This window comes from Acinetobacter sp. 25-47-130 (assembly GCF_056779705.1).
In genome coordinates this window covers 57,672-115,342 of sequence record NZ_JBWYII010000009.1, presented here as the reverse complement: position 1 = coordinate 115,342, position 57,671 = coordinate 57,672, and the positions used below count along the sequence as shown (strand labels likewise).

Here is a 57,671-nt window from a genome sequence, read left to right as displayed (position 1 = left end):
TTAGCTTCTCGTCATAGCGAGCCCTTAGAAAGAATTAAAAACACATTTTTAGAAGCTGGGTATGACTTGCACTTTAAACTATTAAATGCAACTGATTTTGGAATTGCTCAAGATCGTAAACGCGTCATTTTCATTGGTTTCAGAAGTGATCTAAATGTTGAATATGAATTCCCTGAACCAACTGATGAAAAGAAAACATTAGAAGACATCATTAAAGATTTAGAAAATACAGCTGTTCCTGCAATTAATAAATCTAAACCTAATCCTGATGTCGTAATTCCAAACCATGAATACATGACTGGTGGTTTCTCATCTATGTTTATGTCACGAAATCGTGTCCGTAGTTGGGATGAGCCTTCTTTTACAATTCAAGCTGGTGGTCGACACGCACCTATTCATCCTAGTGCGCCAAAGATGATTAAAATTGGTACGGATGAATTTATGTTTGCACCTGACTCAGAATATCGCCGTTTAAGTGTACGTGAGTGTGCAAGAATTCAAAGCTTCCCTGATGACTTTGTTTTCAAATATACCGATGTAAACCATGGTTATAAAATGATCGGTAATGCCGTAAATGTCGATTTTGCCCATATTCTTGCAAAAAGCATTAAAGACGCATTAAAAAATGTACCTAAAATAGGTCAGCAATTGGATCTAATTTAGTTATTTATTAGTATTCTATGATAAAAAAGACTCTCAAGTTGAGGGTCTTTTTTTATGTCTAAATCCAACAATAATGGACGAGCGTTAGAAGCATGTCTTGTACACACATTAGTGAGTTTAAATCCTAATTTACAACTTTCAAAAATTACACAGCATGCACAAGCAAGAGATTTAAAGCATTTTGATAAGTTACCTCCAAATGAACAACTATTTTTTAAAGATGGTTGTTTAGCCTATACAAAATTATTAAATCCTAATGAGATTTTATTTATTGAAAGACTTGAAGATTCTGCTGCAATAAAAGGAGATGTAACTGATATTAGGATTACCTACAAAGATAAATACATAAAGAATATTTCGGTTAAAAACAATCATGATGCATCAAAACATCCACGATTAGGTGCATTTATTTCAAAACAACTCGGTTTTGGGAAAGATTCACCTCTTCATTCTGAATACATTTTAAATCTACACAGAATAGAACAAAATTTTTATTCCCAAACATTTCCAAATGAATACTTATTTAATGTCGTAAAATCAAGAAATGAACAGATCATTAATAATTTATATAGTGATGTCTATAATTTAACAATTCAACAAATTAACACTCATGGACACAACTCACAAGCTACTCAAAATTATTTTCTATTCTTATTAGGTAATCGTGATTTTGAAAAGTTCAAATTGAACCCTAATCATACTTTTACATTACAGAATTTTTCTTCTCAAAATCTACCATCTTCAATGGTAGCAAGTTTAGATCAATTAACTGGTTATGCTCGAGTAGATTTTAATAATGGCTTTTCTTTTCTTATGAGAATCCATACTGCAAGCTCAAAATTTAATTCCAATGGAAGAGCAAGATTAAGTTTAAAGTATGATGTGAACATATTTATTAACCCTGACTACAACCCAAGAACTTATAATTTTTAAACATAAAAAAACCACCCTTTCGGGTGGTTTTTCAATCTCGAACCGTCTCTTATTGAGCGCGGTTTTTGATTTTGCGGATGGTTTCCAACTGTGCAGCTGTTTCTGCAAGCGCAGCCAAAGCAGCAGCAGCGTCCAAATCGCTCTTTTGATTTGCTAACAAAGTTTCAGCATTTTTACGTGCTTCAACGATTGCAGCTTCATCTAAGTTTTCTGCACGGACTGCAGTATCTGCAAGAACCGTAACAACATGCGGTTGAACTTCAAGAACACCACCAGATACATAGATTAATTCTTCTGTACCATTCTCCAACTGAACGCGAATCGCGCCCGGTTGAAGTAAAGTTACTAGTGGGGCATGACCAGGCATAATACCTAACTCACCACCAGCACCTTTAGCAATTAGCATAGTTACAGTGCCTGAGTACAAAGACTCTTTAACACTTACAACGTCACATTGCATAGTCGCCATGAGAACCTCCTAAATTAGGTAGCTAATTAAAGTTTCTCGGCTTTAGCAATAACTTCGTCAATACCACCAACCATATAGAACGCTTGTTCTGGGATGTGATCGTATTCACCAGCTAGAAGACCTTTAAAGCCACGAATAGTTTCTTTAAGCGGTACAAGTTTACCAGGAGCACCAGTAAACACTTCTGCTACGTGGAACGGTTGAGAGAAGAAACGTTGGATCTTACGTGCACGGTATACAGTAAGTTTGTCTTCTTCTGACAATTCGTCCATACCAAGAATTGCGATAATGTCTTTCAATTCTTTATAACGTTGAAGAACGTTTTGAACTGAACGAGCGATTTCGTAATGCTCAGTACCAACAACTAATGGATCTAATTGACGTGAAGTAGAGTCAAGTGGATCGATCGCAGGGTAAATACCTTGTGAAGCGATGTCACGGCTCAATACAACTGTCGCATCCAAGTGAGCGAACGTAGTCGCTGGAGATGGATCCGTTAAGTCATCGGCAGGTACGTATACAGCTTGGATAGATGTAATCGAACCAGACTTAGTAGAAGTAATACGTTCTTGAAGAACACCCATCTCTTCTGCAAGTGTCGGTTGGTAACCTACTGCAGATGGCATACGACCTAGAAGTGCTGATACTTCAGTACCTGCTAGTGTATAACGGTAGATGTTGTCTACGAACAATAATACGTCACGGCCTTTACCGTTTTCGTCTTTTTGATCACGGAAGTACTCAGCCATAGTAAGACCAGTTAACGCTACGCGTAAACGGTTACCTGGTGGCTCGTTCATCTGACCGTAAACCATCGCTACTTTGTCAAGAACGTTAGAGTCTTTCATCTCGTGATAGAAGTCGTTACCTTCACGAGTACGCTCACCAACACCAGCGAATACAGATAAACCTGAGTGCGCTTTAGCGATGTTGTTGATCAACTCCATCATGTTTACAGTTTTACCAACACCGGCACCACCGAACAGACCAACTTTACCACCTTTCGCGAACGGGCAAAGTAAGTCAATGACTTTAATACCAGTTTCTAAAAGGTCAGTAGAAGCAGCTTGTTCTGCATAAGAAGGCGCTTGACGGTGAATCGGCAAACGCTCTTCAGTTGCAACAGGACCAGCTTCATCGATCGGGCGACCAAGAACGTCCATGATACGACCAAGCGTCGCTGGACCAACTGGTACAGAGATCGGAGCGTTAGTGTTAGTTACGTTCAAACCACGCTTAAGACCTTCTGTAGATCCCATCGCAATTGTACGTACAACGCCGTCACCAAGTTGTTGCTGAACTTCTAATGTAGTTTCAGTGCCATCAACCTGAAGAGCGTCATAGATCTTAGGAACACTGTTGCGTTCAAACTCGACGTCGATAACCGCGCCGATGATCTGAATGATACGACCGCTACTCATTGCTGTCTCCTCAATTCAAAATAATGTTAAACGGCAGCGGCACCACCAACGATCTCAGAAATTTCCTGAGTAATCGCGGCTTGACGCAGCTTGTTATAAATAAGTTGTAGGTTCTTGATCAATTCACCCGCGTTATCCGTTGCAGCTTTCATTGCAACCATACGAGCAGATTGCTCACACGCGATGTTTTCGATCACACCTTGGTATACCACAGACTCGATATAACGAACCAATAAACCATTTAAAAGCTCTTCAGCTTCTGGTTCATAGATATAATCCCAACCGTATTGGCGGTTAAGAGTCTTGTCATCTTCAGCAGCTGCTAAAGGAACAAGTTGTTCGATTTTTTGATTTTGAGTCATGGCATTCACAAAGCCGTTAGACACCAAATAAATGCGATCTAATTCGCCTTTATCGTATGCATCCAACATGACTTGTACAGAACCAGACAACTGTTCAAGACTTGGAGTGTCACCCACTTGAGTGGTTGCACCAAGTACTTTACCGCCGTAGTTTTTAAAAAACGAAACCGCTTTTTGACCAATCAAAGCAAATTGAACTTCAATTGACTGCTCTTGTTGCTGTTGAACGTGTTTTACCACTTTCTTGAACAAGTTAATGTTCAAACCACCAGCAAGACCGCGATCTGATGACACGATGATATAGCCAACGCGCTTAACTGGGCGTTCAACCATATAACGATGTTTATATTCAGGGTTCGCTTGTACTAAATGAGCAATTACACGGTGCATATTTTCGGCATACGGACGGCCCTGAGCCATGCGCTCTTGCGCACGACGCATCTTAGAAGCTGCTACCATCTGCATCGCGCGAGTAATTTTCTGCGTGCTTTTGATACTAGCTACTTTGGCGCGAATTTCTTTTAAATTTGCCATACGCTTAACCTAGTATTCGAAGGCCCTTTCGAGCCCTCGAAGGTTGATTCCGTGAACCAAACCGACACTAAATTTCAACAGTTTGAAAATTAGTAAGTTTGAGTCGCTTTAAAGCTTTCAATACCAGCTTTGAATGCTGCTTCGATGTCTTTGTTCCAATCACCAGTTTCATCGATCTGTTGCATTAACGCAGCATGTTCAGAACGGAAGTAAGAAATTAATGCAGCATCAAAGTCTACAATTTTCTTCACTTCTACGTCAGCCATGTAGCCTTCGTTAGATGCATATACAGAAACAGCTTGGTCAGCAATTGAATATGGAGCATACTGTTTTTGCTTCATTAATTCAGTTACACGTTGACCATGCTCAAGTTGCTTACGAGTTGCTTCATCAAGGTCAGAAGCGAACTGAGCAAACGCAGCCAATTCACGATATTGTGCTAAAGCAGTACGAATACCACCAGACAATTTTTTGATGATCTTAGTTTGAGCAGAACCACCAACACGAGATACAGAGATACCCGCGTTCACAGCAGGACGAATACCTGCGTTGAATAATGATGTTTCTAAGAAGATCTGACCATCAGTAATCGAAATTACGTTCGTTGGTACGAATGCAGATACGTCACCCGCTTGAGTTTCAATAATCGGTAATGCAGTTAATGAACCAGTTTGGCCTTTAACTTCACCGTTAGTGAATTTCTCAACATAGTCAGCAGATACACGAGAAGCACGTTCAAGTAGACGACTATGAAGATAGAATACGTCACCTGGGTAAGCTTCACGACCTGGTGGACGGCGTAAAAGCAATGAAATTTGACGATACGCAACTGCTTGTTTAGATAAGTCATCATAAATGATTAACGCATCTTCACCGCGGTCACGGAAGTATTCGCCCATTGTACAGCCAGAGTACGGAGCAAGGAAAAGCATTGCTGCTGGATCTGCTGCCGCTGCTGCTACAACAGTCGTATACGCCATAGCGCCAGTTTCTTCTAACTTACGTACAACGTTTGCGATAGTTGATTGTTTTTGACCAACTGCAACGTAGATACATTTAATGCCAGAATTCTTCTGTGCGATGATCGCATCGATCGCCATTGCTGTTTTACCAGTTTGACGGTCACCGATGATTAATTCACGTTGGCCACGACCAACTGGAATCATTGTATCAACTGATTTATAACCAGTTTGTACAGGCTCATCTACCGATTGACGCCAAATTACGCCTGGTGCAACTTTTTCAACTGCATCAGATAATTTTGCATCAATTGGGCCTTTACCATCAATTGGGTTACCCAAAGCATCTACTACACGGCCTAAAAGTTCTGGACCAACCGGAACTTCTAATACACGACCTGTGCAACGAGCTTTTTGACCTTCTTGAAGGCTTAAGTAGTTACCTAAAACAACGACGCCCACTGAATCCTGTTCTAGGTTCAGTGCCATACCGTATAAGCCGCCGTCGAATTCGATCATTTCACCGTACATTGCATCAGCAAGGCCGTGAATACGCACAATACCGTCGGAAACCATAACAATGGTTCCTTCGTTCTTAGCGGTCGCGCTGGTGTCCAGATCGCCGATACGCTGTTTAATGAGCGCACTGATCTCGGATGGATTCAGTTGTTGCATTGCGCTATACCTCAATCTTTATTAAGTTCAGTCTTCTTTTTACGCAATTATGCAAGAAGACGAGTCCGCATTTTTTCAAGCTTATTAAGCGCAGAATCATCTATCACTTGGTCGCCTGCACGAATAACAACACCCGCGATTAACGCTGGGTTAACTTCTACTGAAACATTTACAGCTGCGTTGAAACGTTTCTCTAACGCAGATGCAAGTAATTGCTCTTGTTCAGCAGAAAGTGGTAATGCAGATTCAATCACAACATCTACCACATTGTTATTTTGTGATTTAAGAAGTTCGTACTCTGCTTCAATCTCAGGTAACAAAGTTAAACGATCATTTTCAGCCAAAAGTGTCAAAAAGTTAGACACTTCAGCAGTTTGATCTGCACCTAAAACCTTAGCAAATAAACTTACTTGCTCCACAGGAGTAAGCTCAGGGCGACTCAAGTAAGCGGAAAATGCTTCATCTTGCACCGCAGCACTAAGCACTTGTAACACATTTGACCAATTGTCAGTTGCACCTTGCTCAGAAGCGAAAGCAAATGCTGCTTTAGCGTACGGGCGTGCTAACGTCAAGAGTTCAGCCATAATCGCCTCGCTTAAAGTTTAGCAGCCAGCTGAGTAAGCATGGCATTGTGAGCTGCTTCATCAACTTGTTGGTTCAGAATTTTCTCTGCACCAGCAACAGCAAGAGCTGCAACTTGTTGACGTAATTCTTCACGAGCAGCATTGATCTCTGTGTCAACAGCTTCTTTCGCTTGTTGACGAATACGCTCACCTTCAGCAGATGCTTGAGTACGAGCTTCTTCAACCAATTGAGCCGCACGACGGTTCGCTTGTTCGATCAATTGAGCCGCTTGTGCTTTCGCTGCATCTAATTCAGCTTTAACTTGAGCTTGCGCATCTGCAAGATCAGCTTTCGCCTTTTCAGCTGCATTTAAGCCATCAGCAATTTTACGCTGACGCTCACTAATCGCATTGATTAGTGGAGGCCAAACGAATTTCATACAGAATGCGACAAAGATCGCAAACGCAATCGCTTGACCAAACAGAGTATAGTTAATATTCATTGCTATTCCTCAAATAGTTGATTTCGGAATTTAGCTAATTAACCTACTAGGCCGATGAACGGATTTGCAAAGATAATGAACAAACCAATACCAACACCGATCATAGGCACAGCATCAAGAAGACCCGCGATTAAGAACATACGAGTTTGAAGTTGTGGAGCCAATTCTGGTTGACGAGCAACAGCTTCAAGGAAGCGACCACCTAAAAGACCAAAACCGATCGCAGTACCTAAAGCACCGAACGCGATTAAAAGAGCAGCTGCAACAGCAGATAAGCCAACTACTAAATCCATGAAAAAATCCTCAGAGGTTGAGTTTAAATCAAACAAAAAAACTTTAGCCCAACTACATAGTGTAGTCGAGCAAATATTAATTAATGCTTCTCGCTAGCCATACTCATATACACGATCGTTAACATCATGAAGATGAATGCTTGTAACGTGATAACAAGAATATGGAAGATTGCCCAAGGCACAGACAACGCCCATTGAATCCAGAACGGTAATAATGCGATCAAAATGAAGATCAATTCACCCGCATACATGTTACCGAACAAACGGAGAGCCAATGAAATTGGACGCGCGATAAAAGTTACTAATTCAAGAAGAATATTTACTGGAATTAATAATGCTTTTAAAAATGGGTTACTTGGATTGAATGGGTTAAGCGCAAATTCTGCACCGAAACCGACAAGACCTTTTTCACGGATACTATAGAAAATAGTTAACGCAAATACTGATAACGCCATACCAAGGGTTACGTTAGGGTCAGTAGATGGAACGATCTTGAAGTAAACATGATGCGGGTCGATACCGAATAGCCCACCAATTATGTGTTGAGCTGTATAAGGAATCCAGTCAACAGGGATAAGGTCCATCAAGTTCATGAGGAAAATCCACACGAAGATGGTAAGAGCTAGAGGCGCGATTAAACGTGATTTACCATGAAAGGTATCACGAACACTTGAGTCAACAAACTCAACGATCATTTCAATTGCAGCCTGGAACTTGGTCGGAACACCAGAGTTTGCAGCTTTCGCTACTAACCAGAACAACAAACAGAAAATGACGCCAAGGCCGATTGACCAACCCATAGAATCCAAGTGAATAGCAGTGAACCCCATCTCTTTCGCTTCTTCAGCAGTCTCAGCTAACTTCCACGTACCATCTGGTGCTTTACCATAGGTCATGTTCGTTAAGTGATGCTGAATATACTCAGACGAGGTAAGGGTATGTTCTTCAGCAGCCATAAATCACACCTGGTTAATGTCAAATACAAATTAGAGTTAACGAATATCGCGTGCTGCTTGATATCTCGTTAAACATCTAAAAAACTTTTCAATTTTTCGTTGCAATTCAACTCATTTTGATAGACGCGACGCCCAAAAAGGTGCGACCCACGACATGGTCTGAACGAGTATGAAACCACAAAACAATGCGACCGCTGACAACGGTTTCACATTGATTAAAATCAAAATGAAGCCAACAATCACAATTCCAAACTTACCGAGCAACCCCCGATACATATTCGATAGAACCTGTTTCGAAGCTCTTGCACCTGCAGCTCTGAACGACTGCCATGAAAAATAACAACTGGCTAGCCAACATACGAATGCACCTAATGCTGCACTCAAAGCCGCAGTCGAGTCTTTCAAGACCCACGCTATCAAGGCTGAAACAGGTATCATACATGCTTGCAAGATGACTAAAGCTTTCGCTAATCGTCGGTCAATCAAGCGACTAGTTCGGCTCATTTATTATCCACTCACAGCAATAATGCTTGACAAGTTTAGCTGATGATTATTTTTAATCGCAGGCATTATAGAGTTACACCCCTGAACATGCAATCTTTTCCCGACCTAAGTCTGGTATTTTTAGATCGTTTATTGCTGAGCACTTATACAATTATCGGCTGTTTTTACATCACTTTTGTGCTTTTTCTACACATGCACGTACTTGTATCGCTAGAGTCTGCCATGCTGTTATAAAATTTTGGTGTTTAGCAAAACTCTCATCAACTGCGAGAAAATTCACATGACCTAGAGACTTATATTGATTCTTATTAGCTACAGTTTCAGCCAAAAGACACATCTTTTGCTGTGGGCGATTGTCTTTTAAATATTTGATTTGAGCAATTGTAGGTGCCATATGTGGATCTTCTGTCATCGCACCAGCGAATTTTAGCAACAGCGCACGCTCCAAGTATTGGTATGCATCATGTAATGACCAATACGGCTGAACACCATGATTGAGTTTTACACTTTGTGAGGTTTTCAGCATCTCATGTGCAAAAAGTTTAGCATTACTCCAATACTTGTCTTTAAACTCAGGTTGTTGTTGTGAGCGTAATGCCGCTATAAAAAAGCCAATACGAACTGCATTATTTGGTTCTAACCATACATGAGTATCGACAGTTCCTTTTACTACGTCCCCTCGACTATTTCTAAGCGGCAATGTTTGCAATATTCCTGTATTCAATAAGGCAACTGCTTTAGAGTTTTTCGCCAAAATACTCTCTAATGGCGCTTCATGCGCTTTACCAAGCCAAATAACCAATCCTGCATCTTGAATTAATTTACGGTGCGCAGGGGTCAGATGAACATCATGCCCTGTTTGATTTTCTAGCAACAATTTTGGTTCTTCAATACCTTGAGTGATTTCTTTTGCAATCAAATACACTGGGTGTGTCGAAACCACCAAGGGTGCTTGTGCCCAAGCCAAGGTTGTGAATAATGCTGTAAAGCATAGTGCTAGCAGACGCAACATGAAATTAATTACCACTCGAATTTTGACGTTATAATATAACAAACAGTTAAAAATGCCTATGCTGTTCGTAAGTTGCAAGGTCTCATGATACTATTTATGAGATATCCCCTTCCCTTTTCGAAGTCTTGAGGTCAGTCCATGAGCGCATGTTCACACGAACATCATGATACTTTACACGGTGTGCATGATCACCCGAATGTTGAAGCTCGTTTATTAGAAGCTGAAGCAAGCTGCGCTGCTTCAGGCGCTAAATTGACTCCGCTTCGCAAAGAAGTTTTAGAGTTAATTTTAACGGCCTCAGGGCCTATGGGCGCTTATGACTTGTTGGCGAAATTAAAAGGTAATGCTGAACGTCCAGCAGCACCTCCAACTGTTTACCGCACCCTCGATTTTTTGCTCGAAAAAGGTTTTATTCATCGTTTAACTTCAATTAATGCCTATATTCCATGTTGCCATCCTCGTGCTGGACATCAAGCCGCTTTTCTCATTTGCTCTAAATGCAATACAGTGAAAGAGGCTTCAGCTCTTGGTTTGATTCAACAACTTGATCAATTGGCTTCCTCTGATCATTTTCAGGCTCAACATAGCATTATTGAGATTTCAGGATTATGTCAGCAGTGCTCTCAGTAAGTTCTGCATTGCCATTAATTGAACTGCAGCAAATTAATGTGCGAATTGATGAAAGAGACATTTTAAAGAATGTTGACTTTCAGATTCATGACAAAGAAATTATTACCCTCATTGGTCCCAATGGGGCGGGTAAATCTACGCTTATCAAAGTGATTCTCGGAATTGTGAAGGCCAATTCTGGTCAAATTAAACATCATAAAGCCTTAAAGCTTGCTTACGTCCCTCAAAAGTTCAATCCATCCCACAGCTTGCCACTTCGAGTGAAAGATTTACTTGATTTAGAAAAGTGTGATCTTGCGATTAAACAAGAAGTTATTCGAGATACTGGGATCATAAAATTACAAGATTCGAAAGTCCAACAGCTGTCTGGTGGGGAACGCCAGCGTGTACTTTTAGCACGCGCTCTGCTGCGTCAACCCAACTTATTGGTACTCGATGAACCGATGCAAGGTTTAGATATTCAATCTGAAGCTGAACTTTATGATTATGTTCGAAGTCTACCTGAGCGCTACGGTTGCTCGATCTTAATCGTCTCTCATGATTTGCAGTGGGTGATGCAAGGTACACAGCGTGTGGTATGCCTCAATAAACATATATGTTGTAGCGGTTTGCCTGAAAATATTCAACAAGACCCTGAGTATCAGGCTATTTTCGGCACTAATCGAGTGTTCTACCAACATCATCACGATCATTGTGCACATGGTGATACAGCAACGCCATGTCAACACGATTCTCGTCCCCATATTCATCCAGAACCGGAAGCTTAGATCATGATGGAATGGTTACAACTTCTATTACCCGCATGGATTATGGGAACATTATTAGTGTTTCTAACTGCACCGCTCGGTTGTCTTATGTTATGGCGCCGTATGTCATTCTTTGCAGACACAATGGCGCATGGAACTCTCTTGGGTGTGGCGATTGCTGGCTTACTCACCCTCCCCTTATGGATGGGGGTTACGTTTACCGCGTTACTCTTGGTCGCAGTCCTTTGGGTATTGCATGATCCTCGCCTGCCCTACGATGCATTACTTGCGTTATGTTCAGCAACGCTGCTTTGCTCAGGACTATTGGTCATCCAACACCTCCCTGCGCTAAGACCAGAGTTGCTGAGTTATTTATTTGGCGATCTTTTAACAATATCTTGGTCCGACTTACCGACATTTGCACTGGTGATTGTCATTGCACTCTCTGTGCTCTATAAAAGTTGGCAATCTCAAATTCAAATTGCGATTGATCCTGATATTGCGGTAAGTGAAGGTGTGAATGCGAAATGGCAGCGCCTTATTTTTATGCTGCTTCTTGCCTTATTTACAGTACTAGCGTTACGTGCAGTAGGTTCATTACTCATGGGTGCTTTATTGGTTATACCTGCATTAACCGCAAGACTTTTAGCACATTCACCTAAACACATGGTGCTATGGTCTTTTATTGTGGCTCAAGTTGGTGTGACTGTGGGCTTATGGTCGAGTGCAGGTTTAAATATTGCGACAGGTTTAAGCATTGTATTAACCATGGCAATCGTATTTGCTGTAATTTTTATCATTCAAAAATTTAAAAAGATAGCCTGAATTATTTAGGCTATTCATTAATCTTGCTGCTTTATAAAATATTTATGAAGACAGAGAAAGATATAACAAGAGAATAAAAAAACCACCATAACCAATAAATTAATGAGGCCTCTTATCCATATCACATGCCAAAAGCCAAAAAAGGTCTCAGGCATAAACCAATATTCAACAATATAGAAAGGTAACCATTCGAATAGTAAACCGATTGCAGCCGTCATAAATAAGACTACATTGATCCATATCAAATAAACCATTTGTTTGAAAAAAATCTTATATTGCGAAGTATCATCCACAATCATTTTTTTTATAAGGGTGGTGATCAAAATTAAAATCACTGTAAGACCAAATGTGGCGCATATGCCAACACCCGCGCCCCACATCACAAACTTGATCCATTCCCACACACTTTCAGGCTGTAAATAAAAATACGCCCAAATATAGGGAGTTAAAATTAAGCCGCCCCCAACAGAATAGTCAAAATTAAGATTATAATTTTCAATAAAATAACCATCAATCGTTATTTTATTGTGTCTTATTGATGCACTAAACTCAATAAAAAAGCCGCACCTGCAAATAAACCTGCAAAGGTACAATTCATCACTTTTTGCTGACGAGGTGATTTAAGTAAACGCAATACCTTCGCTGCAAGACCTGTATATCCAGCCATAACGATAAGATCGATAACAATCATCGTACAAGCCATGATGAGGTATTGTGGCCATTGAGGCTTTGAAAGATCCAGAAACTGTGGCAATACTGCCAATAAGAATACAATTGCTTTTGGATTACTCATATTGACAAAGAAACCGCTGATTACTAGCTTCATCGCTGACTTTTGCTTTAAATCAGTCTGAATTTCTATGGACTGCACTGGGGCTTTCCACTGTAAATATGCCAAATATAATAAATACCCAACCCCAAACCATTTGACGATCAAAAATGCCAAAGGAGTCGTAGCAAAAAGTACGCCTGCTCCCGCAGCGACAACTCCAATTTGAACCAAAAGTGCAAGCTGCAGACCAATTGCATTCCAATAACCTCGTTTGAATCCATAATTCAAACCACTAGACATTGATGCAATAGCACCTGCACCAGGCGAAATACTAATAACCCAACATGCAAGCATGTAGGCAAACCACATTTGATAAGACATAACGATTTGGGAGATTTATTTTGATGAGATTATATGACAATTCGACTTTTTTAAGATTTAAAATTTGAATGTTTTTTTAAACGTCTGTCTGTTCAGCACTATGATGATCAGGCACAATGTGATCAGCAAAATTAGGATATTATAATTTCAGGAGCCATGAATGACTTCCCAATCCGTAATCTTACCATTACCCTCAGATCATGCTCGCTTTATCACTTTGCGTTTAAAAGATTTATCAATAGATCAACTAAAAGAAAAACTTGAAGATCTCTTTACGACTCGTGATCGCTTAATTACTCAACATCCTCATGCTCAAATTAAAACTGCGGTGGCTTTTGGACCAGAACTTTGGTCACAACTTTACCCTCACCAACCAGAAGGTTTTAAACAGCTTGAACCAATTCAAGGCTCTTTCACCATGCCTGTGGTCCCTGCTGATGTTTTAATCCATATCGCAGCACAGCGTACTGATATTTGCTTTGCCTTAAGCCAAGCTTTTTTTGAAGGCATTCAGGATTTGGTTGAGGTTTTAGATGAGCGCGTGTGCTTCCGAAATTTTGATGGTCGAGATTTAACTGGTTTTATTGATGGCACCGAAAACCCTCAATTTCCAGATGATCGTGCTGAAACAGCTTTACTAGGTGAAGATGCAGGAATTTTCACTGATGGCTCATTCGTTTTTGCTCAACGTTATCGTCATGATCTAGATAAATGGAAAAAACTTAAAGTTGATGCACAAGAGCAAGTGATTGGGCGCACCAAACTCGAAAGCATTGAGCTTGATGACGATGTTAAACCTGACAATGCACATGTGGCTCGAACCGTTGTTGAAGATGATGAAGGTGAGGAGCTTGAAATTCTTCGCCACTCTTTGCCATATGGGGATGGCCGCGGCGATCAAGGTTTATATTTTATCGCTTATACGAAAGATTTAACCCGTATTGATCGCATGCTGACACGTATGTTTGGAACTAGTGGCGATGGTATTCATGATCGTTTATTGCACTTTGTTGCGCCTTTAGATGGAGCTTATTATTTTGCCCCAAGTGAAGAGTTGCTAGAAAAGGTATTGGAAGATTAAACAATAGAAAGCCGACGAGAGTCGGCTTTCTTTTAAATAAATGTATAATCACTTTTAACATTTACTTTTTTAAAACTTTAAAACCCAAACTACCACAACCAACAGAGGCTGAAACACACTTTAGATTCGAGTTAAAAACAACATCAAAATCTGCAATTTTATCGTTTTTATTCTTAATATTTGCTCTATAAATATATTTTTTTGTATTATTGTCAAATATAAACTCATCACCTGCTAAAATTTTTTCAAAATTTGAATTTAAATTATCTGATGGAGAATTAACCACAGGAACTTCCATCACACTATTAACACTTTTATTGAATATAAAAAAATTAGTCGAAAAATTTTTATATGGTCTTTTAACATAATCTATTGTGCTAAATTCTCTTATTCTCCATGCTACAAGATTTTTATCATTGTATAATATTTTTAAATCAACATTGGATTTCTCAGGAATAGTACTTTGGTAAACATCGAATACTCTATTACCAGCTTGTACTTCAACACCATATTTTTTTAAAATATAACTACCTCCAGAGTAACTTTTACTTTTATTACCATAGTCAACTAATGTAATTTTCATCGTATTACTTATTTTTGAATATTTACCATATTGATCAATATATAAAACTGGCTCCTGAATTTGAGTTGCATCTTGTTTAAAATTTTGTGAATTTAAAGTCTTAGACTCACAGGATAGAGCCACGAATCCCAACATTACTACTGATAACTTTGAAATTTTCATCATATTGAAAATCCTATAATAATTTAGTTGAAAAAATGAGATGGGATCAAATCTACCTGTCAAGTCTCTACCCAATATTGCTGAACTTCTAGCTTCAAAATGTAAATGCTCGTTTATTGCGCTTTGTTGAACCACTGAATGGAACATATTACTTTGCTCTAAGTGAAGAGTTATAAGAAAAAATATTGGAAGATTAAGCAGTAGAAAGCCGACGTAAGTCGGCTTTCTTTAATTTTATTTAAAGTTATAAGTTTTTTTTCCTAATCCTTCAGAATATTCAACTTTGAAATCGCTGTCGATTAAAACCTTTTTATTTGCGTAGATATATTTTTCTTCTACCATTTGATTATTGTTAACCTTCATGATTCTTAAGTTTGGACCACTCTCATCCTCAAATGGTGAAATAATAATCTTAAAATTATCTTTCTCCAATATTGCACTTGGTCCATCATTAATATTTATAAAGTCATACTTCTTGAATAAAATACTCGTTGAAAATAGATTTAACTTCTCACATTCTTTAACTTTAATATCATTAATACATTTAAAATGTAAATCTGAATTGTAAATTATTGATGTTTTATAACTTTTTTTATTTTCATTTTTTTCTACTTCCATCTTTTTAAAATTATTTTTTTCAAATATATAACAGTCATTTTCAACATTAATATTATTGTCGCTTTTTGCAAATGTCGTTCCCGAAAGACAAATTTTATTATCATTTTTTGAAAACCTAATTTGGGGTTTTTCATCAAAAATTACTTGTAATCTTTCATCAACGAAGTTCCCTAAACTCTGTGGCAACGGTATAACTTTATTAGTTTTCGGATCAAGAAGAATAATATTTTTTATGTGCCTTCTCTCTCCTTTACCTATATCTCTTTTTCCATCATCCACTAAAATAATTTTATTATGAAAAAAATTAGGTTGATCTTTAATATGTATATTATATTTTCTGAGTTTGTCTTCACTACAAAAATCTACATTTATCTCCTCAATAAAACAATTAGAAACATTGTTTTTTGTTAAAACTGTTGCTGTAGAGTAGGAATCTTCACTCTGCTCTTTTGAATAAGTACAACTCGTAATTAAAAATCCAGATATTAATGTTATTAAATATTTAAACATATTCATTTTTCAACCTATTTGGCAGAGTGGTATTGTTTAATTTCTTCAAATATCATTTTAACCTTAGCAGTTGAATGACTATTTGCTCTGTTAGTATTTGATTCGTGATAACCTATTGTACCGTCAGAAACCACATTAGATTTATTTTTGTGACCTTTAGGCAATGCAATTGAAGCCCACTCTTTAGAGGCATCAATCATGGCCATTTCAACTGTGGAGCTTCCATTTGAAATTAGATTGTAAATTGCAGATCTTCCTCTCAATAAATGCTCTTTAAATACTCTTTCTTGCATATCTGCATCGTAAAGTTCATCACCAGTAAGATTCATTCTCGATTTTGCTGCAGATAATGTTGAAGGTATTGTTTGATATTTCCCAGTTGCAAACCGGCGTCGTTCATCTTGCCAAGTATATTTGGTTGAAGCATCCAATAGCTGATTAATTGTTTTTCCTGTTATTGTCCCAGGCAAATCATTCATTTTTCCAAACTTTACTCTTTTATTTTCAGGTGCACCCGCATTCCATGCTTCATAACTCCCCTCACCACTTGCTATAGCATCGCCCAATTCAATCACTAATTGATCAATAGTTTTGTCTGTAATTTTAGAGAGTTGTGTAGAAGTTGCAGTAAAACCTGCACAACTTAATAATGAGTTCAAGTTTAGCGATTTTGCTATATCAACTATTGAACCACCATTCAATTCAGTTACCGTTTTTTTAAAAAACTCATCTTCAAAATATATGTTTGATAACCTAGTAATATCAAAATGTACCCATGTTTGTGCTCCTGAAGAACCATCATTAAATACTTTAGGTTCTAAGTAAATTTTATTGCTAGCTCTCCGTTCAGTGGCATCCATTTTTACCGCCATAATATTCTTACGTATAAATTCCATATCCGCCAAATCACGGGTTCGAACTCCGTTTTTATTGATATGCAAATCTAGTGCTAAACCCATATGATTAACACTAGTCCTGCTTTTTTTCTTATTATTTTCAATGCACCTATATCCAGATTCAATATAAGCAATTTCTAAGTTTTTAGTTTTAAATTCATTTTTTAAATAGAAATTCAAAGCTTTCACAATCCAGATAAGTGATCTATGTAACCCAGGATATTCGTTAGCAATATTACTTCCAGATTTAATACCTCTTCTATTATTACCATAACCCGAACAACTACCACATGGGCATGAAGCTTTGTTCATAAAACTACTTACTGGATATTCATAGTAAAACTTATCAAGTGCCGCTAAAACACTTCCACAAATTTTGCCCGTTTCAGGAACGCCCATATAATCTTTTTGGAATTGTCTAATACATTTGGCAGTTAACTCAGTGAATTCATCGCTTGGTAAAGCCCCGCCAAAACCAGCTAAACGAATATTGATTTCTTGTATTAATTCACTCTTTCCACTTGAAATACATTGAGGATCAGTTTTACACATATTGGGGGCTGATGTTTTTGGGGTCCCACTTTCTTGACTTCTATCCTCTACCGTCAAAATTTTGACAGCTGAATCTACCGTTTCAGTAATAGCCTTCTTTCCATCTTCGTAAACTTTGTTCAGCCACTCTTTTGCCTCATTCGTTAAGCCACTAAAGCCGTCGTTTCTTTCGGTAGTCGATGTGCTTGTTTGTTGCTTTTTTGGAGAAGGTTTAGATTGCGTTATGGGTTTGGGTTTATCTTGAATACTCCTATCACCTGTAGCTGGTATATTAACAGGCAGCTTTAAAATTTGCCCAATATTTAGTCTATCTGGATTCTTTAACTGATTTAATCTTTCCAATGCTCTAACAGTAGTTCCATTTGCTTTAGCAATTGCAGTTAGCGTCTCACCTTTTCGTACTACATGAGTTTTTCTTCTATATACACCAGCAGCACCTTGATTATTGAGTGTTTTCAAATCCAATAGCACTTTGGGACTTGCGATAGTGACCAGCATACGATCTTTTGACATCACAAAACTTTTAACATTCAGCATCATTCCATTAAACATACTTTTGATATATACATCTAAGCTAGTGCCTTTATCTCTACTAATCTCAACAATACAACCAGCCGAATTTGTTGCTCCCGCAGCTATTAGTTGACCTGTTTTTGTATTTTTAACCTGATATTGAACTTTAGAAATAGGATTCCCAAATATATCTACTAGTTTAATAGTTACTAATGATTTCCTAGAGTTTGTCATAACTTAGACCGTATATTATTTATTATTATCTTTAAAATTTAGGGTTGCTCTATTTGAACTACCTAAAAAATCTTCTTCATCAAAGCCATCTATTGTTATTCCCCATTCTTCATCAGGGCCAATAAGAACTTGTATTTTTGAGGGATCTGCTGTGTTTATCTTGCCAGTTCGACCGTGCTCATCAATTTGACCTGAAACAAAAGAATTGGTGTCTGGTATAAATGCTTTATAACTCAGTTTACTAAAATCACTTTCCCAAAATAAATCATAAATGTCTAACTTATTGCTGAATAAAGGTGTATTTGGTAATTGCGGAAACTCATAAGAAATATTGGCTCCACCCGTAAACAAATGTTGCCCTGCCTTACTCTCAAATTTTCCACCCGTCGTGCTAAATACTCCACTAGCATTAATCTTGAGTTGCGAGCCACCTGCGGTCAGTACAATTTCTTTAGGGCTGGTAATTTCAATTTTATCTTCGGTTGAAATAAGCTTAATCACCTTACGTGCAATTGCTTCAATCGCATCATCTTGCGCTTGTAATTCAACTTTACCCTTAGCTGCGAACGCTCGAAATCCTTTCTGTGCAGCAAACAAACTGATCTTGTCTTGAGCATGCCCCACAATGTTTTTTTGCGCACTTAAATTAATTGAACCCTGTGCACTCTCCGCAATATCTTGTGATGCTTGAAGAATAATGTCCTCAGGCGTTGTTAATGCAATCCCATTCGGTGAAGCCAAAAGCATGAGTGCCTGTCTAAATAAACGTCCTTGCTCTTGTTTTTTTTGATCAGAACTATTTTCTAATCCTTGAGTATATCCCTCCATAAAACCTGTCAGTGTGCTTAAGGCTTTTACTGGATTAATATCATCTTTTTTGTTTGCACCACCAAAACTAGTGCATAACACCAGTTGATCTTCCACATTCAAGTCAACGCTCGAAATTGCTTTACTCACATCTTGAAGTGCTTGAAATGGGTTATCTTTAATCCCATTTTTAATACTTTCAAATTTCCTCTTTATCGCCTCAGAACCATATTCTTGTACGTTATCAATAAATTCCTTGAGATTATCAACCGCTTCTTGAGCATGCTCAAAGTAACTATTAAACTCATCTACAATACCAGCAGCATTACCACCTAAAGTACCAATATCCTTAATAAAGCCACCACAATCTTTCAATGCATTTACTGGATCCTTCGCTATTCCCTCTTTAAATAAACTCACTGTAGACTGCAAAGCTTGAGCACTACTTTTGATTTCTAATGATTGAATAAATTTAGGTAATCTACTAATTACATTTAATGCATCCGATTGTTGTTTTACTGCAATCTCACTGAGCATTTTCATACTCTGCTCACTCTGACTCAACAGAGATTGAGCCTGTGTAGCTTCAAGATGATCAGCAATTGCTTTTTCTTGTGCATAAGTCGTAATGAGCATTCCTTTCCCTGCACGAACAGCACCATAGGCATCAGTTCTCAGCTCAAATCCTTCTCCACGTCCATCACTTTTTTCCTTATCCTTAGGATGACTCAAATTACCCAAATTCAATTGAGTTGCCGCATGACTACTTTGCAACTGAGTACTAATTTGTCCTGTCGTATCATCAAATCGGAGTTGGTTAAATCCAGAACCACCAACTTCTGCCGTGCGAATTCCACTGAGTTTTTTTGTATCAGGTAACTGCCCCTTAACATCAAACATGGTTTGATGACGTTCAGCCTCATGTAAACGCCCAACAACGAAAGGTCGATCAACATTTCCATCAAAGAAGTCAATGACTACAATTTCACCTATACGTGGATGGAATCTTGATCCATAACCCTCCCCAGCCCAAGAGGTTAAAACATCAACCCATGCAGAGTCTGTATCATTATCATTCGCCCCTGCCCCACCATCATGTTGATGGTCATCATTACGTGTAAATACGAAGCGAACCTTAATACGTCCCCATTGATCCACATAGATCGTTTCACCTTCAGGTCCAACCACTTTTGCCCGTTGAGGATAAGCAACTGGACGATGTTTCAATGGATCATATTCTGGAACAATAGGTATAGCTCGGCGCACTAAACTCAGTTCTGTAGATAAACGCTCATCTGTTTTTGTCTTTTTCCAACGACTTAAATCAATTAATGTTTCAATTTGATTATTTAAATCTTTAGGTAAATTATTTTGATTAAAAAAATGTTTTCCTAAAATAATAAATTGGCGATCTGCCCCTTGATGTTGATCTATTTCTGGATGACCCATAAATTCAAACCAATACCCAACATTGGCATCTCGAACGCTACTCACCGCAGTAAAGTATTTAGCCTGCAAATCTTGGTATTGATTGAGTTGTGTATTCAGTTTTTGCAGTTGTGAATTGTTTGATGGAGTGGCTTGATCTTCACCTTTTAAATCAGCAATCCAAGCAGGACTCACAGTCCATGCTTGTTCTAGACTTAAGGTTTCATTGTCCAACTGGTCACTATGTTGATGAGCACTGAGTTGATAATCATCTTGATCTTGCGCAAGTATATCGCCCTGCCAACGTTGTACCTGAATTGCTGTAGATTGTATTGAGCGTTGAGCAATAAAGCTGGTAATCGTATCAAAACGTTCTGTTGCATGACTGCGATGGAATCTGAGCGTGCGTCGATCTAAAGGCTCGTACTGACTATTTTCATCTATTAGCCTTAATTTTTGTGATTGAATTTCTTTCACTGAGAATGGCACAGTTTGATCTGTCTCATCAATCAACCAATTAATGCCTTCACTCCGCCATAAGCGTGTTAGAAAATCATAGTCTGATTCGTTGGCTTGCATCACAAATGGACGTATATCATATGATGCTTTTAAACCCGCCGTTGACAGACTCAAAGCGGCACTAAATAACACGCTTTTCGTCTGCCACTCTTTAAAAATAATCTCAGTGATATCAACCACGGATTTGTTCATAAATACGCGACTGTTACGGCGTTTGTGCCAAAGTGAAGTTGCATCTTCAACAGTCAACTTATATAAGGTCAATGCTCCATCACTTTGACCTTGGCTCACCCCTGTCACAATCCCAGTAGTCCGAGCTAATTTTCCAAGATCCGTAACTTGATCGACAGCCACTAAACAACCAATGAATTGCTTAAGTTGTAAATGCGCATTCGTCGATAAGCATAATACTTCAGCTTTTAAGCCTTGATTAATAAAGTGTTGACCCTGAATTCGTTGAATGAAAACTTGGCTATCTAATATTGGATTAGAAAATTTAATATGTAAGACGCGCTTTTGCGGGCTAAGACCCAAGCCTTCTATAATTGAATTGATATTATTGAGCATAGAATGATTAAAGCTATTATTATGATTTTTGAAAATTGTAGCGTATTCCGCTCAATCTTGCTTTTAAATATTGTAATTATTCTAAACAAAAAATAGGAACCAACGCATTGATTCCTATTTATTTCCAATGAATTTATATTGAAAATTCAAGTTTTTTTAAAATGGAATTCGCTTATAACGGCGATATTCAGGCTTCCAGAAATTATCTTCAATACTTTTTTCGATCAGCTCATCACTCAATGGCAAAGCAACACCATCCTCAATTGCCGCTTTTGCAACCTTAAACGCGATGATTCGGGAGACTTTCTGCAAATCATTAAGATCAGGAAGTAAGTCGTCGTCAGGGTTTTGCAATTTTGGAGAGCAATCTGCTAACGCCATACTTGATGCCATCAGCATATTGTCTGTAACACGCGTTGCCTGCACAGCAATCACCCCTAAGCCAATCCCTGGGAAAATATAAGAGTTATTACACTGAGAAATATTGTGTAGCTTATCTTGATAATTAACAGGCATAAATGGACTACCAGTTGCAATCAAAGCGCGACCGTCCGTCCACTGAATAATATCTGCTGGTACAGCTTCTACACGCGACGTTGGATTCGACAATGGTAATACAATAGGATGCTCGCAATTGGATGCCATAGTTCGAATAATTTCTTCAGTGAATAAACCCGGTTGTCCAGAGACACCAATTAACACAGTCGGGTGTGCATTTTTTACAACATCTAGCAATGAAATGATGCCTTCCGCATCAGCCCACGCGGATACATTTTCTGAACTTTGAACCAGTTTACGCTGAAAATCTAAAAGATTTGGTTGATTATCGGTCAATAACCCAAAACGATCGACCATATAAATTCGTGATCTTGCCTCAGCATCACTCAAACCTTCAGCCACCATTTGCGCAATGATTTGCTCAGCGATACCACAGCCCGCTGAACCAGCACCAAGGAATGCCACTTTCTGGTCACGTAATTGTTTTCCTGCAGCTCGACTTGCTGCGATTAAGCTACCGACTGCAACAGCAGCAGTGCCTTGAATATCATCATTAAAACAACAATATTGATTACGATATTTTTCCAGCAATGGCATTGCATTTTTTTGAGCAAAATCTTCAAATTGAATCAAAGCTTTTGGCCAACGGCGTTTAATCGCACGAAGTACGTCATCCACAAAGTCATAGTATTCATCGCCACTAATACGAGGCTGATTCCAACCTAAATAAATTGGATCATTTAGCAACTGTGCATTATTGGTTCCTACATCCAATGTAATGGGTAATGTATAAGCTGGGCTAATACCACCACATGCGGTATAGAGAGATAATTTTCCGATTGGAATTCCCATCCCACCAATCCCTTGGTCACCTAAACCAAGAATGCGTTCACCATCTGTGATTACAATGACTTTGACGTTGTTCTTATTCACATTTTGTAAAATATCGTCAATGTTGGCACGATCAGGATATGAAATAAATACACCACGATGACGGCGGTAAATATCAGAAAATCGTTGACAAGCCTCACCTACCGTTGGGGTATAAATAATCGGCATCATTTCTGATAAATGATTTTCTATGAGGTGATAAAACAAAGTCTCATTGGTGTCTTGTATATTTCTCAGATAAATATGCTTATTAATGTCGTCATGAAATGACGTAAATTGTTGATATGAACGTTGGTGTTGCTCTTCAATCGTTTCAATCACATGAGGCAGCAAACCGTTTAGATTAAAACTCGCTCGCTCCTCCTCAGTGAACGCAGAGCCTTTATTAAGAAGAGGTAGTTCAAGCAAAGTAAAACCAGCATAAGGGGTATAAAGAGGGTGTTTTACTTCAGTGTGTTCAGTTGTCATCTCTAATCTCATGGATCAGGCCTAAATTCAGACCTTTTTCATTTCATTTTTACCATTTATTTAAGAAATAGCTTAAGCCGAAATGAAGACAAATGTATATTTATAAAATTGATAATAATATTGGCAGTATTTTTAAATTTTATAACTTCAATCCATCATTCTATTGATAGAAAATTAGATAAAACTGTCACATTTCAAATGTATTATTCATGTTTATTAACTTTTTTTTGCAAACTAATCTGAACGATTCAGCTAATATCGGATTCAATCGTATTTTTACTTCATTATTAGATCCACATGAAAATTACAGCTAAAATTGCCATTTTGCCATTAACTATTATTTCACTGCTAAATGTAACGGGTTGCCAAACCATCACTGACACGACCTCAAAGGTCGGTGATAAAGCACTTTCAATGGTGGGTTTAGCACGCGCCGATAAGACCCCTGAAATTGATAAAAAAGGCATTGTCGATATTAGTAAAACAACACTCGAGCAAATTGAGAAACTTAAACAAAATATGCCGATTGGTCAGTGGGTATATATCGAAAATGACCTTCAAGGAATTTATGACTTACAAAACAAAGCAGTTGATGGTCACATGCTGTTCCTGCGCTTAAATTGTAAGAATAGTGTCCAAAAACCAAGTCTCAGCATACAAAATGCGGAAGGATCAGAAATTTTAAATAGTCTTCAGCCTGAAGTTGGAACGATCCAAGTACTACTCGACAATAAGAATTACGGAAATCCTTTTAGTTTGGCGAATCAAAAAAAATTAGCGACATTTCAAACTGCTGCTCAAAAGGCCAAAACCATTAAAATCTTCCATGCATCTAAGTTATACACTTTCCAAAATGGTAAAGCAGAATTACTAAATAAGCCTGTCACGTGTATGGCTTAATTTCGAGTCATAAAATTGCCTGATTTCTATTTAAATTCACATTAAATGAGATAAAGACAATCAGGCTCAATTCAATCATCGATATGCATTAGATGTAAAAGATTAATTTCATCATCGTTAATTCTGCAAATAGCGCATAGTGATTAAAAAAACTGATTTTATTATTTTTTATGTCGGATAAGTTTTATTCAACGCAAATCTGCTTCGCTAATGAGCGCTAAATTTGCTATATTTGTCGTTTTTCTGCGACATTAATTTTTCGATAAATTATGAATACGGCAATACAAGCAGCTCTCGATCATGCAGTGCAATCTCTTCAAGCTGAAGGGGTCCTCCCATCTGACTTTAACAACAGCGGAAACTTAACGCGAACCAAAGACCGAAGCCATGGTGACTTCGCTTCGAATATCGCAATGATCGCGTCTAAAGCTGCAGGTATGAAGCCTCGTGATTTAGCAGAAAAAATTCTTGCTGCACTGCCAGAAGTTGCGGATATCAGTAAAGCGGAAATCGCTGGTCCTGGTTTTATCAACTTTTTCTTGAATGCAGACCAACGTTTTGCTGTTCTTGATGCTATTCAGGCACAAGCTAATGATTTTGGTCGTACACAAGTAAATGCTACGAAAAAAATCCAAGTTGAGTTTGTCTCTGCGAACCCGACATCAAGCTTACATGTGGGTCACGGTCGTGGCGCAGCATATGGCATGACGGTTGCGAATTTACTTGAAGCAACTGGTGCTACAGTGGATCGTGAATACTATGTGAATGACGCTGGTCGTCAAATGGATATTTTAGCGACGTCTACTTATCTACGTTACCTTGAGTTAACTGGTCAAACATTAGTATTCCCTAAAAATGCTTACCAAGGCAACTATGTCAAAGAAATCGCACAAAGCATTATTGATCAAGACGGCGATGTATATGTTCGCCCTGTAGCTGATGTTTATAAAGATGTGCCAGAAGATGTGCAGTATGCTGAAGAACTTGATGCCGAAGGTAACAAGGTTGTAATTTCTGGCGATAAAGAAAAACACATTGATGGTCTAATTTTTAACTCGCAGACGTTAATAGGTGAAGGTTATCGCGTTTTTCATCAAGCTGCGTTAAAAGCAATTCTTGATGATATCAAAGATGATCTTGGTGAATTTGGTGTGACTTTCAACCAATGGTTCAGTGAAGCATCATTGACTGAAAAAATTGAAGAAGCATTACAAACACTTGATCAACGCGGCTTCCTCTATGAGAAAGATGGCAACATTTGGTTCAAATCAACAGAATTTGGTGATGAAAAAGACCGTGTTGTAAAACGTCGTAATGGTCAAACCACTTACTTCGCATCTGACATTGCTTACCATCTGAATAAACTTCAACGTGGTTATACTGACATTATTGATATTTGGGGTTCAGACCACCACGGTTATATCGCACGAGTAAAAGCAGCAATTGATGCGATGGGATATGACTCGAAAAAACTGACTGTGTTATTAGTACAATTCGTCAGCCTATGGCGCGGTGGTGAGATGGTTCAAATGTCATCTCGTTCAGGTCAATTTGTCACATTGCGTGATCTACGTAAAGAAGTCGGCAACGACGCTGCTCGCTTCTACTATGTCATGCGTAAGTCTGAACAGCACATCGACTTTGATCTAGATCTCGCGGTTTCTCAAAGTAAAGACAATGCGGTGTATTACATTCAATATGCCCATGCACGTATTTGTCGTATGCTAGAAAAAGCAAGCAGCTTGAACATCAACTTCGATGCGACCACTGCGCGTGGTTTTGCCGCAAAGCTTGAATTAGAAGCTGAAACTGAAATCTTAGCAAAACTTGCAGCATACCCTGAAATTCTTGCACGTGCTGCAAACAGCCATGAACCGCATCAAGTAGGTAACTACTTAAAAGAACTTGCAGCATTGTTCCATGCTTGGTACAACGAAAATAAAGTACTCGGTGATGATGCTGATCTGACCCAAGCACGTTTGTTGTTATCGGTAAATGTTCGTCAAGTCTTGAAAAATGGTTTAGAGCTTTTAGGCGTTTCTGCACCTGAAAGCATGTAAGTCATCGAAGGTGAATCTTTTTAAAAGATTCACCTCTTTAGACTTTTATTATTGAAAAAAATGAGATAAAAACTCCATGTGATGGTAATCCAATTTTCCATTGCATGATCTTAAAATAAGAGAGGTTTCCAAGTGTTTGGAAAAACGCAGCGTGGTGTATCAGAAAGACCTAACAAACCTAAACAACCATTAATACCAAAATGGTTAGGTATGCTTGTTCTGATTTTAATTGTACTGAGTTTTGCCGTAGCCTTAATGCTATGGAAACCGTGGGCGCCAGTCCAACCAAAAAGCAATGATATTCAATCTGAACATTATCAAGAAGATACGAATAAAGATTATCGCTTCTACGATTTATTGCCTCAACAACAAGTGACTCCAATCCCCGATCAAGCTGTACCTGAAAATCAGCAAGTGAACACCGCACCTGTCATCGTGGAAGCACCTGTGGTTGCTGATGCTACAACGACAGAGGGTGAGCTGATTGAAAATGCAGAACCTCAACCCGTAGCGAGTAGCTACCTTTTACAAGTCAGAAGTTATCCAGATCCAGATAGTGCTGATGCACGTCGTGCTGAAATTATTCTCAACGGCTTATCTGCAGATGTCATTAAAACCACGGAAGGCGGTCAAACCTGGTATCGGGTTGTCTCTGGACCTTATGACTCTCAAGAAGCAGCTGTTATCGCTCAGCAAACCCTACAACACAGCGGTATTGATTCAATCGTTGTAAAACGATAATCATAAAAAAGGATGCGATTAGCATCCTTTTTTAGTCTAGAGCAAACCTAAAATTTTGCTAAGTAGCGTTGGATAAAAGAAATACACTCTGACGCATAAACTTTAGCTAAATCATGTTGTCCGTTCGGGATCACATTCAGCTCTGAATACTTAAAAGCGTGATTTAAATACTCACCTACTGCGACAGGACTAATGTCATCATCTCCGCCCCAGATTAATAGTACAGGACATTCAATTTCAGCAAGCCGTTCATCTAATTTGGTTTCATCATCAATAAACCAGTGCGGCACTTCATATTCATTTTGATATTCTGCACGCCAATCTTTAACATGAAATGGTGTTAAATCAACGCCACCTGACGTAGCGACCAACACCAAACCTTGAATCAATTTTGGATACCTCAACGCCGCTTGAACAGCAATGACCCCACCCATAGATTGAGCGATCAGAATACTTGGGCGCTGAAGATGATCAAATACATAATCTTGTAAATCTGACATTGAATTTACATGTGGATGATCAGGATATTCACCAAAACTGGGATAAGCAATGATGTGCGTGTCGTACTCAGATTCAAAATGTGATTGAACAGGTTTCCAAAATGCAGTACTGCCAGATGCTCCGGGCAGGAAGATTAATTTCACTGCCTGATCTGCCATCTTAATCACCACCCTTGATAACCGCTCGCTGATAAGCAGGTCTTTGTTTTATGCGTTTTACATAGGCATGAATGTTCGGATATTTTCCATTTAAGCGTTCATCAATCGCGATCAAGGGAAAACTCATTTGGATATCTGCAAATGAAAACTGAGATGTAAAAAATTCATGTTGCGCCAAATGCTGTTCTAAAAATTCAATATGTTCAGCGAGACGCGGTTGTATAAATCCATCAGTCACCCCATCAATAATTTTATTGGCAATTGGTCGAATCACAAAAGGTACTTTAGGAGGTACAAACGAGAGAACTAAGGTCATCACTAAAAGTGGCATTAATGAACCTTCAGCATAATGCATCCAATACTGATATTGTGTTAAATCAGGCTGTGACTGGGGTTTAAATTGATGCTGGGTATCATAGCGATCAGCCAGATAGTCTAAAATCACCGCAGATTCTGCGATCACTAAATTTTCATCAGTAATCACTGGTGATTTCCCCAAAGGATGAACCTTCTTCAATTCTGGTGGAGCGGCGTAAGTTGGCAATCTTTTATAATGTTGAATTTGGTATTCAGCACCCAACTCTTCTAGCGCCCAAATAATTCTTGAAGAACGTGATTTTTCTAAATGATGTAATGTCAGCATAAGACCACCTAATTTTATTTCTCTCTATATAGCCATTTTGAATAAAAAAAAGACATCCTGCTTTACACAAAATGTCTTCTTTTTAGCTGTAAATTACAAAAATACAGAATGTTGATGCCTATTAAGTTGTCTATATTTAAACAATTGTTGTTTTAATTTCGACGCTTCTGAGCAATGTTTTAGTGACGGGTGTTTTTTGGCACACATTTAAAACTTTTTCTTGTAGTGCTTCATCCAAGTTAGTTTTAAAACTTAAACGACGCTCAATCCATTCCTGCCCTTCTTTATTGGCTTTAAAATCTGCCTCAACACTAAATTCGCCTAAATCCAGTCCTTTATGCTCTGCATACATCCGTAATGTGATCATTGTGCAGGAAATTAATCCTGAACAAATAAAATCATACGGTGCAGGCCCACGATCTAAACCTTGGAATGATTCAGGTTTATCGGTGAGAAATGTGTGCTGACCAGATTGAATTTCACCACCCCATTTTTCAGGTAGTGTGGTGACCTTTGCATTTGCGATTGTTGCCATTTTATTTTCCTTCTTTGTCTTATTATTTAGATGCACGCATGCTATCAGGCAATATCGGAGCTTTCAAACGCTCGCCTTGGTATGATGGAATTGACCCAAAACGTGGATCTTCTGCTATCCATTGATCACGTGCAATTTTGATTTCTTCTTGCGTACGTCCAACGAAATTCCACCATAATAAAATTGGCGACTCAAATGGCTCACCGCCCAAAAGCAGTACACGACTCTTGTCATGGATTTCTACTTCCACATATTCTAGCCCTGGCTCTAAAATCACCATATTGTCTTCATCTAAATGATGACCATTAATAGTTGCTATACCTTCAAGCGCCATGAATCCATATTCATACTTTGGATTTAAAGGTAAACGTGCCTTTGTGGCTGCTTGCGCAAATAAATCAACACCTAAAAGCTCAGTATGTACTTTGACTGGTGATACTGTATTTAGATACTCACCGACCAATACCGTAAATTCGATACCTGACTGATTAACCACGGGTAATTCAGGATAGTGATTAAAAGCTGGATCGATGGTAAGTTTGTCATCAGGCAATGCAATCCAAAGTTGGGCAGCATGCATTTTTGTTTCATTCGCTGGCGCGACTTCAGTATGTGAAATACCTCGACCTGCTGTCATGAGATTGACTTGCTTGGGCTGAATCAGCTGATCTGTTGTCCCTAAGCTGTCGCTATGCAACATGGTCCCTTCAATCATCCAAGTAAAGGTTTGAAGACCAATATGTGGATGTGGACCAACATCTAAACCTTGTCCAGCTTCAAATGTCACAGGACCTGCATGATCTAAGAAGCACCATGCGCCAATCATACGCTTATGGCGACTTGGTAAAGCGCGTTTGATCACTGTTCCTTGACCGATTTCTGCACGGCGCAGTGGAAATTCCTGAATAAATTGGTTGGCGTGCTTTTCACAGTCTTCTGAATGAGACAATTCGGTATAAGTATTATTGGTCATGTTGTTATCCTAAAAGTTTGGCAAATGGCTATCTTTGTTATAGATATTAACAAGGTCATGCAAATTGAACCACCTTAGACTTAATACGCTGAATACTATAGGTAGGACAATTAGAGTTTTGTATGTATTAAAAATAGAATGCTTGCCTGCCCTTGATTTAATAGTTTTGGAAATAACTGTGATAAAGGATACTCATGCTCTAACGTATAAATAATTTTATCCAATCTAAATTGATCTGCTGTTAGATCAACTATATATATCTACTGCGTACATTTAAAAGCCAAGCAGACTTTCTGTTTCCTTTATATTTTTTCCTAAAATATATTGGAATTCACCATATCCTTTTGATTCTAAGTAAGTAGCAATCAAATTGCTTGCATTGCCACAACAAGAGTTTGGGGAATTTCTTAAAACAACGTTATTTGGGCTAATGACTTCCTATGCTTTACGTATTTTGACTATTCCTTCAAACATAGAATTCTTCTAAATTAAATTTTAGATAATAAATAGAAAGGACGCCTAAGCGTCCTTTCTATTGGGACATGTCTTGATTCAGATACTGCCGCGCACGCAGCGCTTGGAGTAATTCAAGCGGATAGCCATGCTGTCCGAAATCCCTCACTGCCGCTGGGACAGCCCTTGGCGTAATCTAGGCAAGAAACGTTGTTTCTTGAAAGCCCTAAATTACTCCCATTCAATCGTAGCAGGTGGTTTAGACGATACGTCATAAACAACACGAGAAACTTCTGCAATCTCGTTCATGATACGAGTAGAGATTTTATCAACAAGATCATAAGGGAGGTGTGCGAAACGAGCCGTCATAAAGTCAACTGTTTCAACCGCACGAAGTGCAATCACCCATGCATAACGACGACCATCACCGACTACACCCACAGATTTTACTGGTTGGAATACAGCGAATGCTTGTGCAGTTTTGTCATACCAACCACTTGCACGAAGTTCTTGCATGAAGATGTCATCGGCTAAACGAAGAATGTCAGCATACTCTTTCTTCACTTCACCCAAGATACGAACACCAAGACCTGGTCCTGGGAATGGGTGACGATAAAGCATCTCAAATGGTAAACCTAAAGTCGTACCCAAACGGCGTACTTCATCTTTAAATAAATCACGAATTGGCTCAACCAATTCAAAAGCGAGATCTTCCGGTAAACCACCCACGTTATGGTGTGATTTAATCACATGCGCTTTACCTTGTTTGCTTGCAGCAGATTCAATCACATCAGGATAAATCGTACCTTGCGCAAGGAAGTTCACGCCATCAAGCTTACGTGCTTCTTCAGCAAATACTTCGATGAACTCACGACCAATGATTTTACGTTTTGCTTCAGGATCAACTTCACCTGCCAAAGCATCAAGGAAACGTTGTTCAGCATCAGCACGAATCACACGGATACCCATGTTTTTCGCAAACATTTCCATCACTTGATCCCCTTCATTTAAACGAAGAAGACCATTGTCAACGAATACACATGTCAATTGATCGCCAATTGCTTTGTGAAGCAATGCAGCCACAACAGATGAATCTACACCACCTGAAAGTCCAAGAAGAACCTTCTGATCACCAATCTGTTCACGTAATTGTTCAACACGTAAATCAATGATGTTTTCAGAATTCCATAGGCTACGGCAACCACAGATCTTTTGTACAAAGTTCTCAAGTAACTCTTTACCTTTAGCAGTATGTGTTACTTCAGGGTGGAACTGGATACCGTAGAAACGACGAGATTCGTCAGACACCATTGCCACTGGGCAACTTGGTGTACTTGCAGTAATTTGGAAACCTTCTGGAATTTGAGTCACTTTATCGCCATGACTCATCCATACTTTCAATTTGTCTGCTGAATCTTCAAGATCGCCAATTAAAGCATCACGTACTTTAATATCGACTTCAGCATAGCCAAACTCATGAACTGTACCCGGTTCAACTTTACCGCCCAACTGAGCAGACATCGTTTGTAAACCGTAACAAATACCCAATACTGGTACGCCTAAGTTAAACACAACTTCTGGCGCACGTGGGCTGCCTTCAACGTGAACACTCTCAGGACCACCTGAAAGAATAATCCCTTTTGGATTAAATGCGCGGATGTCCTCTTCCGACATATCAAAAGCATACATTTCAGAATATACGCCTGATTCACGTACACGACGTGCGATCAATTGGCTATATTGAGAGCCGAAATCCAAAATCAGGATACGATCTTCGGTAATTTGAGTATTGGTAGTCATGATAACAACTATGAAAGGCTAACGAAGGATTAGCGCGCTATTCTATCATTTTTATTAAGCTTACGCACACTATTCAAATCTCTCTATATTTCAATACATTATTATTAAATATTGTCTTTTTATTCAACAATTTCAGTCGATTGCTTTGATCATACAAGCTTTGGCGTTACATTCAGATCACGATGCAGCAGGCGAATAATTCTCTGATTTCACCTGCATTGCGTATTCGTCATTTATTTTTCAAAACGCTGATCAACACTCCATTGACCTGCACCATGCAATACGAGAAAGATTAGACCACCCGCCATAGCAAAGTTTTTCATGAAATGTATCGAATCTTCAGGCGCACCATGAAAAAGAAATGCGGTAACTAAACTGAAACCAGCTAAAGCTACTGCGAATAATCGTGCTTGTACCCCAAATAACAGTGCTAAGCCTCCACCCAGTTCAACCAAAATGGTCATTGGCAATAATGCACCCGGCACACCCATCGCTTCCATATATCCAACTGTCGCGCTATAACCTGCGAGTTTGCCCCATCCCGCCACAATAAAGATATATGCTAAAAGGACACGTGCGACGAGGGTTAAAGTTGCATGCACTGTGGGTTGAGCAACAATTTTTTTAATCACTTGATTTGGATTAAACATTGGGTTGACCTATCTACGTTTTGTTTTTGGTAATGACCCTAGATTAGTAGCTTTTATTTTTAGGATAAATAATCAATATAAAGAATCAGCGTTGCATAATCAGAACAATAATTCACCTATAATTTAAATCAATTGACTACTGACATCAGCGCCGATGGCTGTTAGCATTTGAACACATTTTTGCTCAGTTCACCCCTCATGGATTTAATCGATTTTATTCTGCATGTAGACGATCATCTACTTGAATTTATTACCAATTATGGCATTTGGATTTACGGAATTTTATTCCTGATTATTTTCGTAGAAACGGGCTTGGTGGTCATGCCTTTTCTACCCGGGGACAGTTTACTGTTTGCAGCAGGTGCTTTAGCAGCCTCAACAGGTGCAATGGATCCGTGGCTCTTGGGCGTGTTGTTATTCACTGCGGCAGTATTGGGTGATACCTTAAATTATCATATTGGAAAATATATCGGACCACGTGTTTTTGAGATTGAATCTCGATTTATCAATAAAAAACATTTGGTTTATACGCAAAAATTCTTCGAAAAACACGGCGGTAAAACTATTATTTTTGCACGTTTTGTCCCATTCGCGCGTACATTTGCACCCTTCGTCGCTGGTGCAGGAAGCATGAACTACAAATACTTCATTACTTACAATGTCGTTGGTGCTTTCTTGTGGATTTCTTCGTTTATCACCTTGGGTTATTTGTTCGGTAATATGCCGATCGTGAAAGACAATTTCACCCATTTAATTTTCGGAATCATTATTCTAAGCGTATTGCCGGGGATCATTGGCTTTATTCGCCACAAGTTTTTCCCAAAGAAAAATCCCGAAATGATGTAATGATCTTAGGCTTCAAAAAGCAGATTCTCCACCAAGAATCTGCTTTTTTTATCACTACAAAATATTGAATGGCTTAGAAAAATCCAATAATGACAGGTAACATACTGAGCATAAGTAACATGGCAGAACCTTTGTATAAGCGATCTGCGCTGACCACCGTCTGATTCCCTGCCAAGACTTTACGACCAAAATACATCCAAAATAAAGCACATGGAATTAAACATAAGGTGAATACACCCAAAACTAAAAAATAGTTTTGAAAAGAATCCCAAGTCCATGCTGGAAAAATACCAACTGCAAACAAAATAGATTTTGGATTTTTCAGAGTCGATTTAAAAAGATGACTGCGACTCATTCGAATGTTTTTTTGGCTCAATTGCTTAAGGTGTGAAGCTTTCCATAAATGAAAAGCCATCCAAATCACATAAACTGCACTCACCAAATGTAAGATATGAATCAGCATTGGCCAAATTGGTAGGGTTAAATGCACCAACAGTGCCCAAATGCTAATGCCGTAGATATAACCCAGTAATTCAAGAGGTACGAAATAGAATGCTTTTAATACGCCATGGTGATGTGCTGCGCTAGCCAATAATGCATTGGTTGGACCGGGAATAAGTAATACCGCGAACACTGCAAAAATATAAAGCCAACTTTCTACCATAGATTAAAATCAGAGATTTAGAGGAGGCACACCTTAAACGAAAAACGAATTTAAAGACAAGTTTTTAAAGTGAAGGAATGATGAATGTCGCGTCTATTTTCAGTTAATAATTTTATAAAATATTGATTTTAATAAATTTACATTGAAACATTTTGCTAAAAAAAAGCTGCTCAAGCTCAGTTTGAACAGCCCTTTTAAATTACTGAGCTTGCTGTTGACGCTTAGGAACATAAGGACAATTTTTAAATGTTGCCGCTTGTGAGATCGCATCTTGCTCACCATATAATCGCGACAATTCAGTATTTTTGGTATTCGATGACTGTCCCATATTGACGGAAACTGAAGGACCAAAGCCCCAACCGCCACGGCCCCAGCCACCACCAACACCTAGACCAACGCCAACACCTGTACGTTTAGGCGGTTGTACACCATTATTGATATACTGCTGAATACGATTGAATTCAGCACCAAGTTGTACACAGTTCAATGCTTGATATTGCGTCGGAGAAACATAACTCGGTTTTACCGTCGTCGCACAAGCAGTCATCAATACAGCAACCGAACCGACTGCACTAAGTTGCATGACCATTTTCATCGCGCGTGAGTTCATACTCTTCTCAAATCTTATTTATTCTCGATTTCATTGAACAATGATTGGTAGGCCTGCGTCAATTTATGATCTGTATTTAAATAGATTAACGGCATATTTTTATGATGAGACTCTTTCATCAATACCGACGGTGGCAACATCGCATTGAGCACAGGTAGTTGTTCATCTCTGAGCTGCTGTACCACTTCACGAGGAAGTTTTGCTTGCGCTTGAAACTGGTTAACAATGATACCTTCAATTTCCAATCGATCATTATGATCATCTTGGGTTTCTATAATGTTTTCGATCAACGTGTTTAATGCCCGCTTAGAAAAGACATCACAATCGAATGGAATCAACACTCGGTCTGCTGCAATTAATGCCGACAAAGTAAAAAAATTAAATGCAGGCGGTGTATCGATATAGATCCGATCATAAGTCCCTGCTAGATGCTGAATCGCGTCACGTAGCTTATAGATTTTATGTTTGGATTCGAGGCTATGCTCTAAAGCACCAAGCGAGGGACTTGCAGGCAAAACATCGAGAGATGGGAATGGTGACTGATGTATATAGGCTTCTAAGCCTTTATTTTTATTTTTGAGTAAATTTCCAATGGCTTGACCAATCAAACCTTTGCTGGACTGATTCGCCAATACATCTTCGAAAAAATTTTCAATATTGGGTTCTAGTGCAGGTTTGTCGGCATTATAAGTCGCATCATCCCCCAATAGATACTGACTAGAATTGGCCTGAGGATCGAGGTCAATGACAAGCGTCTTAAAACCCTGATGTGCACTCAGTGCAGCCAAGTTTACTGTAATACTGGATTTACCAACGCCACCTTTTTGATTAAACACCACACGTGTACGCATCATTCCCTCTAGGCTCAATTCATTCTATGAATCAAGTTTAACCTAGAGGGGTGAGAGCCTAAGCGATTGTGTCTAACAATTAACCGAAAGTTGGCTTAATCATCACAATGCCGATAATGGCCATAAATGCGACACAACTAATCAATACCCCCGCACGACGTTGAATTAACAGTACAGACGCATCTTGGCGATATGCTTTAATTAATGAAGATAACATCACGATCACCAAGACCACTTTGGCATAGAACCAAGGTTGAACTTGAAAATTATTCAAAAACAATAAAATCAAGCCTGTCCCAATGACCAAAGTAAATGCCAAATGTTGAAGCGCAACATAAGCCTTACGTCCTTTCGGATTGGGTTGTTGATTTTCGACGCCAAAATATAAAGTTGTCGCACGTGCTAATACAGCAATGATCAACAAGAGCAAACTCGACATATGCACGATTTTAATGACTAAGTGTGTATCCATTGCAGCCACTCTCCTACTTTTAAAATTTAAGCTTTCGGTGCATGTGCACATTCAGGACTATTTGGCGCTTGACCAGTCCATTCAGTTGGCACATAAGCATGAATCGCCAAAGCATGAATCTTTCCTGGACTCAATAAGTCCCCCGCCAGCGCATATACTTTTTGATGGCGTTGAACTAAACGTAAGCCTTGAAACACTTCACTCACAACAGTGACTTTAAAATGCGATTCTTTACCAGGGAAATAGCCACCATGACCTGATGACTCATTCACCACTTCTAAGTGCACAGGAGACAATTGCTGTAAACGCTCAATTAATTGTTGCTCTAAAGTCATGCTTAAATTCCACTCGCATTCATTGGTTGCCAGCAGTATACCGTGAAGTTTTAGAATAAAAAGTAAATAAAACACACCGCCATTGGAGAGTTACGCTTTAATCTTGAGCTTAAGACCTATCAAAAATTAAGCGAAATACATTGAAATGCTTTAATTTTATTCAATCACACGATATTTTTTTATAAAGTTGTTGACCCTGATTTTTCATGCTGTATTATACACGGCATGCGGGAATAGCTCAGTTGGTAGAGCATAACCTTGCCAAGGTTGGGGTCGGGAGTTCGAGTCTCCTTTCCCGCTCAAAATTTTTTCATTCAGTTTTTTCACTTAAAAAATTGATAGACTCCGCGGGAATAGCTCAGTTGGTAGAGCATAACCTTGCCAAGGTTGGGGTCGGGAGTTCGAGTCTCCTTTCCCGCTCCAGATTCAAAAAAGCCCTGATCAATATCAGGGCTTTTTTATTATTAAATTTTTATAAATTCAATTTTTTACATCCAATAAAGTTTCACTACATTTTTTCCAAAAAAAATTCATCCACTTATGAGCGCTGCTTGATTTACAACCAACAATAAGCATCATAACGTAAATTAATTTACTGAATTTAATTGTAATTTTTCATCTCAACCCATGCCGTACTTACATAAAATCGCTATAATTTTCATCATCAATTTGCTCAATAGATTAGAACCTTAACATGGAAAAATTAACCTGTTTCAAAGCCTATGATATCCGCGGAAAATTGGGCACAGAACTCAATGAAGATATCGCATACCGTGTTGGACGTGCTTATGGCGAAATTTATCAACCTCAAAAAGTAGTGGTTGGATGTGATGTTCGCTTAACCAGTGAAGACCTAAAACAAGCTACCATTCGTGGTCTAAATGATGCCGGCATTGATGTTTTAGATTTAGGTATGACGGGGACTGAGGAAGTTTATTTCGGTGCATTCCATCTTGATGTGCAAGGCGGGATCGAAATAACAGCCAGCCATAACCCGATGGACTATAACGGCATGAAGCTTGTACGTGAAAATGCTCGTCCGATTGGTGCAGACTCGGGTTTAAAAGATATCCAACTTCTTGCTGAAAAAAATCAGTTCAAAGCAGTCGAAATCAAAGGTACAACTCAGCATTATAATATCTTGCCTGAATTTATTGATCATTTGATGACCTATATTGACCCTGCTAAAATCAAACCACTAAAACTCGTGGTCAATGCGGGGAATGGTGCAGCAGGTCATGTGATCGATGCGATCGAAGAAAAATTTAAAACCCTGAATATTCCAGTAGAATTTATCAAAATTCATCATGAAGCGGATGGCAACTTTCCAAATGGTATTCCCAACCCCATCTTAGTTGAAAACCGTGCAAGCACCTCCGATGCTGTACTTCAACATCAGGCTGACATGGGCATCGCGTGGGATGGTGACTTTGACCGTTGTTTCCTTTTTGATGAAAAAGGTCAATTCATTGAGGGGTATTACATTGTCGGTCTCTTAGCACAAGCATTTTTACTGAAACAAAAAGGCGAAAAAATTGTGCATGATCCGCGTTTGGTGTGGAATACCTTCGATATTGTTGAACAATATCAAGGTGAAGCTGTGCAATCGAAATCAGGCCACTCCTTCATTAAAGATAAAATGCGTGAACACAATGCAGTGTATGGTGGTGAAATGTCAGCGCATCACTACTTCCGTGATTTTGCCTATTGTGACAGTGGTATGATTCCGTGGTTATTAGCAATCTCAGTTGTCTCTGAAACGGCAAAACCACTCTCTGCTCTGGTTGAGGAAATGATTGAAAAGTTCCCTTGTTCTGGCGAGATTAACTTTAAAGTTGCCGATACAAAAGAAACCATTCAAAACATCTTTGATCATTTTGCTGACCAAAAACCCAAAATTGATGAAACGGATGGCGTCAGTCTGGATTTTGGTGCTTGGCGTTTAAATGTACGTGCTTCAAATACAGAGCCTTTACTCCGTTTAAATATTGAAAGCCGTAAAGACAAAAATCCAAAGCCGATGCAAGCTTATATCGATGAGCTCACTCAACTCATTCAGGCTTAAAACCGCATAAAAAATGGAGCGTTGTAACGCTCCATTTTTTTCATTTAATGGTAAACATCTGCTGAACCCTACTTTTCCAACCCATGAATATCACGATAGTGTCCACTAAAATTCAAGTGGACACCTATTATGGATTTAAAAAAGTTATAGACAGTATACCAACACTAAAAAAAGCCTCGTCGAACCTTCACAGCTAAATTTAAAAATCAGCTTATTCAGCAGTGCGAACAGCCAGATACATCCGTGGCCAAGGTGGCAACGCAGCATCAGGTCAATGCAAATCTAGCTCATAAAGGGATTCCCCAGTCCAAATAAATGGTCCCGGCTCTAAAAAGCTCACCTAGTCTTCAGAGCGACTTTCTTCCCATCATTCTTCACTCAACGCCAATCAGACAAGAAGTACCTCCACCACCTGTGCCGCTGAAGAAAGCTCTTGCTCATATCAGGACTCCACTGCATAAGTAACAATGTTCTGCAAGAGGTCAGATGATCGAGATCGACTGACCGGTGGAATCGGTAAAGGAATTACTGCCTTTTATTTTTAAGGGGGGATTACCGGTTAGATCCGTATGCCTATCTAAGTGATGTGCTGAAAAGATTGCTGACACATAAATCGACCCCAATAGAAAAATTACTGCTACATCGCTGGAGCCCCAAACCGAATTGAAAAATAGGGATAGGGTTCAGCGAATACTTACAGATTATCATGTTTTTTATTGTATGCATTCCAATTGCTAGTTGAAAAAGTCTCATGATTCTACGAATTAAGTTAACTTTTTCAACTAACTGCAAATATGTTGCTCTTGGGATTTGAATCTGAACAATGGATAAGCCTATATCTAAAAGTTTATAAATTAAGGCTTAGCCATAAGAAAGATTAATAATAGTATTATTCATCTCCCCCAAAAATATCTCGAGTATATACCTTATCTTTTACATCACTCAATTCACAAGATTGACGGTTTGCTATAATTACATCAGAAATATTCTTAAATCGATTTAAGTCATTAATGATTTTTGATTTAAAGAACTCTGAATCATTCAAATTTGGTTCATAAATAATGATTTCTACACCTTTTGCTTTGAGGCGCTTCATTACACCTTGAATAGCTGAAGCCCTAAAGTTATCTGAACCACTTTTCATCACCAAACGATAGATTCCTACTACAGATGGATTCTTTGCTAGAATAGAATCTGCGATAAAATCTTTGCGTGTCCGATTAGAATCAACAATTGCCTTAATTAAATTACTTGGGACCTGACTATAATTGGCTAATAATTGTTTAGTATCTTTTGGTAAGCAATATCCTCCATAACCAAAAGATGGATTATTATAATGACTACCGATACGATGATCCAAACAAACACCTTCAATAATCTGACGAGTATCTAGACCAAAACTTTGTGCATATGTATCCAATTCATTGAAATAAGCAACACGCATAGCTAAAAAAGTATTCGCAAAAAGCTTAATAGCCTCAGCCTCTGTTGAATATGTAAAAAGTATTGGAGTATCTTTTTTTATTGCTCCCTCGATCAATAAACTAGCAAAGAGCCTTGCCCTTTCTGATTTCTCGCCTACAATAATACGTGATGGATAAAGGTTATCATGTAAAGCTTTTCCTTCACGCAAAAATTCAGGTGAAAATATAATATTGTCAGTATTATATTTTTCTTTAGCTATCTTAGTAAATCCTACAGGAACAGTAGATTTAATAACCATTACAGCTTTAGGATTGATATTAAGAACATCACAAATTACACTTTCGACACTTTTTGTATTAAAGTAGTTAGTTGTAACATCATAGTCTGTTGGCGTAGCAATAATAACAAAATCAGCGTTTGCATAAGCTTCAAATTTATCCGTTGTTGCTCGAAAATTAAGAGGTTTCTCTTTTAAAAAATTAGATATATCGACATCCTGAATAGGTGACTTTTTACTATTCAACATTTCTACTTTACTTTCAACAATATCTAACGCAACAACTTGATGATTTTGTGAGAAAATCATTGCGTTTGAAAGACCAACATAACCTGTACCTGCAACTGCTATTTTCATATCATTCCACTTAAATTTTAACAATAATAAAATGCTTATCCAGACTACTTTTATCTAACTAATAATATAGATCCAAGTTTTATGGATTTCGTATTATATTTCAAAATATTAAAACTATATTTAACACTTAGCTTTAATAACCTTTTGAATTCATCTTCTGCCAATTCCAACTATCCGCCAACATATCTTCTAAGCCAAATTTTGGTTGCCAACCCAGCTCAGCAACGGCACGTGCATTATCGGCGAATAATGTTGCCACATCCCCTGCACGACGCGGTGCAAACTCAAATGGAATCTCAATACCATTGACTTTTTCATAGGTATTTTTAATTTCTAGCACTGAACAGCCATTGCCTGTGCCAATTTCCAAGCACGGCAACCTTGTGCATTTAAGCGATTTTCCAAGGCACATAAATGGGCATTGGCCAAATCCACCACATGGATATAATCACGCACCCCAGTACCATCAACGGTGTCGTAATTATTACCAAAAATCGACAATTTTTCACGACGACCCACAGCCACTTGGGTCACATAAGGCATTAAGTTGTTTGGAATGCCTTGTGGATCTTCACCAATTTGACCACTTTTGTGCGCACCGACAGGGTTGAAATAACGCAATAAAGCAATCGACCAACATGCATCTGCTTGCGCGAGTTTCTGCAATAACTGCTCAACAATCAGTTTGGTATAGCCATAGTTATTGCTTGGCATGCCTGTCGGCATCTCTTCATTGAGTGGAGAGACGTTGGCTTCATCATAAACCGTTGCAGAAGAGCTAAAAACCAAATTAAATACGTTAGCACGCTCCATCGCTTTGACTAAGCTAATCGAGCCTGAAATGTTATTTTCAAAATATTTGAGTGGAATTTGCTGACTTTCACCTACCGCTTTTAAGCCTGCGAAATGAATCACCGCATCAATTTGATGATCTTGAAAAATTTGATCCAAAATCGCTTGATCAAGAATATCACCTTCGACAAAGTCTAAAGATTTTGCAGTGAGTTGCTGTACACGATTTAAGGATTCTTGGGAACTATTGGATAAGTTATCCAATACAACAACCTCATGTCCTGCATTAAGGAGTTCCACACAGGTATGCGAACCAATATACCCTGCACCACCCGTCACTAAAACTTTAGACATTGTCTTTTCCCATTAATATCTGAATTAAACCTTGTGTCGACGCATCAAGCTTAGACACATCTGTTTGTTCACCACTTAAAATCGGCAAAAGTTGATTGGCAATCTCTTTACCTTTTTCAACGCCCCACTGATCAAATGGGTTGATATTCCAAAGCACCGATTGTACAAAGACTTTGTGCTCATACATCGCAATCAGCATGCCCAAACTATAAGGGTTCAACTCTTGCATTAAAATGGTGGTGCTCGGTTGATTGCCTGCATATTGTTTATATTCAGGTAAATCTGCAACTTCATGTTGCTCCAATACTTGATTACCAAAAGCAAGTAAGCGAGACTGTGCCAAACAATTTGATAATGCCAAATGATGTTGTTCGATTAACGCATCTGCATTGTCGATATAGGTAAATTGTTGCCCGTTATAACGCTTAACTGGTGCAATAAAATCACAACTGACGGACTGCGTCCCTTGATGCAATAGCTGATAAAAGGCATGCTGGGCATTGGGCCCTACTTCGCCCCACACAATCGGACAGGTGTCTAAATCGACTTTCTTGCCGTCTCTTTGAATCGATTTACCATTCGATTCCATTTCTAATTGTTGCAGATAAGAGGCAAAATATTTTAAACGGCCGTCATAAGGCAATACCGCATGGGTTTGAATATCTAAGAAATTCGTGTTCCAAGCACCGAGTAAACCCATCAGTACAGGCAGATTTTCAGCAAAAGGTGCTGTTTGAAAATGCTGATCTATGGCATACGCCCCTGCCAACAATTGCTTAAAGCCGTCCACACCCACGGTTAAGGCAATCGGCAAACCAATACAGGACCATAAAGAGTAACGACCACCGACCCAATCCCAAAGGCGCAGTTGATTTTCAGGTGCAATTCCCCAAGCGGTCATTTTTTCAGGTTTGGTCGAAACCCCAATAAAATGGTGTTTTAAAATTTGCGCTTCCTGACCTAAAGCTTTTTCCAACCATAGACGCACGGTTTGTGCATTGGATAAGGTATCAATCGTCCCAAACGATTTTGATGAAATAATAAAAAGTGTCGTTTCCGGACGGAGCTTATGCAATAAATCTGAAAGCTGACTGCCATCCATTGTGGATACAAAATGCACATTGAGTGGCTTTTCAGTGATTTTCTTAAAATCAGACAGTGCATGACTGACCATGAGTGGCCCTAAGTCCGATCCACCTACACCAATGTTGACCACATCTTGAATCACTTCACCGGTGGCACCACGGTATTGACCTGCATGAATTTTATTGACCAAGGCATACATTCGATCCAGTTGCACATGCACTTGCTTTGCCAATTCAGGATGAGACTGATCATGTTTCGGTAAGCGTAGCGCCCAATGCATGGCCGCGCGGTTTTCCGTATAGTTGATCTGTTCTGTAGAGAATAAACGTTTGATCCAAGGCGTGAGCTCTTGTGCATTTGCCCATGCGACCAAACGACTTAAAACCTCTGCATGAATACGATGTTTACTAAAATCAAATACTATCGGTGAAACAGCCACAGAAAATTTTTCAAAGCGTGTGACATCTTTGGCAAATAACTCAGTTAGATGTAAGTGCTCAAATTCAGCTTTCAATGTGTTTAATTGTTGTATGACTGTCGCACGATCTTCAACAGCATAAGGTTTTGCATGACTGCTCATTAGCGACCTACCCCCATATAAGCAAATCCTTGCGCTTTCACATAACTTGGATCATAAATATTTCGCCCATCCAAAATCAGTGGATGGTGCATGGTTTTTAATAATTCAGGATAATCAGGACTCCAATATTGTTTCCACGCAGTCAGCAAACACAGTGCATGTGCATCCTTGACTGCATCATATTGGTCTGTGCAGTAGATTAAATCGGTACGATGCCCGTAGATTTTTTCAATTTCAGGCAAAGCTTGAGGATCATGTAACTTTACCGTGACCCCTTGTGCCCAAAGCGCTTTTAACATGACATGAATCGGAGATTGCTGAATACGCGCGGTATTTTCTTTAAATGCGGCACCCCAAATGGCCACTGTTTTCCCGTTTAAATCCCCATGGAAATAATTCCACAATTTGCGGAATAAAATTTCTTTTTGTTGTTCATTAATATCCCAAACTTGTGCCAGTAGTTGGCTCTTTGCACCCGCACCTGACACGGTTTGAGTTAGTGTCAAAATATCATGTGAAAAGTTCTCCCCACCAAAACCTGCACCTGGATATAAATACGATGCGCCAATACGACTATCCGCTGCTATGCCTTGACGCACTTGTTCAATATCAATACCTAATTTCTCAGCAACCACTGCCAAGTCATTAATATAACTAATACGTGTCGCCAACATGCCAGAAATACTCAACTTGGTAAATTCCGCATCCAATACAGGCATAAATAGATATTGCTGTGTCCGTGGGAATAATGGTCTCAGTAGCTCTTTAATTTTGGTTTGTGCGCGTTCAGATGAAGTGCCGACGATGAGCTGTTTGGTCTGAGTCAAGCTAGTTAAAGCGTTACCTTCTTGGATAATATCAGGCAGATAAACCCAATCATCTTCCGATAAAATACGTACAAATTTTTCAGTACCATGCAATCCTAAAGTTGAAGCATTCATCATCAGTTTAGGATGAATTATTGGTCGAGATTTTAATTCTTTTAAGATCTCTATTGCTTGAATCTCTTCAGTGGGATTAAAACTAAAAAAATAAGCATCGATATCTAAAGGAATATGGGAAAAGTTGCAGTATTTTAAAAAACCATTGGCTTGCTGTTGCTCAAGCAAACGCTTAACCGCTTCATCTTGGCTATAGGCCTGCTCTGACGCTGTTTTTTTTAAGACATCACACCAAAAGACCTGATGACCACTTTCAGCCATTAACCCTGCAAAAACACCTGCATACAGAGTCTGTCCAAATACTGCAACTTTCATATCTGTCTCTTTTATAGTTTTAGGTCTTTGATCAGTTCCTTAAATTCCTGACCTAATTTTGGATGATCTACTCCATAATGCAGCACTGCTTTTAAATATCCTAACTTACTACCACAATCAAAAGTTTGACCTTTCATACGATAGGCTTCAACCGTATCTGTTTGTTGTAGCATTGCAATCGCATCGGTCAGTTGGATTTCATTGCCCGCACCCTTTGGAGTTTGCTCAAGTAATTGCATAATTTTCGCAGGCAAAATATAACGACCAACCACAGAAAGATTTGATGGTGCAGTACCAACCACTGGCTTTTCTACAATGCCTTGCATTTGGATGCTTTGACCTTCTGCAGGTGTAGATGCAACATCGACAATCCCATATTGATCAACCATATGATCAGGCACAGCTTCGACCATAATTTGTGATGCTTGAGTCTCATCAAAGCGTTGAATCATCAAACTTAAATCATTGCGTTCTGATGAGTCTTTAACAAGAACATCCGGTAAAAGAACTGCAAAATCATCTTCACCTACAACCGCTTTTGCACAGAGTACAGCATGACCTAAACCTAATGGTTGCGGTTGGCGTACACTAATCACGCTCACATGAGACGGTAAAATTTCGGTAATTTCTTTGAGTAAATCAAATTTCTTCTTCGATTCTAAAGTCGTTTCCAACTCAAAGTTACGATCAAAATAGTTTTCAATCGAAGCTTTGGAAGAATGTGTCACTAAAATAATTTGTTCAATACCCGCAGCAACGGCCTCACGCACCACATACGCAATGGCAGGACGATCAACAACAGTGACCATTTCTTTTGGGATAGACTTACTTGCAGGTAAAAAACGGGTACCTAGACCTGCAACAGGGAGAATGGCTTTTTTGATCATATAATGTACACTAATAAATTAAATTTTACTTGGAACCAGTTTTGATATTTGAAGAGTCTTGACTTGAAAAACGAGCAGCGCCTACCTCTTGATCTGGCGCATTAATTCCCTCTTTAGTGAGCATGACCTTAATCGTTTTAAACATAATTTTAAAATCAAGCCAAAGAGATTGAGTTTCTACATATTGAACATCTAGTTCAAATTTTTCTTCCCAAGAAAGATTGTTACGTCCACTCACCTGCGCTAAACCTGTCATTCCAGGCTTTACTTCATGTCGACGCATTTGTTCAGGCGTATAATGGTCTAAAAATTCTTTCATTTGAGGTCGTGGCCCCACAATACTCATGTCGCCCTTCAACACATTAATAAGTTGAGGCATTTCATCTAAGCTTGTGGAACGCAGCTTATGTCCAAAAGGTGTGATCCGTTTTGCATCTGGGAGAAGATTACCATTTTTATCAACAGCATCTTTCATAGAGCGAAATTTAATCATCCTAAAAATCTTTGCATCTTTCCCTGGTCGATCCTGATAGAAAAAAATTGGAGAACCTAAATGCTTTTTAACTTTATAGCAAACCAAAAGAAATATCGGTGATAGTATTATTAAAGCAACGATGGCAATAAGAATATCAATTAAGCGTTTCATTTTTCACCTTTTAAAGAATATTTTCTACGAAGTATGTAAAAAATATTCTTTTGATTAACTGGTCACTATTAAAAATTAAACTTTATAAAATTCTCTGTACCATTTTACGAAGTTACTAACACCTACTTCTACAGAAGTATTGGGCGTATAACCCACTTGCTTAATAAGTTCAGAACTATCTGCAAAAGTGTCAGGTACATCACCAGGTTGTAATGGTAATAACTCCATATCTGCTTTTAAATTTAATGCTTTTTCAATTGCATTAATATATGCAATTAATTTTACTGGTTTGTTATTACCAATGTTAAAGATACGATAAGGTGCATTACTTGTATGAGGATTTGGTCTATCACCGTTCCACGTAGCATCAGGTTGAGCTATTTGATCACTGGAGCGAATAACTCCCTCTACAATATCATCGATATAAGTGAAATCACGAGAATGATTACCATGATTAAAAACTGGGATAGGCTTTCCTTCTAAGATATTTTTGGTAAACTTAAAAAGTGCCATATCGGGGCGCCCCCATGGACCATAGACAGTGAAAAAACGCAATCCTGTAGTTGGTAAATTAAATAAATGACTATAGCTATGAGCTATGAGTTCATTAGCTCGTTTAGTTGCCGCATAGAACTGCAATGGATGGTCAACTCCATGGCGCTCCTGAAAAGGCATTTTAGTATTTCCACCATATACGCTACTCGTGCTAGCATAAGTTAAGTGAGGGGTTTGATTATATCGACATGCCTCAATAATATTAGTAAAACCTACAATATTACTTTCTACATAACTATGTGGATTTTCCAAGGAATATCTCACACCTGCTTGAGCAGCCAGATGAATAACTCTGTCAAATTTATGTTTTTCAAATATATCATTAATTATTTTTTGGTCAGCAATATTATTTTTATAAAATATAAATTTTCTTTTTAATTTTCCAGAAAAATCAATCAAATTCTTGACGCGTGCATCTTTCAAATTAGTATCATAGTAATCATTTATATTATCGATACCAACAACTTCATCACCTCGCTCAAGTAGTTTCTTTGAGACATGAAACCCAATAAAACCTGCTGCACCAGTAACTAAAACTTTCATAAACGTAGACTCAGATTACATTCAAATTGACATATGAGAAAGCATGGACTCATTAACCTTATGTACATCAAACTTTTGCTCAGCTAATTTTCTAGAGTAAGTAGACATTTCTTGGATTAACAAAGGATTCTTAATTAGTGTTTCCATAGCATTAATAAGTGAATTAACACTTTTGACTTCAACTAATAGACCATTTTTCCAATTTTCAACAGTTTCTCGACATCCAACATTATCAGTAGTAATAATAGCTTTCCCCATTGACATTGCTTCTAAGATAGATCTAGGGATGCCTTCTCTATAATAAGATGGTAACACAAATATATTCGCTTGTTGTAATGCTGGACGAACATCACTTAATCTTCCCCAGCAATGGATGAAATCACTATTTTCCCATTCACTAAGTTCATCTTTTGTAATAGAAGCAGGATTTTGATCTATATCCCCTACTAGATGAAATTCTGCAAATGGATATTTCTCCTTAAGAAATTTTGCTGCCTCTACATACTCTATTACCCCCTTATACTTCAGCAATCTTGCAACCATGACGAAACTTTGAGCAGGCTTACCTTCTATCCCTATCTTTATATCTTCATATTCAAATTTTTTTAAGTCAATTCCTGAACCATTTACAATCACACCTTTGTTTACATCCTTTAAAATATTGAAATGGTTTAAAAGATTTAAATCATCTTTATTTTGAAAAAAGACACAATCACACTTATCTAAGGAAAATCTATATAATTTTTTTAAAATCAGGGAAACAATGGATTTATTTGCCTTTTCACCCTCTTGAAAGCTATTTCCAAGCCCACAAATGAGAGAATAAATTCTTGATATACCACATAAATAAGCCGCTATAGTTCCATAAATCACAGGTTTAATAGTATAATTAAAAACTATATCAGGATTAATTTTTTTTAGTTTCCCATAAATACTCACTATAGTTTTAAAATCATTAATTGGGCTTGTTCCTGCTCTATCCATATAAATAGAATGCACTATAAACCCATTATTTTCTAATTGTTGAACAATGTTAGGATGCTCTTCCAAATTTGGTGCGAGAATATAAACTTCATATCCTTTACACTTGATAGACTTAATTAAATCCAATCTAAAATTAATAACTGTAAAAATATCATTAGATATAATAGCAAATCTCAAAATCAACTCCTTTGTGTGCTTTTTACATAAATTAATGATAGAAAAATCCAAATTAAAGGATAAGTAAACTTTAATTTTGACAATAATACCAATATAACCAAAATCAATAAATCAATTTTTCTGGAAAAAATAATCGGAATAACAAAGTAAATAAAAATAAAAATAAGTCCAAAGACTCCAAACCCATAAAGCAACCAAACAAACAAAGATAAATCATTTAAAACTATAAAATCTTTAGAGGCTAAAGAGTTATTATAAAAACCCCCAAAAATTAATCCATTGCTAGAACCATAATAATCCGATAGAATATTTTGAATAGAAGAAGCTCTATCTTCAAAACCAGAATTACTAGATGTGAGTCTTTGCTCTATAAATGGGTATATGTACAAAATTAGTGGAGAAAAAATTAAAGATAATATGACCATACTTTTCAAATTAAAAGATGAAACCATATAAAACAAAACTAAACCAAAAACAAAAACAAAACCATACAAACTCATACTGAGCATAATTGTTATTAAAGAAAATAATATTATAATATTAATTTTCTTCTCAATAACAAAAAGACATGAAATCAAAACCATCATAACCGTAGAATAAGTTCCAGGTTCATTAAATAACCCAGTAAATCTTGGAATCACAATCCCGCCAAAATTAATTGCCTTTTCAGAAATATATCTCTGATGCTCACCTGTTATTGGGAACAGTAAGTCAATATAATCTTTTGTTACAAACCAATATAATGCCTGAAAAGTATATACAAGAGTATGAAAAAGCACCACAAATAATATAGATTTATATATCTTATCTAAATTTAACCTAAGATCAACCAAAAAGAAAAACATAAAAATTAAACAAAAAATAATACCAATAATTGTTTTAGCTTGATCCAAAGGATAAATTATTAAAATAAGAGCCAAAAAAGACAAAGATGATATTATGTATATATAATCAATTTTTAATACAACCGAATTATTAATACAATTTTTAAATATAAAAAACAACGCACCCAAATAACAGAATAAAGAGACTCCGACACTATAAAAATAATAACTTTGCAAACTTATAAAAAAAATAAAAATAATAAAAGAAAAATTAATTTCTCGAAATTTTAAAGAAAAAATATTCACTTATTCAACCCATTCCGAATTGTAAAAACTGACTATTTCATCAATACTGAATTTTGATTTTACAAATTCACTATTTTTATTTTTTTTAATTTCCCACGCTTTACAATCATCAAACTCAAGCAAAGCACACTTCATAGCATTAAATAATGCCTGACTAGAACTAGGTGGTATTATCCACCCACATTTGTCAACTATAAGCTTCGAATCACCCACATCCGTTACTATACATGGCGTACCACATGCCATGGCCTCAGCTACTACATTTGGGAACCCCTCTCCAGCGTAGGAACTCAGAACATGAATATCAAGCCCATTCATAACACGGTTAATGTCATTTCTTGGACCTAATAATATAACATCTTCAACTAAATCTAATTTATTTATTAAATTTACTAATACCTTATTCTCTTGATTTATACCATCACCAACCAAAATTAATTTAATATTCCCTTTAACTTTATCTTTGGAGAAGGCTTCAAATGCTTCAAGTAAGTTTTTATGATCTTTCTGAGGATTAAATCTTGCCACCATACCTATTAAAAAAACATTACTATCGACACCTATCTCTTGTCTAAACTTATTTCGATAATCTTGATCAATATTAAATTGACTAAAGTCATATCCATTAGGAATAACTTTCATAATATTAGATTTGTAACCTAAATTACTATGTACCTCCAAAGCAGAGTAAGCACAACAAATAATCTTATTAGGAATAATGTAACTTAGATAAGCATTTAATTTGGCTATTAGTACCGTTGACTTTCTAGTGTGTCCAGAATCTATAGTACTGTGACGGATATTCCAATAAATTTTCTTTACACCTGCTATTCTAGCAACTATCCCCCCTATTAGATCAGCATGATACATCCAAGTTTGTACAACATTGGGCTGTATTTCTTTTATTATTCTATACAAACTATAGAGACATAAGAGCATGCCTCTCTTTTTCATATTAATACAATACACTTTTATTTTTGAAGAAGATAATAAATTTCCATATTTACCCATATCAGTTAAAGAAATTACAATATGATGATTAGTAGTATCTTGAGTTACCAATCTATAAAGAACTCCTTCAGCCCCACCATTTTCTAATCCTGTAATAATATGGATAACTTTCATAGTTAGTTATAAACCTTTAATATGTTCAAATTCTTTATATACCAATTAATTGCATATGCAAAATTTAACTCTAAATTTTTACAGTTCTCTTCTTTGTGCCATCTGTCTTTTTTTTCAGTAAAAATATATCTGTATGGCGCATTCAACAAAGTATAAGGTCCGAAGTTAGTAGCTTGAAATTCAATCAGGTGACATCCTGATTCAGACTTAGCTATATCTAATGATAAAACTGGGTTAGGTAATTTTTTATGAATATCTAATGCAAATTCCAATACATCAATTGGTGCTTCTACAAATTCAAATAATCCACTACCACTTGCTCTAAAATCATTTTTTCTAACAGAACGCTTTAAAACAAAATATCTATCACCAAAAACTAAAACCTTATAATCACTATCTAAGTTAGGAATAAATTTTTGCTCTACAAAATTATTAAAGCCTTTAAATCTATAATCATAGATTTTATATTGATCCTTACTTAATTTAAGTTTACGTTGAGCTTTAATCAACTTCCTCTTTACATCATTACTAAAGTATTTTCTACGTATACTATTTAAGTCTCTATCATTTTTTACCAGATATACTCCATTGCTACCTGCTCCTGATATAGTTTTTAATACTTTAGGATATTCAAGATTTGAATCATCTATATCAAAAAAATAATGACCCACCAAGTTCCCTATATTTTTTTCGGACTTTATTAGCTCTTGTACTCCCTTATCCTCATACGCAAGTATAAGATCGTATGATGGAATAATATGGCATTTTTTATCTAGGAAGTAAGCAATACTTTTAATATATTTTCTCATGCTTTCATCTAGAGCACAATTTAGTATGACAACATCATGTTTATCAAACTTTATATCTAATATTTCATTAATACTCACAATGTAAACTGAATAATCAATACTATTCGCTATAGTTTGAGTATTTAAACTTTTCCAACTTTTATCTGAATTACCAAAATATCCATTTGGCCATGTAACTATATAAACTTTCACTTAGATACCTCTTTTATACAATGACTTTTCTGTGTAACGTATACACCGTTACAAATCATATCAACAATAAGTGCATTTGCACCAATCTTTGAATTATCACTTACAAAAACATCACCAATAATTTTTGCACCTGGCCCTATAAAAACGTTATTACCTATTTTAGGCGCTGTTATTTTTTTTGAACTAGTAAAATTTGAACCTATCGTAACTTGATGCATAATAATAACATTATCACCAATAATAGCTTTATCAGAAATAAATACACCATGTAATCCATGCTTAAAGCATACCCCTTTACCAATTTTGGCATTAAATGGAACAGAGCACCCATACAAAATTTGCATAAATTTATATAAAATTAAAATTAAGTAATAAATGGGCTTTGAAAAAAAACTAGCGTTAAATTTCAAGTATCTACCAATCCTATATAAACTAAGCACAAACTTTGTATCAAAAGAGTTTTCCCTATCTATCATATATGGCTTGCCTTTTTTTGTTTAAGATATAAAATATAAGATATTAAACCAAATAAAAATCTTGAAAAGAATATTACTAATATTACAACCCAAGCACCAAATTTAGGTGTTGCAACAAATGTTACTAAAGCAGCAAGACACGAAATAAAGATAACATACCTTGTCATCCTATACTCAATATTATATAAAGAGTTAAAGATTATTCCATATATTATATAAAAAACTGCAAAAACAATACTTAAACACAAAATTCGTGTATACAAAACAATATCTTCTAAATTTTTCTCAAATAAAAATTTTATTATTTCCGGAGAAAAAATATAAAAAATAAAAGTTGTAAACAAAGAAATTAAAATAACTGAATTAGAAAATTTAATAAATAACAATCTTTCTTTAACTAAAACTGGATAAAATACATTTGTTAGTATCCTAAAAATAGTTATTACTATTTCAACCATAGTTACACTTGCACTCACTATGCCAGCATACATACTATTTGTAACCATACCTAGATAAAAAATAGAAAAACTATTGTATAAATTTGGAATTAATTGATTTAAAAAAATATAAATGTCATCTTTTAAAACCGACACATATTCACAAAAATTCAATAATATAAATTCAACCCTATACCATAAAAAAATTATGGCCATATTAATTAGGTAAACAAAAAAAATTGATAAAAAATTTATAAAGCTTATCAAATATAAGGGCGATTTATCAGTTACGAATAAGTATATACCCACCATATATAAAACTTTAAAAAAACTATTTATTATAGCAATAATCTTAAAACTTTCAAAGCCCTGAAAAAACCATATAGGATTCAACCCATAAAAAACCCCATAAAGAAGAGAGAAAAAATAAACAAATTTTAATTCATATTCGATACCTAATACACACAACAATAGAGTCAATAAAATCAAACAAAATAAACCAATTATATGATTTGACACCAAATATTTACTAGAAATCAAACCTATATTCTTTTTATTTTCTTTAATACTACGAGATATCTCTCTTGTGCCAGTATAATTAAATCCATATTGAACAATTGTGGATACAAATAATGCCAACGATAGCGACATTGCAATAATGCCGTAATTTTCCATACCAATTCTAGCCACAAGAATCGGTATAATAATTAAGGGCATAAAAAGATCTATACCTTTTGCTAAAAACATATATATAAAATTTTTTATAGATGATATGTTATTTAACATCTTAATTCTCGTTTATTAACTTTCAATTTACTTATATCCTTCCACATATAAAGCTAAAATTTTATACAAACACACTTCACCTTCAGCAATACTACTATAACTGTTTAACTCCTGAAAAACCCTGCTTATATTACTAAATTCAATAAAATTTTCATAATTTTTAAATATACGAGGATGAGATGTTATATTTATTTTTTTTCCACTTATTAATAATTCTTCATATAACTTTTCACCCGGACGTAGACCCGTAAATTGAATCTCAATATCGCCAATGCCATTTTCATCAACGGGTTTAAAACCACTTAAGCGAATCATTTGTCGAGCTAAGTCAACAATCTTGACTGACTCCCCCATATCTAGCAAAAATACATCACCACCTGTGCCCATTGCACCCGCTTGAATCACGAGTTGTGCAGCCTCAGGAATGGTCATAAAATAACGTGTCACTTCAGGATGCGTCACCGTCACAGGCCCACCTTGGGCAATTTGCTTTTTAAAAAGTGGTACTACTGAACCCGATGAGCCCAGAACATTACCAAAGCGTACGATACTGATTTGGGTTTTCGGATTCGTTGATGCTAACCCCTGACAATACAACTCAGCCATACGTTTTGAAGCACCCATGACATTGGTCGGACGTACCGCTTTATCGGTCGAAATCAGTACAAAAGTTTCAACACTTTGTGCCACAGCAGCATCAACACTGCGCTGTGTACCAATCGAGGTGTTATAAATCCCTTCAAATGGATTGGCTTCAACCAGTGGCACATGCTTATAGGCCGCTGCGTGATAGACTGTTTGCACGCTATATTGTTGCAAAATACGTTCCAATTTAGCTTGATTGGTCACAGAACCTAAAACAGGAATCACCTGTACATCTGAAGTTTGCAATTCACGATCAATCGAATAAAGCGCAAATTCAGACATCTCAAACAGCACTAACATTTTAGGCTGATGTTTGACGATTTGACGACACAGCTCAGAGCCAATGGAGCCCCCTGCCCCGGTTACCATTACGACTTTATTTTTAATATTCTTTTCTAGTAACTCAGGCTTCGGCGGTACAGGATCACGACCGAGTAAATCAATAATATCCACTTCACGGATATCAGAGACTTTGACTTTGCCATCAACCAATTGTGTCACACCCGGCAACTCCATGATTTTGACATCAGTGGCTTCAAAGGATTCAATAATTTCCTTTTTACGTGCACGCCCTACCGATGGCATGGCAAGCAAGACTTCTTCGATACCAAATTTACCGAGTTTCTTTTGCGCTTTTTTGGGTGAATAAATCTTTAAGCCACTTAAAGATTGCCCTTTCAATGATTTTTTATCATCAATAAAACAGACTGGCAGATAATCATCGGAACGGTTTAATGCGGCCGCAATTTGCTGTCCTGCAAGCCCTGCCCCATAAATCGCCACACGTTTACGGGTTTGTTTTTTGGCAAAGGTTTTAAGGGTCGCATAACGAATCACTGCGCGACTCCACCACATGTAGGAAAACAGCATAAAGCCATACATGAGTGGAATACTCATTGGGATAAAGGCGATATCTAATTTTTTGATGGCATACAACGCCACAATTTGAATAAATGTTCCGATCGAAATCCGCAGTAAATAGTCTTCGTTAAATGAACGCACAATGGCACGGTAGATCCCGAGCAAAGCGAAAATCAGTACGCCTGAGATCGCAACATAAATATACCAAGCCTCAAGTCCTTGCATCACGGTGACATTTGGACGTGCCAAACGAATGGCATAAGCAAGCCACATCATCAATGGCAACATGCACATGTCCATAGTCACCAAAACCACTTGTTTTTGGCGACGCGGTAAAGATGCAATAGAATGAATAAAATATTTCATTGAGGCTCAGTGATATTAGCTGAAAAAGCACGCTGTGATTATACGCTGTTTTAGGCGTGAATCTTGGCAATCACGCTTTGAATCGCATCTACGGTTTTTTGCAGGCTGTGTTCAGATAAAGTTGGATGCACTAAGAACATGAGACTGCTTTCACCAAGCACTTGAGCATTGGATAAACGTGTTGCTGGGCGCCACGGTGTCTCATCAAAGGCTTTTTCTAAATACACTTCTGAGCATGAGCCACTAAAACATGGCACAGCTTGCGCACTGATTTCCGCCATGATGCGATCACGTGACCAGCCTTCAGGCAAAGCCTCAATATTGACTTGCACATAGCATTTATAACTTGCATGCACATAATCGGCTGATGGTTTATGGACAGTGAAATAAGGACTATGTTCAAATACGGCTTGGATGCGTGCCATATTGGCATGACGTTTTGCTGTCCATTCCGGCATTTCTTTCAGTTGCAAACGACCAATCACCGCTTGCATTTCCATCATGCGCCAGTTGGTGCCAAATGAGTCGTGTAACCAACGGAAACCCAGTGGATGTTGTTTGTTATAGACGCTATCAAAGTTTTTGCCGTGATCTTTGTACGACCACATTGCTTTCCAAAGACTTTCATCATTGGTGGTGACCATACCGCCTTCACCACCAGTGGTCATAATCTTGTCTTGGCAAAACGACCACGCGCCAATATGACCGATTGAACCTGCGGATTTACCCTTATACATCGCACCATGCGCTTGGGCGCAGTCTTCAATTACAAAGATGCCTTTTTCCTCAGCCAATTGCATGATTGGATCCATATCACACATCCAACCCGCCAAATGTACACAAATAATGGCCTTGGTATTCGGTGTAAGCACCGCTTCAATGGTACGGCGTGAAATGTTTTGTGAATCGAGTTCCACATCAGCAAAAATTGGATTAGCACCTGCGGTCACAATCGAGCTTGCTGAAGCTAAGAACGTCCGTGAAGTGACAATCACATCATCCCCTGCACCAATGCCGAGGGCTTTCAGGGCTAAATCCAGTGCCACTGTACCATTGGCTACCGCAACGGCATGTTGGGTTCCAACAAACTGTGCAAATTCCTTTTCAAATTCACGGCATTCCTGCCCTGTCCAATAATTAACTTTATTGGAGAGAAGGACGTTTGACACCGCATCGGCTTCTGCTTGGGTAAAGCTTGGCCAAGGCTCAAATGCACTGTTTAACATGGAATTTTCCTAAAACGTATTACTGTGAAGTCGTGACAATCCGCGCAGGATTGCCCACCACGGTTGCGCCCGCAGGGACACTTTTGGTGACCACGGCGCCCATGCCGACAATCGCACCTTTACCAATCACTAAAGGCTGATCGGGGGTGCCCTGCTTAATCATGGCACCTGCGCCAATATAGGCATGGTCATGAATATGAATATTGCCGTTGCATTTTACGCCTGGCGCAAAAGTAACGAAATCCCCAATCACACAATCATGCTCGACATAGCTATATAAATTAGCGTGAAAGCATTTTCCGATTTTAATATTGGTGGTGATGGTGACAAATGGACTTAAGGCTGAACCTTCCGCGATGTGCACTTCATCCATGAAAATGACGTTATCTGCAGAGATTGACCACAATTGAATGCCGTCTGCTTCTAAACGCTGGGCGATTTTTTCTCGTACCCGACTATTGGCAATCGCAATTTGCACGTATTTTGTCGATGCTGATTCATTTAAAAAAGCTTGATAGTTCATGGCAGGATGACCATTCACGACACCAATCTCTGTCAAAGCATCATCAATAAAGACAATTTCAGATTGATCTTGTTCACGCGCCAATTGCTGCCGAGCGACAGGCATTAAACTACGCCCACAACCTGAAGCGCCATAAATTGCATAGAGTGCTGTCATTATTTTTGTTCCGGTGTGCCGGTAAATTTCGTCATGGTCGCTTCTCCTTCGGCACTGATATCATCCTTGGCAATGACTTTTTTCACGGTTTTCAGCATGATTTTGAAATCGAGCCACAGTGACTGATGTTCAACATACCATGTATCGAGTTCGAATTTTTTTTCCCATGAAATCGCATTACGACCATTCACTTGCGCATAACCGGTGATGCCTGGACGCATGTTATGACGTTTGG

General features: G+C 37.8%; 55 protein-coding genes, 2 tRNA genes and 1 pseudogene (2 of these 58 cut by a window edge). 14 read left to right on the top strand and 44 right to left on the bottom strand.

Annotation, left to right across the window (positions count from 1 at the left end; all coding sequences use genetic code 11):
• Together AC1M83_RS11240 and AC1M83_RS11235 are read left to right on the top strand one after the other, a co-directional pair.
• Positions 1-663, top strand: the 3' portion of a protein-coding gene (locus AC1M83_RS11240) for a DNA cytosine methyltransferase (protein WP_481589353.1). The gene continues 351 nt to the left of window position 1, outside the view; the window shows 663 of its 1,014 coding nt (coding positions 352-1,014); its start codon lies beyond the left edge, outside the window; the stop codon is at positions 661-663.
• Positions 664-717: 54 nt separating this feature from the next.
• Positions 718-1,596, top strand: a complete 879-nt coding sequence (locus AC1M83_RS11235; RefSeq protein ID WP_481590700.1) for a HaeIII family restriction endonuclease — start codon at positions 718-720, stop codon at positions 1,594-1,596.
• Between the two features lie 49 nt (positions 1,597-1,645).
• Here the strand turns inward: AC1M83_RS11235 and AC1M83_RS11230 are convergent, their stop codons facing one another.
• The 10 genes from AC1M83_RS11230 to AC1M83_RS11185 form a co-directional block, all read right to left on the bottom strand.
• Positions 1,646-2,065 carry a F0F1 ATP synthase subunit epsilon gene (locus AC1M83_RS11230; RefSeq protein WP_035268205.1) on the bottom strand — a complete coding sequence of 140 codons (420 nt, stop codon included), beginning with the start codon at positions 2,063-2,065 and terminating at the stop codon, positions 1,646-1,648.
• A gap of 26 nt (positions 2,066-2,091) precedes the next feature.
• Positions 2,092-3,486, bottom strand: coding sequence for a F0F1 ATP synthase subunit beta (atpD, locus tag AC1M83_RS11225; protein WP_035268203.1), 1,395 nt, complete (start codon positions 3,484-3,486; stop codon positions 2,092-2,094).
• Positions 3,487-3,512: 26 nt separating this feature from the next.
• A complete protein-coding gene (gene atpG / locus AC1M83_RS11220) occupies positions 3,513-4,382 on the bottom strand; it encodes a F0F1 ATP synthase subunit gamma (RefSeq protein ID WP_035268202.1) in 870 nt (289 codons plus the stop codon).
• Positions 4,383-4,471: 89 nt separating this feature from the next.
• Positions 4,472-6,016: a F0F1 ATP synthase subunit alpha gene (atpA, locus tag AC1M83_RS11215; RefSeq protein ID WP_035268197.1), complete on the bottom strand. Its 1,545-nt coding sequence runs from the start codon at positions 6,014-6,016 to the stop codon at positions 4,472-4,474.
• Positions 6,017-6,063: 47 nt separating this feature from the next.
• Complete coding sequence (locus AC1M83_RS11210) at positions 6,064-6,600, bottom strand: F0F1 ATP synthase subunit delta (RefSeq protein ID WP_035268194.1); 537 nt, start codon at positions 6,598-6,600, stop codon at positions 6,064-6,066.
• Positions 6,601-6,611: 11 nt separating this feature from the next.
• Positions 6,612-7,082 carry a F0F1 ATP synthase subunit B gene (locus tag AC1M83_RS11205; protein WP_035268191.1) on the bottom strand — a complete coding sequence of 157 codons (471 nt, stop codon included), beginning with the start codon at positions 7,080-7,082 and terminating at the stop codon, positions 6,612-6,614.
• 38 nt (positions 7,083-7,120) lie between these two features.
• Positions 7,121-7,375, bottom strand: a complete 255-nt coding sequence (gene atpE, locus AC1M83_RS11200) for a F0F1 ATP synthase subunit C (protein ID WP_035268188.1) — start codon at positions 7,373-7,375, stop codon at positions 7,121-7,123.
• A gap of 80 nt (positions 7,376-7,455) precedes the next feature.
• On the bottom strand, positions 7,456-8,331 hold the full coding sequence (gene atpB, locus AC1M83_RS11195) for a F0F1 ATP synthase subunit A (protein WP_035268181.1): 876 nt from the start codon (positions 8,329-8,331) through the stop codon (positions 7,456-7,458).
• Between the two features lie 111 nt (positions 8,332-8,442).
• Positions 8,443-8,835, bottom strand: coding sequence for an ATP synthase subunit I (locus AC1M83_RS11190; RefSeq protein ID WP_035268179.1), 393 nt, complete (start codon positions 8,833-8,835; stop codon positions 8,443-8,445).
• Between the two features lie 169 nt (positions 8,836-9,004).
• Positions 9,005-9,847 (bottom strand): metal ABC transporter solute-binding protein, Zn/Mn family, encoded by an 843-nt coding sequence (locus tag AC1M83_RS11185; RefSeq protein WP_092767888.1) that lies wholly within the window; start codon positions 9,845-9,847, stop codon positions 9,005-9,007.
• A gap of 138 nt (positions 9,848-9,985) precedes the next feature.
• Between AC1M83_RS11185 and AC1M83_RS11180 the strand changes: the two genes are divergently transcribed.
• Genes AC1M83_RS11180 through znuB form a run of 3 tightly spaced genes read left to right on the top strand, consistent with a single transcriptional unit; the run spans position 9,986 to position 12,048 of the window.
• Complete coding sequence (locus AC1M83_RS11180) at positions 9,986-10,477, top strand: transcriptional repressor (RefSeq protein WP_035268172.1); 492 nt, start codon at positions 9,986-9,988, stop codon at positions 10,475-10,477.
• A complete protein-coding gene (gene znuC, locus AC1M83_RS11175; protein ID WP_481590699.1) occupies positions 10,456-11,244 on the top strand; it encodes a zinc ABC transporter ATP-binding protein ZnuC in 789 nt (262 codons plus the stop codon). The genes AC1M83_RS11180 and znuC overlap by 22 nt, the downstream gene beginning before the upstream one ends.
• Positions 11,245-11,247: 3 nt before the next feature.
• Positions 11,248-12,048, top strand: coding sequence for a zinc ABC transporter permease subunit ZnuB (gene znuB / locus AC1M83_RS11170; RefSeq protein WP_481590698.1), 801 nt, complete (start codon positions 11,248-11,250; stop codon positions 12,046-12,048).
• A gap of 532 nt (positions 12,049-12,580) precedes the next feature.
• Here the strand turns inward: znuB and AC1M83_RS11165 are convergent.
• Entirely contained in the window at positions 12,581-13,201 is a 621-nt protein-coding gene (locus AC1M83_RS11165; protein WP_481590697.1) for a LysE family transporter, read from the bottom strand.
• Between the two features lie 160 nt (positions 13,202-13,361).
• On the opposite strand from AC1M83_RS11165, the gene AC1M83_RS11160 reads away from it, so the two are divergent.
• Positions 13,362-14,282: a Dyp-type peroxidase gene (locus AC1M83_RS11160; RefSeq protein WP_092767896.1), complete on the top strand. Its 921-nt coding sequence runs from the start codon at positions 13,362-13,364 to the stop codon at positions 14,280-14,282.
• A gap of 61 nt (positions 14,283-14,343) precedes the next feature.
• Here AC1M83_RS11160 and AC1M83_RS11155 read toward each other — a convergent pair whose 3' ends face one another.
• The 5 genes from AC1M83_RS11155 to AC1M83_RS11135 form a co-directional block, all read right to left on the bottom strand.
• The gene (locus AC1M83_RS11155; protein ID WP_481590696.1) at positions 14,344-15,174 is read right to left on the bottom strand and encodes a hypothetical protein; all 831 of its coding nucleotides are present in this window, start codon (positions 15,172-15,174) and stop codon (positions 14,344-14,346) included.
• Between the two features lie 87 nt (positions 15,175-15,261).
• Positions 15,262-16,161 carry a hypothetical protein gene (locus AC1M83_RS11150; RefSeq protein ID WP_481590695.1) on the bottom strand — a complete coding sequence of 300 codons (900 nt, stop codon included), beginning with the start codon at positions 16,159-16,161 and terminating at the stop codon, positions 15,262-15,264.
• Between the two features lie 8 nt (positions 16,162-16,169).
• On the bottom strand, positions 16,170-18,350 hold the full coding sequence (locus AC1M83_RS11145) for a LysM peptidoglycan-binding domain-containing protein (protein ID WP_481590694.1): 2,181 nt from the start codon (positions 18,348-18,350) through the stop codon (positions 16,170-16,172).
• A 15-nt stretch (positions 18,351-18,365) separates the two neighbouring features.
• The gene (locus AC1M83_RS11140) at positions 18,366-21,671 is read right to left on the bottom strand and encodes a type VI secretion system Vgr family protein (RefSeq protein ID WP_481590693.1); all 3,306 of its coding nucleotides are present in this window, start codon (positions 21,669-21,671) and stop codon (positions 18,366-18,368) included.
• Between the two features lie 156 nt (positions 21,672-21,827).
• Entirely contained in the window at positions 21,828-23,528 is a 1,701-nt protein-coding gene (locus AC1M83_RS11135) for an NAD-dependent malic enzyme (RefSeq protein ID WP_035268988.1), read from the bottom strand.
• Between the two features lie 297 nt (positions 23,529-23,825).
• On the opposite strand from AC1M83_RS11135, the gene AC1M83_RS11130 reads away from it, so the two are divergent.
• From AC1M83_RS11130 to AC1M83_RS11120, 3 genes are all read left to right on the top strand, one after another.
• Positions 23,826-24,428, top strand: coding sequence for a hypothetical protein (locus AC1M83_RS11130; protein ID WP_180028962.1), 603 nt, complete (start codon positions 23,826-23,828; stop codon positions 24,426-24,428).
• A 269-nt stretch (positions 24,429-24,697) separates the two neighbouring features.
• Positions 24,698-26,488 (top strand): arginine--tRNA ligase, encoded by a 1,791-nt coding sequence (gene argS, locus AC1M83_RS11125; protein WP_481590692.1) that lies wholly within the window; start codon positions 24,698-24,700, stop codon positions 26,486-26,488.
• Between the two features lie 132 nt (positions 26,489-26,620).
• On the top strand, positions 26,621-27,229 hold the full coding sequence (locus AC1M83_RS11120) for an SPOR domain-containing protein (RefSeq protein WP_035268975.1): 609 nt from the start codon (positions 26,621-26,623) through the stop codon (positions 27,227-27,229).
• A gap of 47 nt (positions 27,230-27,276) precedes the next feature.
• On the opposite strand, the gene AC1M83_RS11115 is transcribed toward AC1M83_RS11120, so the two are convergent.
• The 6 genes from AC1M83_RS11115 to AC1M83_RS11090 all read right to left on the bottom strand — a co-directional run bounded on the left by AC1M83_RS11115 (position 27,277) and on the right by AC1M83_RS11090 (position 32,942).
• Complete coding sequence (locus AC1M83_RS11115; protein WP_218947423.1) at positions 27,277-27,888, bottom strand: alpha/beta fold hydrolase; 612 nt, start codon at positions 27,886-27,888, stop codon at positions 27,277-27,279.
• A gap of 1 nt (position 27,889) precedes the next feature.
• Positions 27,890-28,531 carry a glutathione S-transferase family protein gene (locus tag AC1M83_RS11110; protein WP_481590691.1) on the bottom strand — a complete coding sequence of 214 codons (642 nt, stop codon included), beginning with the start codon at positions 28,529-28,531 and terminating at the stop codon, positions 27,890-27,892.
• 136 nt (positions 28,532-28,667) lie between these two features.
• Positions 28,668-29,066 carry an OsmC family protein gene (locus AC1M83_RS11105; protein ID WP_179999970.1) on the bottom strand — a complete coding sequence of 133 codons (399 nt, stop codon included), beginning with the start codon at positions 29,064-29,066 and terminating at the stop codon, positions 28,668-28,670.
• Positions 29,067-29,088: 22 nt separating this feature from the next.
• Complete coding sequence (locus AC1M83_RS11100; RefSeq protein ID WP_481590690.1) at positions 29,089-30,039, bottom strand: pirin family protein; 951 nt, start codon at positions 30,037-30,039, stop codon at positions 29,089-29,091.
• A 684-nt stretch (positions 30,040-30,723) separates the two neighbouring features.
• Positions 30,724-32,292 (bottom strand): glutamine-hydrolyzing GMP synthase, encoded by a 1,569-nt coding sequence (guaA, locus tag AC1M83_RS11095; protein WP_092767916.1) that lies wholly within the window; start codon positions 32,290-32,292, stop codon positions 30,724-30,726.
• A gap of 233 nt (positions 32,293-32,525) precedes the next feature.
• Entirely contained in the window at positions 32,526-32,942 is a 417-nt protein-coding gene (locus AC1M83_RS11090) for a DoxX family protein (protein WP_481590689.1), read from the bottom strand.
• Between the two features lie 198 nt (positions 32,943-33,140).
• Between AC1M83_RS11090 and AC1M83_RS11085 the strand changes: the two genes are divergently transcribed.
• Complete coding sequence (locus AC1M83_RS11085) at positions 33,141-33,788, top strand: DedA family protein (RefSeq protein ID WP_035268957.1); 648 nt, start codon at positions 33,141-33,143, stop codon at positions 33,786-33,788.
• 73 nt (positions 33,789-33,861) lie between these two features.
• Here AC1M83_RS11085 and AC1M83_RS11080 read toward each other — a convergent pair whose 3' ends face one another.
• From AC1M83_RS11080 to AC1M83_RS11060, 5 genes are all read right to left on the bottom strand, one after another.
• Entirely contained in the window at positions 33,862-34,452 is a 591-nt protein-coding gene (locus AC1M83_RS11080) for a LysE family translocator (protein WP_092767920.1), read from the bottom strand.
• Between the two features lie 199 nt (positions 34,453-34,651).
• Positions 34,652-35,041, bottom strand: coding sequence for a hypothetical protein (locus tag AC1M83_RS11075; RefSeq protein WP_481590714.1), 390 nt, complete (start codon positions 35,039-35,041; stop codon positions 34,652-34,654).
• A 35-nt stretch (positions 35,042-35,076) separates the two neighbouring features.
• Positions 35,077-35,913: a ParA family protein gene (locus tag AC1M83_RS11070; protein ID WP_481590713.1), complete on the bottom strand. Its 837-nt coding sequence runs from the start codon at positions 35,911-35,913 to the stop codon at positions 35,077-35,079.
• Positions 35,914-35,992: 79 nt separating this feature from the next.
• Positions 35,993-36,385, bottom strand: a complete 393-nt coding sequence (locus AC1M83_RS11065; RefSeq protein WP_180028969.1) for a SirB2 family protein — start codon at positions 36,383-36,385, stop codon at positions 35,993-35,995.
• A 26-nt stretch (positions 36,386-36,411) separates the two neighbouring features.
• Entirely contained in the window at positions 36,412-36,720 is a 309-nt protein-coding gene (locus tag AC1M83_RS11060) for a BolA family protein (protein WP_481590688.1), read from the bottom strand.
• Between the two features lie 227 nt (positions 36,721-36,947).
• Here AC1M83_RS11060 and AC1M83_RS11055 point away from each other — a divergent pair.
• The 4 genes from AC1M83_RS11055 (at position 36,948) to AC1M83_RS11040 (ending at position 39,100) form a co-directional block, all read left to right on the top strand.
• Positions 36,948-37,020, top strand: a tRNA-Gly gene (locus AC1M83_RS11055).
• 47 nt (positions 37,021-37,067) lie between these two features.
• Positions 37,068-37,143: transfer RNA gene (locus tag AC1M83_RS11050), tRNA-Gly, on the top strand.
• A 271-nt stretch (positions 37,144-37,414) separates the two neighbouring features.
• A complete protein-coding gene (locus AC1M83_RS11045) occupies positions 37,415-38,785 on the top strand; it encodes a phosphohexomutase domain-containing protein (protein ID WP_481590687.1) in 1,371 nt (456 codons plus the stop codon).
• A gap of 213 nt (positions 38,786-38,998) precedes the next feature.
• Entirely contained in the window at positions 38,999-39,100 is a 102-nt protein-coding gene (locus AC1M83_RS11040; RefSeq protein ID WP_481590712.1) for a hypothetical protein, read from the top strand.
• Between the two features lie 574 nt (positions 39,101-39,674).
• On the opposite strand, the gene AC1M83_RS11035 is transcribed toward AC1M83_RS11040, so the two are convergent.
• From AC1M83_RS11035 to AC1M83_RS10955, 17 genes and pseudogenes are all read right to left on the bottom strand, one after another.
• Positions 39,675-40,844, bottom strand: coding sequence for a nucleotide sugar dehydrogenase (locus AC1M83_RS11035; RefSeq protein WP_481590686.1), 1,170 nt, complete (start codon positions 40,842-40,844; stop codon positions 39,675-39,677).
• Between the two features lie 133 nt (positions 40,845-40,977).
• Positions 40,978-41,990, bottom strand: a pseudogene (gene galE, locus AC1M83_RS11030) (UDP-glucose 4-epimerase GalE).
• A complete protein-coding gene (gene pgi / locus AC1M83_RS11025; RefSeq protein WP_481590685.1) occupies positions 41,983-43,656 on the bottom strand; it encodes a glucose-6-phosphate isomerase in 1,674 nt (557 codons plus the stop codon). The pseudogene galE and the gene pgi overlap by 8 nt, the downstream one beginning before the upstream one ends.
• The gene (locus tag AC1M83_RS11020) at positions 43,656-44,912 is read right to left on the bottom strand and encodes a nucleotide sugar dehydrogenase (RefSeq protein ID WP_481590684.1); all 1,257 of its coding nucleotides are present in this window, start codon (positions 44,910-44,912) and stop codon (positions 43,656-43,658) included. Before AC1M83_RS11020 ends, pgi begins: the two co-directional genes overlap by 1 nt.
• Positions 44,913-44,923: 11 nt before the next feature.
• A complete protein-coding gene (galU, locus tag AC1M83_RS11015) occupies positions 44,924-45,799 on the bottom strand; it encodes a UTP--glucose-1-phosphate uridylyltransferase GalU (RefSeq protein WP_481590683.1) in 876 nt (291 codons plus the stop codon).
• Between the two features lie 25 nt (positions 45,800-45,824).
• Positions 45,825-46,445, bottom strand: coding sequence for a sugar transferase (locus AC1M83_RS11010; RefSeq protein ID WP_481590682.1), 621 nt, complete (start codon positions 46,443-46,445; stop codon positions 45,825-45,827).
• A 75-nt stretch (positions 46,446-46,520) separates the two neighbouring features.
• Positions 46,521-47,543, bottom strand: a complete 1,023-nt coding sequence (locus AC1M83_RS11005) for an NAD-dependent epimerase (RefSeq protein WP_481590681.1) — start codon at positions 47,541-47,543, stop codon at positions 46,521-46,523.
• A gap of 21 nt (positions 47,544-47,564) precedes the next feature.
• Positions 47,565-48,704: a glycosyltransferase family 4 protein gene (locus AC1M83_RS11000; RefSeq protein ID WP_481590680.1), complete on the bottom strand. Its 1,140-nt coding sequence runs from the start codon at positions 48,702-48,704 to the stop codon at positions 47,565-47,567.
• Positions 48,705-48,706: 2 nt separating this feature from the next.
• Positions 48,707-49,834 (bottom strand): hypothetical protein, encoded by a 1,128-nt coding sequence (locus AC1M83_RS10995; RefSeq protein WP_481590679.1) that lies wholly within the window; start codon positions 49,832-49,834, stop codon positions 48,707-48,709.
• Positions 49,835-50,959, bottom strand: a complete 1,125-nt coding sequence (locus AC1M83_RS10990) for a glycosyltransferase family 4 protein (RefSeq protein WP_481590678.1) — start codon at positions 50,957-50,959, stop codon at positions 49,835-49,837. It lies immediately after the preceding gene.
• A gap of 2 nt (positions 50,960-50,961) precedes the next feature.
• Positions 50,962-51,960, bottom strand: coding sequence for an ATP-grasp domain-containing protein (locus tag AC1M83_RS10985; protein WP_481590677.1), 999 nt, complete (start codon positions 51,958-51,960; stop codon positions 50,962-50,964).
• The gene (locus AC1M83_RS10980) at positions 51,957-52,436 is read right to left on the bottom strand and encodes a serine O-acetyltransferase (RefSeq protein WP_481590676.1); all 480 of its coding nucleotides are present in this window, start codon (positions 52,434-52,436) and stop codon (positions 51,957-51,959) included. Before AC1M83_RS10980 ends, AC1M83_RS10985 begins: the two co-directional genes overlap by 4 nt.
• Positions 52,433-53,659: an oligosaccharide flippase family protein gene (locus AC1M83_RS10975; RefSeq protein WP_481590675.1), complete on the bottom strand. Its 1,227-nt coding sequence runs from the start codon at positions 53,657-53,659 to the stop codon at positions 52,433-52,435. The genes AC1M83_RS10980 and AC1M83_RS10975 overlap by 4 nt, the downstream gene beginning before the upstream one ends.
• Before the next feature lie 27 nt (positions 53,660-53,686).
• Positions 53,687-55,531: a polysaccharide biosynthesis protein gene (locus AC1M83_RS10970; RefSeq protein WP_481590674.1), complete on the bottom strand. Its 1,845-nt coding sequence runs from the start codon at positions 55,529-55,531 to the stop codon at positions 53,687-53,689.
• Between the two features lie 50 nt (positions 55,532-55,581).
• Entirely contained in the window at positions 55,582-56,757 is a 1,176-nt protein-coding gene (locus AC1M83_RS10965; RefSeq protein WP_481590673.1) for a DegT/DnrJ/EryC1/StrS family aminotransferase, read from the bottom strand.
• A 19-nt stretch (positions 56,758-56,776) separates the two neighbouring features.
• Positions 56,777-57,436, bottom strand: a complete 660-nt coding sequence (locus AC1M83_RS10960) for an acetyltransferase (protein ID WP_481590672.1) — start codon at positions 57,434-57,436, stop codon at positions 56,777-56,779.
• Positions 57,436-57,671, bottom strand: partial view of a sugar transferase gene (locus tag AC1M83_RS10955; protein WP_481590671.1) — the 3' end only. The gene runs 367 nt beyond the window's last position; the window shows 236 of its 603 coding nt (coding positions 368-603); its start codon lies off the right edge, out of view; its stop codon occupies positions 57,436-57,438. The genes AC1M83_RS10960 and AC1M83_RS10955 overlap by 1 nt, the downstream gene beginning before the upstream one ends.

Bases quoted from the DNA above. Each gene is read 5' to 3' on its own strand.
- AC1M83_RS11235 (WP_481590700.1), top strand. From the start codon at position 718: ATGTCTAAATCCAACAATAATGGACGAGCGTTAGAAGCATGTCTTGTA.
- AC1M83_RS11230 (WP_035268205.1), bottom strand. From the start codon at position 2,065: ATGGCGACTATGCAATGTGACGTTGTAAGTGTTAAAGAGTCTTTGTAC.
- atpD (WP_035268203.1), bottom strand. From the start codon at position 3,486: ATGAGTAGCGGTCGTATCATTCAGATCATCGGCGCGGTTATCGACGTC.
- atpG (WP_035268202.1), bottom strand. From the start codon at position 4,382: ATGGCAAATTTAAAAGAAATTCGCGCCAAAGTAGCTAGTATCAAAAGC.
- atpA (WP_035268197.1), bottom strand. From the start codon at position 6,016: ATGCAACAACTGAATCCATCCGAGATCAGTGCGCTCATTAAACAGCGT.
- AC1M83_RS11210 (WP_035268194.1), bottom strand. From the start codon at position 6,600: ATGGCTGAACTCTTGACGTTAGCACGCCCGTACGCTAAAGCAGCATTT.
- AC1M83_RS11205 (WP_035268191.1), bottom strand. From the start codon at position 7,082: ATGAATATTAACTATACTCTGTTTGGTCAAGCGATTGCGTTTGCGATC.
- atpE (WP_035268188.1), bottom strand. From the start codon at position 7,375: ATGGATTTAGTAGTTGGCTTATCTGCTGTTGCAGCTGCTCTTTTAATC.
- atpB (WP_035268181.1), bottom strand. From the start codon at position 8,331: ATGGCTGCTGAAGAACATACCCTTACCTCGTCTGAGTATATTCAGCAT.
- AC1M83_RS11190 (WP_035268179.1), bottom strand. From the start codon at position 8,835: ATGAGCCGAACTAGTCGCTTGATTGACCGACGATTAGCGAAAGCTTTA.
- AC1M83_RS11185 (WP_092767888.1), bottom strand. From the start codon at position 9,847: ATGTTGCGTCTGCTAGCACTATGCTTTACAGCATTATTCACAACCTTG.
- AC1M83_RS11180 (WP_035268172.1), top strand. From the start codon at position 9,986: ATGAGCGCATGTTCACACGAACATCATGATACTTTACACGGTGTGCAT.
- znuC (WP_481590699.1), top strand. From the start codon at position 10,456: ATGTCAGCAGTGCTCTCAGTAAGTTCTGCATTGCCATTAATTGAACTG.
- znuB (WP_481590698.1), top strand. From the start codon at position 11,248: ATGATGGAATGGTTACAACTTCTATTACCCGCATGGATTATGGGAACA.
- AC1M83_RS11165 (WP_481590697.1), bottom strand. From the start codon at position 13,201: ATGTCTTATCAAATGTGGTTTGCCTACATGCTTGCATGTTGGGTTATT.
- AC1M83_RS11160 (WP_092767896.1), top strand. From the start codon at position 13,362: ATGACTTCCCAATCCGTAATCTTACCATTACCCTCAGATCATGCTCGC.
- AC1M83_RS11155 (WP_481590696.1), bottom strand. From the start codon at position 15,174: ATGTTCCATTCAGTGGTTCAACAAAGCGCAATAAACGAGCATTTACAT.
- AC1M83_RS11150 (WP_481590695.1), bottom strand. From the start codon at position 16,161: ATGAATATGTTTAAATATTTAATAACATTAATATCTGGATTTTTAATT.
- AC1M83_RS11145 (WP_481590694.1), bottom strand. From the start codon at position 18,350: ATGACAAACTCTAGGAAATCATTAGTAACTATTAAACTAGTAGATATA.
- AC1M83_RS11140 (WP_481590693.1), bottom strand. From the start codon at position 21,671: ATGCTCAATAATATCAATTCAATTATAGAAGGCTTGGGTCTTAGCCCG.
- AC1M83_RS11135 (WP_035268988.1), bottom strand. From the start codon at position 23,528: ATGACAACTGAACACACTGAAGTAAAACACCCTCTTTATACCCCTTAT.
- AC1M83_RS11130 (WP_180028962.1), top strand. From the start codon at position 23,826: ATGAAAATTACAGCTAAAATTGCCATTTTGCCATTAACTATTATTTCA.
- argS (WP_481590692.1), top strand. From the start codon at position 24,698: ATGAATACGGCAATACAAGCAGCTCTCGATCATGCAGTGCAATCTCTT.
- AC1M83_RS11115 (WP_218947423.1), bottom strand. From the start codon at position 27,888: ATGGCAGATCAGGCAGTGAAATTAATCTTCCTGCCCGGAGCATCTGGC.
- AC1M83_RS11110 (WP_481590691.1), bottom strand. From the start codon at position 28,531: ATGCTGACATTACATCATTTAGAAAAATCACGTTCTTCAAGAATTATT.
- AC1M83_RS11105 (WP_179999970.1), bottom strand. From the start codon at position 29,066: ATGGCAACAATCGCAAATGCAAAGGTCACCACACTACCTGAAAAATGG.
- AC1M83_RS11100 (WP_481590690.1), bottom strand. From the start codon at position 30,039: ATGACCAATAATACTTATACCGAATTGTCTCATTCAGAAGACTGTGAA.
- guaA (WP_092767916.1), bottom strand. From the start codon at position 32,292: ATGACTACCAATACTCAAATTACCGAAGATCGTATCCTGATTTTGGAT.
- AC1M83_RS11090 (WP_481590689.1), bottom strand. From the start codon at position 32,942: ATGTTTAATCCAAATCAAGTGATTAAAAAAATTGTTGCTCAACCCACA.
- AC1M83_RS11085 (WP_035268957.1), top strand. From the start codon at position 33,141: ATGGATTTAATCGATTTTATTCTGCATGTAGACGATCATCTACTTGAA.
- AC1M83_RS11080 (WP_092767920.1), bottom strand. From the start codon at position 34,452: ATGGTAGAAAGTTGGCTTTATATTTTTGCAGTGTTCGCGGTATTACTT.
- AC1M83_RS11075 (WP_481590714.1), bottom strand. From the start codon at position 35,041: ATGGTCATGCAACTTAGTGCAGTCGGTTCGGTTGCTGTATTGATGACT.
- AC1M83_RS11070 (WP_481590713.1), bottom strand. From the start codon at position 35,913: ATGCGTACACGTGTGGTGTTTAATCAAAAAGGTGGCGTTGGTAAATCC.
- AC1M83_RS11065 (WP_180028969.1), bottom strand. From the start codon at position 36,385: ATGGATACACACTTAGTCATTAAAATCGTGCATATGTCGAGTTTGCTC.
- AC1M83_RS11060 (WP_481590688.1), bottom strand. From the start codon at position 36,720: ATGACTTTAGAGCAACAATTAATTGAGCGTTTACAGCAATTGTCTCCT.
- AC1M83_RS11045 (WP_481590687.1), top strand. From the start codon at position 37,415: ATGGAAAAATTAACCTGTTTCAAAGCCTATGATATCCGCGGAAAATTG.
- AC1M83_RS11035 (WP_481590686.1), bottom strand. From the start codon at position 40,844: ATGAAAATAGCAGTTGCAGGTACAGGTTATGTTGGTCTTTCAAACGCA.
- pgi (WP_481590685.1), bottom strand. From the start codon at position 43,656: ATGAGCAGTCATGCAAAACCTTATGCTGTTGAAGATCGTGCGACAGTC.
- AC1M83_RS11020 (WP_481590684.1), bottom strand. From the start codon at position 44,912: ATGAAAGTTGCAGTATTTGGACAGACTCTGTATGCAGGTGTTTTTGCA.
- galU (WP_481590683.1), bottom strand. From the start codon at position 45,799: ATGATCAAAAAAGCCATTCTCCCTGTTGCAGGTCTAGGTACCCGTTTT.
- AC1M83_RS11010 (WP_481590682.1), bottom strand. From the start codon at position 46,445: ATGAAACGCTTAATTGATATTCTTATTGCCATCGTTGCTTTAATAATA.
- AC1M83_RS11005 (WP_481590681.1), bottom strand. From the start codon at position 47,543: ATGAAAGTTTTAGTTACTGGTGCAGCAGGTTTTATTGGGTTTCATGTC.
- AC1M83_RS10990 (WP_481590678.1), bottom strand. From the start codon at position 50,959: ATGAAAGTTATCCATATTATTACAGGATTAGAAAATGGTGGGGCTGAA.
- AC1M83_RS10980 (WP_481590676.1), bottom strand. From the start codon at position 52,436: ATGATAGATAGGGAAAACTCTTTTGATACAAAGTTTGTGCTTAGTTTA.
- AC1M83_RS10975 (WP_481590675.1), bottom strand. From the start codon at position 53,659: ATGTTAAATAACATATCATCTATAAAAAATTTTATATATATGTTTTTA.
- AC1M83_RS10970 (WP_481590674.1), bottom strand. From the start codon at position 55,531: ATGAAATATTTTATTCATTCTATTGCATCTTTACCGCGTCGCCAAAAA.
- AC1M83_RS10965 (WP_481590673.1), bottom strand. From the start codon at position 56,757: ATGTTAAACAGTGCATTTGAGCCTTGGCCAAGCTTTACCCAAGCAGAA.
- AC1M83_RS10960 (WP_481590672.1), bottom strand. From the start codon at position 57,436: ATGACAGCACTCTATGCAATTTATGGCGCTTCAGGTTGTGGGCGTAGT.